General features: G+C 55.8%; 58 protein-coding genes (2 of these 58 cut by a window edge). 13 read left to right on the top strand and 45 right to left on the bottom strand.

Annotated elements, in window-relative coordinates:
* From nuoF to lrhA, 6 genes are all read right to left on the bottom strand, one after another.
* A protein-coding gene (gene nuoF, locus BM007_RS16855) for an NADH-quinone oxidoreductase subunit NuoF (protein WP_008500209.1) crosses the window boundary here: on the bottom strand, positions 1-280 show its beginning. Its footprint begins 1,058 nt before the window's first position; only the first 280 of its 1,338 coding nucleotides appear in the window; it begins with the start codon at positions 278-280; its stop codon lies off the left edge, out of view.
* Entirely contained in the window at positions 277-777 is a 501-nt protein-coding gene (gene nuoE, locus BM007_RS16860) for an NADH-quinone oxidoreductase subunit NuoE (RefSeq protein ID WP_006176513.1), read from the bottom strand. Before nuoE ends, nuoF begins: the two co-directional genes overlap by 4 nt.
* 2 nt (positions 778-779) lie before the next feature.
* Complete coding sequence (gene nuoC, locus BM007_RS16865) at positions 780-2,582, bottom strand: NADH-quinone oxidoreductase subunit C/D (protein WP_023312537.1); 1,803 nt, start codon at positions 2,580-2,582, stop codon at positions 780-782.
* An 89-nt stretch (positions 2,583-2,671) separates the two neighbouring features.
* A complete protein-coding gene (gene nuoB, locus BM007_RS16870; RefSeq protein ID WP_003861482.1) occupies positions 2,672-3,346 on the bottom strand; it encodes an NADH-quinone oxidoreductase subunit NuoB in 675 nt (224 codons plus the stop codon).
* A 15-nt stretch (positions 3,347-3,361) separates the two neighbouring features.
* Positions 3,362-3,802, bottom strand: coding sequence for an NADH-quinone oxidoreductase subunit NuoA (nuoA, locus tag BM007_RS16875; protein WP_014171000.1), 441 nt, complete (start codon positions 3,800-3,802; stop codon positions 3,362-3,364).
* Positions 3,803-4,432: 630 nt separating this feature from the next.
* On the bottom strand, positions 4,433-5,371 hold the full coding sequence (gene lrhA / locus BM007_RS16880) for a transcriptional regulator LrhA (RefSeq protein ID WP_021241557.1): 939 nt from the start codon (positions 5,369-5,371) through the stop codon (positions 4,433-4,435).
* A 938-nt stretch (positions 5,372-6,309) separates the two neighbouring features.
* Between lrhA and alaA the strand changes: the two genes are divergently transcribed.
* Together alaA and yfbR are read left to right on the top strand one after the other, a co-directional pair.
* Entirely contained in the window at positions 6,310-7,524 is a 1,215-nt protein-coding gene (gene alaA / locus BM007_RS16885; protein ID WP_008500204.1) for an alanine transaminase AlaA, read from the top strand.
* Positions 7,525-7,618: 94 nt separating this feature from the next.
* On the top strand, positions 7,619-8,218 hold the full coding sequence (gene yfbR, locus BM007_RS16890; protein WP_090419955.1) for a 5'-deoxynucleotidase: 600 nt from the start codon (positions 7,619-7,621) through the stop codon (positions 8,216-8,218).
* Positions 8,219-8,298: 80 nt separating this feature from the next.
* Here the strand turns inward: yfbR and BM007_RS16895 are convergent, their stop codons facing one another.
* From BM007_RS16895 to yfbV, 4 genes are all read right to left on the bottom strand, one after another.
* Positions 8,299-10,131 carry an SLC13 family permease gene (locus BM007_RS16895; protein WP_090419959.1) on the bottom strand — a complete coding sequence of 611 codons (1,833 nt, stop codon included), beginning with the start codon at positions 10,129-10,131 and terminating at the stop codon, positions 8,299-8,301.
* Positions 10,132-10,206: 75 nt separating this feature from the next.
* The gene (locus BM007_RS16900) at positions 10,207-10,866 is read right to left on the bottom strand and encodes a sugar phosphatase (RefSeq protein WP_024908965.1); all 660 of its coding nucleotides are present in this window, start codon (positions 10,864-10,866) and stop codon (positions 10,207-10,209) included.
* A gap of 11 nt (positions 10,867-10,877) precedes the next feature.
* Positions 10,878-11,372, bottom strand: a complete 495-nt coding sequence (locus tag BM007_RS16905) for a YfbU family protein (protein WP_008502874.1) — start codon at positions 11,370-11,372, stop codon at positions 10,878-10,880.
* A 91-nt stretch (positions 11,373-11,463) separates the two neighbouring features.
* Positions 11,464-11,919 carry a terminus macrodomain insulation protein YfbV gene (gene yfbV / locus BM007_RS16910; RefSeq protein WP_008502875.1) on the bottom strand — a complete coding sequence of 152 codons (456 nt, stop codon included), beginning with the start codon at positions 11,917-11,919 and terminating at the stop codon, positions 11,464-11,466.
* A 337-nt stretch (positions 11,920-12,256) separates the two neighbouring features.
* Here yfbV and ackA point away from each other — a divergent pair, with 337 nt between their 5' ends.
* Entirely contained in the window at positions 12,257-13,459 is a 1,203-nt protein-coding gene (ackA, locus tag BM007_RS16915) for an acetate kinase (protein ID WP_024908964.1), read from the top strand.
* 76 nt (positions 13,460-13,535) lie between these two features.
* Positions 13,536-15,677: a phosphate acetyltransferase gene (gene pta, locus BM007_RS16920; RefSeq protein WP_090419962.1), complete on the top strand. Its 2,142-nt coding sequence runs from the start codon at positions 13,536-13,538 to the stop codon at positions 15,675-15,677.
* A 112-nt stretch (positions 15,678-15,789) separates the two neighbouring features.
* Here the strand turns inward: pta and BM007_RS16925 are convergent, their stop codons facing one another.
* The 5 genes from BM007_RS16925 to BM007_RS16945 form a co-directional block, all read right to left on the bottom strand.
* The gene (locus BM007_RS16925) at positions 15,790-16,743 is read right to left on the bottom strand and encodes a transketolase family protein (protein ID WP_090419965.1); all 954 of its coding nucleotides are present in this window, start codon (positions 16,741-16,743) and stop codon (positions 15,790-15,792) included.
* The gene (locus BM007_RS16930; RefSeq protein ID WP_024908961.1) at positions 16,736-17,566 is read right to left on the bottom strand and encodes a transketolase; all 831 of its coding nucleotides are present in this window, start codon (positions 17,564-17,566) and stop codon (positions 16,736-16,738) included. The genes BM007_RS16925 and BM007_RS16930 overlap by 8 nt, the downstream gene beginning before the upstream one ends.
* Positions 17,563-18,954, bottom strand: coding sequence for a PTS ascorbate transporter subunit IIC (locus BM007_RS16935; RefSeq protein WP_023312548.1), 1,392 nt, complete (start codon positions 18,952-18,954; stop codon positions 17,563-17,565). The genes BM007_RS16930 and BM007_RS16935 overlap by 4 nt, the downstream gene beginning before the upstream one ends.
* A gap of 21 nt (positions 18,955-18,975) precedes the next feature.
* Positions 18,976-19,248, bottom strand: a complete 273-nt coding sequence (locus tag BM007_RS16940; RefSeq protein WP_024908960.1) for a PTS sugar transporter subunit IIB — start codon at positions 19,246-19,248, stop codon at positions 18,976-18,978.
* Positions 19,249-19,328: 80 nt separating this feature from the next.
* Entirely contained in the window at positions 19,329-19,772 is a 444-nt protein-coding gene (locus tag BM007_RS16945; protein ID WP_090419968.1) for a PTS sugar transporter subunit IIA, read from the bottom strand.
* Positions 19,773-20,006: 234 nt separating this feature from the next.
* Between BM007_RS16945 and BM007_RS16950 the strand changes: the two genes are divergently transcribed.
* On the top strand, positions 20,007-21,026 hold the full coding sequence (locus BM007_RS16950; RefSeq protein ID WP_024908958.1) for a LacI family DNA-binding transcriptional regulator: 1,020 nt from the start codon (positions 20,007-20,009) through the stop codon (positions 21,024-21,026).
* Positions 21,027-21,029: 3 nt separating this feature from the next.
* Here the strand turns inward: BM007_RS16950 and yfcD are convergent, their stop codons facing one another.
* From yfcD to yfcF, 3 genes are read right to left on the bottom strand one after another with little or no spacing between them, the layout of a single operon-like run.
* Positions 21,030-21,584 carry an NUDIX hydrolase YfcD gene (gene yfcD / locus BM007_RS16955; RefSeq protein ID WP_090419971.1) on the bottom strand — a complete coding sequence of 185 codons (555 nt, stop codon included), beginning with the start codon at positions 21,582-21,584 and terminating at the stop codon, positions 21,030-21,032.
* A 55-nt stretch (positions 21,585-21,639) separates the two neighbouring features.
* Positions 21,640-22,191: a phosphodiesterase gene (gene yfcE, locus BM007_RS16960; RefSeq protein ID WP_048029677.1), complete on the bottom strand. Its 552-nt coding sequence runs from the start codon at positions 22,189-22,191 to the stop codon at positions 21,640-21,642.
* Positions 22,192-22,247: 56 nt separating this feature from the next.
* Complete coding sequence (gene yfcF / locus BM007_RS16965; protein WP_048029676.1) at positions 22,248-22,892, bottom strand: glutathione transferase; 645 nt, start codon at positions 22,890-22,892, stop codon at positions 22,248-22,250.
* Positions 22,893-23,032: 140 nt separating this feature from the next.
* Between yfcF and yfcG the strand changes: the two genes are divergently transcribed.
* From yfcG to BM007_RS16985, 4 genes are all read left to right on the top strand, one after another.
* A complete protein-coding gene (gene yfcG, locus BM007_RS16970) occupies positions 23,033-23,662 on the top strand; it encodes a GSH-dependent disulfide bond oxidoreductase (protein WP_024908954.1) in 630 nt (209 codons plus the stop codon).
* A 75-nt stretch (positions 23,663-23,737) separates the two neighbouring features.
* Entirely contained in the window at positions 23,738-24,106 is a 369-nt protein-coding gene (gene folX, locus BM007_RS16975; protein WP_023312555.1) for a dihydroneopterin triphosphate 2'-epimerase, read from the top strand.
* A gap of 13 nt (positions 24,107-24,119) precedes the next feature.
* Positions 24,120-25,013 carry a TIGR01777 family oxidoreductase gene (locus BM007_RS16980; RefSeq protein WP_032646624.1) on the top strand — a complete coding sequence of 298 codons (894 nt, stop codon included), beginning with the start codon at positions 24,120-24,122 and terminating at the stop codon, positions 25,011-25,013.
* A gap of 44 nt (positions 25,014-25,057) precedes the next feature.
* The gene (locus tag BM007_RS16985; RefSeq protein WP_048992660.1) at positions 25,058-25,576 is read left to right on the top strand and encodes a GNAT family N-acetyltransferase; all 519 of its coding nucleotides are present in this window, start codon (positions 25,058-25,060) and stop codon (positions 25,574-25,576) included.
* 97 nt (positions 25,577-25,673) lie between these two features.
* On the opposite strand, the gene hisP is transcribed toward BM007_RS16985, so the two are convergent.
* From hisP to pdxB, 15 genes are all read right to left on the bottom strand, one after another.
* Positions 25,674-26,447 (bottom strand): histidine ABC transporter ATP-binding protein HisP, encoded by a 774-nt coding sequence (gene hisP / locus BM007_RS16990; protein ID WP_010433274.1) that lies wholly within the window; start codon positions 26,445-26,447, stop codon positions 25,674-25,676.
* An 8-nt stretch (positions 26,448-26,455) separates the two neighbouring features.
* Complete coding sequence (locus tag BM007_RS16995; RefSeq protein ID WP_008502590.1) at positions 26,456-27,172, bottom strand: ABC transporter permease; 717 nt, start codon at positions 27,170-27,172, stop codon at positions 26,456-26,458.
* Positions 27,169-27,855, bottom strand: coding sequence for a histidine ABC transporter permease HisQ (locus BM007_RS17000; protein WP_024908951.1), 687 nt, complete (start codon positions 27,853-27,855; stop codon positions 27,169-27,171). Before BM007_RS17000 ends, BM007_RS16995 begins: the two co-directional genes overlap by 4 nt.
* 88 nt (positions 27,856-27,943) lie before the next feature.
* The gene (gene hisJ, locus BM007_RS17005) at positions 27,944-28,726 is read right to left on the bottom strand and encodes a histidine ABC transporter substrate-binding protein HisJ (protein WP_024908950.1); all 783 of its coding nucleotides are present in this window, start codon (positions 28,724-28,726) and stop codon (positions 27,944-27,946) included.
* 226 nt (positions 28,727-28,952) lie between these two features.
* Entirely contained in the window at positions 28,953-29,735 is a 783-nt protein-coding gene (gene argT / locus BM007_RS17010; RefSeq protein WP_023312560.1) for a lysine/arginine/ornithine ABC transporter substrate-binding protein ArgT, read from the bottom strand.
* A 291-nt stretch (positions 29,736-30,026) separates the two neighbouring features.
* Positions 30,027-30,596 (bottom strand): UbiX family flavin prenyltransferase, encoded by a 570-nt coding sequence (locus tag BM007_RS17015; RefSeq protein WP_024908948.1) that lies wholly within the window; start codon positions 30,594-30,596, stop codon positions 30,027-30,029.
* Between the two features lie 89 nt (positions 30,597-30,685).
* Positions 30,686-32,203 (bottom strand): amidophosphoribosyltransferase, encoded by a 1,518-nt coding sequence (gene purF, locus BM007_RS17020; RefSeq protein ID WP_024908947.1) that lies wholly within the window; start codon positions 32,201-32,203, stop codon positions 30,686-30,688.
* A 33-nt stretch (positions 32,204-32,236) separates the two neighbouring features.
* Complete coding sequence (gene cvpA, locus BM007_RS17025; RefSeq protein WP_000262116.1) at positions 32,237-32,725, bottom strand: colicin V production protein; 489 nt, start codon at positions 32,723-32,725, stop codon at positions 32,237-32,239.
* Between the two features lie 217 nt (positions 32,726-32,942).
* Entirely contained in the window at positions 32,943-33,647 is a 705-nt protein-coding gene (gene dedD, locus BM007_RS17030; RefSeq protein WP_024908946.1) for a cell division protein DedD, read from the bottom strand.
* Positions 33,637-34,905 carry a bifunctional tetrahydrofolate synthase/dihydrofolate synthase gene (folC, locus tag BM007_RS17035; RefSeq protein WP_032646627.1) on the bottom strand — a complete coding sequence of 423 codons (1,269 nt, stop codon included), beginning with the start codon at positions 34,903-34,905 and terminating at the stop codon, positions 33,637-33,639. Before folC ends, dedD begins: the two co-directional genes overlap by 11 nt.
* 70 nt (positions 34,906-34,975) lie before the next feature.
* Positions 34,976-35,881 carry an acetyl-CoA carboxylase, carboxyltransferase subunit beta gene (gene accD / locus BM007_RS17040; protein ID WP_003861408.1) on the bottom strand — a complete coding sequence of 302 codons (906 nt, stop codon included), beginning with the start codon at positions 35,879-35,881 and terminating at the stop codon, positions 34,976-34,978.
* 154 nt (positions 35,882-36,035) lie between these two features.
* Positions 36,036-36,695 carry a DedA family protein gene (locus BM007_RS17045; RefSeq protein WP_008502599.1) on the bottom strand — a complete coding sequence of 220 codons (660 nt, stop codon included), beginning with the start codon at positions 36,693-36,695 and terminating at the stop codon, positions 36,036-36,038.
* Between the two features lie 28 nt (positions 36,696-36,723).
* Positions 36,724-37,536 (bottom strand): tRNA pseudouridine(38-40) synthase TruA, encoded by an 813-nt coding sequence (truA, locus tag BM007_RS17050; protein WP_090419973.1) that lies wholly within the window; start codon positions 37,534-37,536, stop codon positions 36,724-36,726.
* Positions 37,536-38,549, bottom strand: coding sequence for an aspartate-semialdehyde dehydrogenase (locus BM007_RS17055; RefSeq protein ID WP_024908943.1), 1,014 nt, complete (start codon positions 38,547-38,549; stop codon positions 37,536-37,538). The genes truA and BM007_RS17055 overlap by 1 nt, the downstream gene beginning before the upstream one ends.
* Before the next feature lie 67 nt (positions 38,550-38,616).
* The gene (gene pdxB / locus BM007_RS17060) at positions 38,617-39,753 is read right to left on the bottom strand and encodes a 4-phosphoerythronate dehydrogenase PdxB (RefSeq protein WP_090419976.1); all 1,137 of its coding nucleotides are present in this window, start codon (positions 39,751-39,753) and stop codon (positions 38,617-38,619) included.
* A 113-nt stretch (positions 39,754-39,866) separates the two neighbouring features.
* On the opposite strand from pdxB, the gene flk reads away from it, so the two are divergent.
* On the top strand, positions 39,867-40,871 hold the full coding sequence (flk, locus tag BM007_RS17065) for a flagella biosynthesis regulator Flk (RefSeq protein WP_032646631.1): 1,005 nt from the start codon (positions 39,867-39,869) through the stop codon (positions 40,869-40,871).
* A 90-nt stretch (positions 40,872-40,961) separates the two neighbouring features.
* Here the strand turns inward: flk and BM007_RS17070 are convergent, their stop codons facing one another.
* Both BM007_RS17070 and fabB read right to left on the bottom strand, forming a co-directional pair.
* On the bottom strand, positions 40,962-42,140 hold the full coding sequence (locus tag BM007_RS17070; protein WP_032646632.1) for an MFS transporter: 1,179 nt from the start codon (positions 42,138-42,140) through the stop codon (positions 40,962-40,964).
* A gap of 208 nt (positions 42,141-42,348) precedes the next feature.
* Positions 42,349-43,566 (bottom strand): beta-ketoacyl-ACP synthase I, encoded by a 1,218-nt coding sequence (gene fabB / locus BM007_RS17075; RefSeq protein ID WP_014832795.1) that lies wholly within the window; start codon positions 43,564-43,566, stop codon positions 42,349-42,351.
* A gap of 158 nt (positions 43,567-43,724) precedes the next feature.
* On the opposite strand from fabB, the gene mnmC reads away from it, so the two are divergent.
* Positions 43,725-45,722 (top strand): bifunctional tRNA (5-methylaminomethyl-2-thiouridine)(34)-methyltransferase MnmC2/FAD-dependent 5-carboxymethylaminomethyl-2-thiouridine(34) oxidoreductase MnmC1, encoded by a 1,998-nt coding sequence (gene mnmC, locus BM007_RS17080; RefSeq protein ID WP_090419978.1) that lies wholly within the window; start codon positions 43,725-43,727, stop codon positions 45,720-45,722.
* A gap of 46 nt (positions 45,723-45,768) precedes the next feature.
* On the opposite strand, the gene BM007_RS17085 is transcribed toward mnmC, so the two are convergent.
* From BM007_RS17085 to prmB, 6 genes are read right to left on the bottom strand one after another with little or no spacing between them, the layout of a single operon-like run.
* Positions 45,769-46,047 carry a YfcL family protein gene (locus BM007_RS17085; protein WP_024908938.1) on the bottom strand — a complete coding sequence of 93 codons (279 nt, stop codon included), beginning with the start codon at positions 46,045-46,047 and terminating at the stop codon, positions 45,769-45,771.
* A gap of 13 nt (positions 46,048-46,060) precedes the next feature.
* Entirely contained in the window at positions 46,061-46,606 is a 546-nt protein-coding gene (locus BM007_RS17090; RefSeq protein WP_024908937.1) for an elongation factor P hydroxylase, read from the bottom strand.
* Positions 46,606-47,415, bottom strand: coding sequence for a sulfite exporter TauE/SafE family protein (locus tag BM007_RS17095; protein ID WP_024908936.1), 810 nt, complete (start codon positions 47,413-47,415; stop codon positions 46,606-46,608). The genes BM007_RS17090 and BM007_RS17095 overlap by 1 nt, the downstream gene beginning before the upstream one ends.
* The gene (gene mepA, locus BM007_RS17100) at positions 47,415-48,239 is read right to left on the bottom strand and encodes a penicillin-insensitive murein endopeptidase (RefSeq protein ID WP_090419981.1); all 825 of its coding nucleotides are present in this window, start codon (positions 48,237-48,239) and stop codon (positions 47,415-47,417) included. The genes BM007_RS17095 and mepA overlap by 1 nt, the downstream gene beginning before the upstream one ends.
* Positions 48,240-48,241: 2 nt before the next feature.
* The gene (aroC, locus tag BM007_RS17105; protein ID WP_090419984.1) at positions 48,242-49,327 is read right to left on the bottom strand and encodes a chorismate synthase; all 1,086 of its coding nucleotides are present in this window, start codon (positions 49,325-49,327) and stop codon (positions 48,242-48,244) included.
* A 60-nt stretch (positions 49,328-49,387) separates the two neighbouring features.
* Positions 49,388-50,320 carry a 50S ribosomal protein L3 N(5)-glutamine methyltransferase gene (gene prmB / locus BM007_RS17110; RefSeq protein WP_008502612.1) on the bottom strand — a complete coding sequence of 311 codons (933 nt, stop codon included), beginning with the start codon at positions 50,318-50,320 and terminating at the stop codon, positions 49,388-49,390.
* 145 nt (positions 50,321-50,465) lie between these two features.
* On the opposite strand from prmB, the gene smrB reads away from it, so the two are divergent.
* A complete protein-coding gene (smrB, locus tag BM007_RS17115) occupies positions 50,466-51,017 on the top strand; it encodes an endonuclease SmrB (RefSeq protein WP_090419987.1) in 552 nt (183 codons plus the stop codon).
* Between the two features lie 46 nt (positions 51,018-51,063).
* Here the strand turns inward: smrB and sixA are convergent, their stop codons facing one another.
* From sixA to BM007_RS17135, 4 genes are all read right to left on the bottom strand, one after another.
* Positions 51,064-51,549, bottom strand: coding sequence for a phosphohistidine phosphatase SixA (gene sixA / locus BM007_RS17120; protein WP_024907662.1), 486 nt, complete (start codon positions 51,547-51,549; stop codon positions 51,064-51,066).
* A gap of 209 nt (positions 51,550-51,758) precedes the next feature.
* Positions 51,759-53,906 (bottom strand): fatty acid oxidation complex subunit alpha FadJ, encoded by a 2,148-nt coding sequence (gene fadJ / locus BM007_RS17125; protein ID WP_090419990.1) that lies wholly within the window; start codon positions 53,904-53,906, stop codon positions 51,759-51,761.
* On the bottom strand, positions 53,906-55,216 hold the full coding sequence (fadI, locus tag BM007_RS17130) for an acetyl-CoA C-acyltransferase FadI (RefSeq protein ID WP_090419992.1): 1,311 nt from the start codon (positions 55,214-55,216) through the stop codon (positions 53,906-53,908). Before fadI ends, fadJ begins: the two co-directional genes overlap by 1 nt.
* Positions 55,217-55,493: 277 nt before the next feature.
* Positions 55,494-55,778 carry a YfcZ/YiiS family protein gene (locus BM007_RS17135; protein ID WP_024907659.1) on the bottom strand — a complete coding sequence of 95 codons (285 nt, stop codon included), beginning with the start codon at positions 55,776-55,778 and terminating at the stop codon, positions 55,494-55,496.
* A gap of 372 nt (positions 55,779-56,150) precedes the next feature.
* Here BM007_RS17135 and fadL point away from each other — a divergent pair, with 372 nt between their 5' ends.
* Positions 56,151-56,999, top strand: partial view of a long-chain fatty acid transporter FadL gene (gene fadL / locus BM007_RS17140; RefSeq protein ID WP_024907658.1) — the 5' portion only. It continues 435 nt past the right edge of the window; 849 of the gene's 1,284 nt are visible here — the first part of the coding sequence; it begins with the start codon at positions 56,151-56,153; the stop codon falls past the right edge of the window.

Raw genomic sequence — 56,999 nt, forward strand, 5'->3', positions numbered from 1 at the left:
TTTCATCGGCGTTACACAGCAGGTAACGGATATTCATGGATTCGTCTTTTGGCATCAGGCTCCACTTCAGACCGGTGGAGAAGCCCGCGCCGCCGCGGCCTTTCAGGCCAGACTCTTTTACCGCGTTAACGATGTCGTCCGGCGCCATGCCGCCAAGGGCTTTACGCGCGCCGGCATAGCCGTTTTTGCTCTGGTATTCGTCGAGCCATACCGGCTGTTTGTCATCGCGCAGACGCCAGGTCAGCGGATGCGTCTCAGCAGTACGAATTACAGTTTTCATTTGTACTGCTCCAGCAGGTCAGGAATCGCTTCCGGCGTCAGATGGCTGTGAGTGTCCTCATCAATCATCATGGTCGGCCCCTTGTCGCAGTTACCCAGGCAGCAGGTTGGCAGCAGAGTAAAGCGTCCATCGAACGTGGTCTGGCCCGGCTTGATATTGAGCTTCTTCTCAATCGCAGCCTGAATGCCCTGATAACCGGTGATGTGGCAGACTACACTGTCACAGTAGCGGATCACATGGCGGCCTACCGGCTGACGGAAGATCTGGCTGTAGAACGTGGCTACGCCTTCTACGTCACTTGCCGGAATACCCAGCACTTTCGCGATCTCATAGATCGCCCCATCCGGCACCCAACCACGCTGTTTCTGTACGATTTTCAGCGCTTCAATGGACGCCGCACGCGGGTCTTCGTAGTGGTGCATCTCGTGCTCAATGGCGGCACGTTCTGCTTCACTCAGCTCAAAAGCCTCGGTTTGTGGTTGTTGATTCTCGTGCATAATTAGCGGTCCACATCTGACATAACAAAATCGATACTACCCAGATACACAATCAGGTCGGAGACCAGACTGCCGCGGATGGCGGACGGGATCTGCTGCAGGTGCGCAAAGCTCGGCGTACGCACGCGGGTACGGTAGCTCATGGTGCTGCCGTCACTGGTCAGGTAGTAACTGTTAATACCCTTGGTCGCTTCAATCATCTGGAAGGATTCTTGCGCCGGCATGACCGGACCCCAGGAAACCTGCAGGAAGTGGGTGATCAGGGTTTCGATATGTTGCAGCGTGCGCTCTTTCGGTGGCGGCGTCGTCAGCGGGTGATCCGCCTTGAACGGGCCTTCCGGCATGTTGTTGAGGCACTGCTCAAGGATGCGCAGACTCTGGCGCAGCTCTTCTACTTTCAGCATCACGCGGGTGTAGCAGTCGGAAACACCGCCGCCCACCGGGACTTCAAAGTCGAAGTTCTCATAGCCAGAGTAAGGACGGGCTTTACGCACGTCGAAATCAATACCGGTCGCACGCAGACCTGCACCTGTCGTCCCCCACTCCAGCGCTTCTTTCGCGCCGTAGGCAGCAACGCCCTGGGAACGGCCTTTCAGGATGGTATTGCGCAGCGCGGCTTTCTCGTAAGAGGCCAGACGTTTTGGCATCCAGTCGAGGAATTCACGCAGCAGACGGTCCCAGCCGCGCGGCAGATCGTGTGCCACACCGCCGATACGGAACCAGGCCGGGTGCATACGGAAACCGGTAATCGCTTCCACCAGATCGTAGATTTTCTGACGGTCGGTGAAGGCGAAGAAGACCGGGGTCATCGCGCCGACGTCCTGAATGAAGGTGGAGATATACAGCAGGTGGCTGTTGATACGGAACAGCTCTGACAGCATGACGCGAATCACGTTAACGCGATCCGGCGTAACGATACCCGCCAGTTTCTCAACGGCCAGCACGTATGGCATCTCGTTGACGCAGCCGCCGAGGTACTCAATACGGTCGGTATACGGAATGTAGCTGTGCCAGGACTGACGCTCGCCCATCTTCTCAGCACCACGGTGGTGGTAACCGATGTCAGGTACGCAGTCGACAATCTCTTCGCCATCAAGCTGAAGAATAATACGGAATGCACCGTGCGCAGACGGGTGGTTCGGACCGAGGTTAAGGAACATGAAGTCCTCGTTGTCGGTACCGCGCTTCATGCCCCAGTCTTCCGGTTTGAAGGTCAGCGCTTCCATCTCCAGATCCTGCTTGGCTTTGGTCAGCTCAAACGGATCGAATTCGGTGGCACGTGCCGGGTAGTCTTTACGCAGCGGGTGGCCTGTCCAGGTCTGCGGCATCATGATGCGCGTCAGGTGCGGGTGGCCGTCAAAGGTCATGCCGAACATTTCCCAGGTTTCACGCTCGTACCAGTTGGCGTTCGGGAAAAGTTTGGTGATCGTCGGCAGATGCATGTCGTTTTCAGACAATGCCACCTTGAGCATGATATCCGTATTACGGTCTATTGAGATCAGGTGGTAGAAAACGGAAAAATCCGCAGCAGGGAGACCCTGGCGGTGGGTACGCAGACGTTCATCCATGCCGTGTAAGTCAAACAGCATGACGTACGGTTTTGGCAATTTCTTGAGGAAATCGACAACTTCCAGCAATTGCTCACGCTTCACCCAAACAACGGGTACCCCGGTGCGGGTAGCCTGAACAGTAAAGGCATCCGGCCCAAAACGGTTGCGCAGTTCGCCAATGACTGGGTCATCCAGATGATCCCGGGTCTGCCAGGCGGCTTCTTGCGCGGTTAAGTCGGTCATATTGTTCACCATTGCAAATGGTCCGTGGTGACTGTTGAGCCTGGCTTCGCGCTATTTGAGTAGTGATATGCGAAGGTGTTCTCCAGGCCTACAGGCGCAAATTAAATTTCGTCAGGCGTACGCAGATTGGTGACGGCAATACGTTCACCACGTTTACGCTCGCGCTCAGACTGCATGTTCGCGCGATACACACCCTGATCGCCAACAACCCACGACAGTGGGCGACGTTCTTTACCGATAGACTCCTGCAGCAGCATCAGCGCCTGCATGTAGGCTTCCGGACGAGGCGGACAACCCGGGATGTACACATCCACTGGGATAAACTTATCTACGCCCTGCACGACGGAATAGATGTCGTACATACCGCCAGAGTTTGCACATGCGCCCATGGAGATAACCCATTTAGGCTCCAGCATCTGGTCATAAAGACGCTGAATAACAGGTGCCATCTTGGTAAAGCAGGTACCGGCTACCACCATCAGGTCAGCCTGACGTGGTGAAGCACGCAGTACCTCGGCCCCAAAACGCGCAACGTCATGCACCGCAGTGAATGACGTCACCATTTCAACGTAGCAGCAAGAAAGGCCAAAGTTGTACGGCCAGATGGAGTTCTTACGACCCCAGTTGACCATATCGTGCATGGCATGTTCGAGTTTGCCCATGTACACGCTTTTATTGACTTCTTGCTCCAGGGGGTCGGTTACGATCTCCTGTTTTTGCAGGGGGTAACGGTCATTCTCACCGTTAGGATCTATGCGGGTGAGCGTATAATCCATCTTATTGCCTCGCTGTTACTGCTGACGATTAGAGATACTGTTTTCCGGGTTGATGTGTTCACGACGTGAACGCGCAGGCGTCCAGTCAAGCGCGCCAATACGCACCAGATAAACCAGACCGGCCAGTAGCACTAAAATGAAAATTGCGGCCTCGACAAAGCCCACCCAACCACTTTCGCGGATGGACGTTGACCATGCGAAAAGGTAAAGCGCTTCCACGTCGAAGATGACGAAGAACATGGCTACCAGATAGAACTTGGCAGACAGGCGTAAGCGAGCGGAACCTACTGAATCAATACCTGATTCGAAAGGTGTGTTTTTGTGCCTTGCGCGGGCGCGACCGCCCAGGAACCAGCCGCCGACTAACATCAGGCAGCACAGGCCAATGGCTACAATAAGAAAGATTGCGAATGCCCAGTGATGAGCGATGACTTCTGTGGATGTTGACATACTCATTGCTTACTCATCAAAAGTGATACCAACGACACTGCTCTTGCTGGCAGATGGGCATCACATCGATTCATGGGGAGGAACAAATAACCTTACACTAACTGTCAGAAATGAGACGTAGACAGCAAAATGATGGGGTTTTTTACTCCTTTCTATAACCTATTGTCAACTTTAACAAAGGTTTCTTCACATTAAATTACATCGAGCGATTCTCATTAACATTTGGTGCCCTTTAACCCTGGTGGGTCCATGACTTTCCGTCAAATGTATGTTGTTGAATCGTGTCCGTTTCGGAAGTAAAAAAAATAACCCTCCTATTTTGACAGGATTTGCCAACGATTCCTCCCCCCAAATAGGAGTATTTTCTTGATCTGTGACACGCTTTTGTTAATTCAACCAGGAAAACGGCAACATATTTCCTGTTTTTTTAACATGGGAGGTAGGTGGTTGAAGTTAGAACGGAAAACGGACAAGTTTTAAGCAAAAGCATTTAGCATGTTGATAAATATGAAGTATCCTGAAAACCCATACGCCATAAGCGGATATTTTTGCTAAAAAAAAGCCACTGCATGTGAAAATCACACGAGTGGCTTTTTTTTACACTTACATTTTGTTACCAGAATTTTGAGCTATCGATCACTCGAAATCCCCTTCAACGATCAGGGAATCATCCCCCCCTTCGGAGGTAACGCGTTCGAACTGCCACGGGTTATGGTAGTTTTCCATCGCCTCGAACACCACTTTGGCCAACTCGTTATGGCTGGACGAATTGTGGCAGAGCAGATACTCCGTATCCGGCAGCGCAGGAAGACCATCGGATTTTCCCAGGACGCGCAGATCGGGGCTCATCATCTCAACCGGACGGGCCGTCACACCCAGACCGGCCTTCACGGCAGCACGGACCGCTGGCAGCGTGGAAGCCACATACGCCAGACGCCACGGAATGTTGGCCTCATTCAGTGCCGTGAGCACCATATCGCGGAACGGGCTCGGGTCATCCAGTAAGACCAGTGGAACCGGCTCCCCTTTTTGCAGCACATATTCGGCCGCGCAATACCAGTGCGTAGGCGATGTACGCAGCGTCAGGCAGTCAAACTGCCCGGGACGATGCGTGGTGACCACCAGGTCAACTTTATTCTCATTTAACATCTCAACCATAAAGGCATTACGCTTTACGCTAACGTCCAGCGCAAGCTTCGGATAAACCGAACTAATACGATTGAGTAGAAACGGCAATATAGTATCCGCTGACTCATCAGATGCGCCTAACGTTAGCACCCCTTGAAGGTTGCTAAACATTAATGACATACATGCTTCATCATTAAAGCGAAGAATTTTCCTGGCATAACCCAGAAGCTGAATACCGTGTTCCGTTAAGAGCTTATTACGCCCATGACGCGCAAAAAGCTCTTTACCAACCAGTTGCTCCAGCCGCTGCATTTGCTGGCTGACGGCAGACTGAGTTCGGCAAACGGCGGCAGCAGCGGCTGCAAAAGTGTTGAGATCGGCGACCGCAACAAACGTTCTCAGCAGATCGAGGTCGAGATTCATTATCGGACGATTTGCATTTATCATATCTATTCACTTTCAGGTTGCTCGTGCGGAGCTGCCCGGGTTGAAGCTGTGTGTGTACAGTTAAGCAATTCCCTCTGAAGATTTTCCCTCGCATCCCGGCCCGGCAGACTGCCTGACAGATAGTTATTGTGCTGCTTTATATCAACAGTCAGAAAGCACGTTTCATGACGTTATTTTTATTCTCTTAAACGTTCAGGATATTTAGATGTTCGCAGGTTTATGTAAATTACATTAAAGGTATAACACCTTTTCTGCCATCTGTATCGCAGCGCTGTCAACGTAGCAGGAGATGTTCGACACATTCCAGCCAGAGATAACTCCAACAATAACAATCAATTAATGAGGAAAACCAGTCACAGATATACAAAAAACGTGTATCTGCACTCTGCTTTCCTGGAAGACATCTTAACCCAAATCCACTTTATTTATAAGTCTTATTGCAATATTGAGGATTAAAGAAGAATGTTAAGCTTCTAAACTAATTTTATTAGAATTAACTAAAGTTGCATTTTTTAGGTTAATAATAAATAAATTTTAATTTAGATTAAGACCATTCATTAATGGCACTTAACATTAATTTCACATGAGTAACTTTTAGCCACAGCATGCTATTACAGAAACAGGTATCAAGCATTCAGGTTTAACGAAATGTCACTCAAGGTGATTGCCACCTTTGTCCTGCTTTCCACCTATTTTTACCAGCACAATATACACAATTTTGACAAATGAATAGCACATTTAACCAAATATGGCACCGTGCGCACAACTTTAAGCCAGCATAAAAGCATACACCCAGAGAAAAAGATTTATCAAAATTTTGCTCCCGGCACAAAATCTTCTACTGCACACCCTTCAAAACGAAGCGAGGGGGGAGTACATTATTCCGTGCTGACTTCCACGGCAGGGAGTGGCAATCATAGCGAAAAGGTTAAAGGTTCATGTCCCCTATCGAAAAATCCAGCAAGCTAGATAACGTCTGTTATGACATCCGCGGCCCGGTTCTGAAAGAGGCAAAACGCCTTGAAGAAGAAGGCAACAAGGTTCTGAAACTCAACATTGGTAACCCAGCGCCATTTGGTTTTGAAGCGCCGGATGAAATTCTGGTTGATGTGATCCGCAACCTTCCTACTGCACAAGGCTATTGCGATTCAAAAGGACTTTACTCCGCACGTAAAGCCATCATGCAGCACTACCAGGCACGCGGTATGCGTGATGTTACCGTTGAAGATATCTATATCGGCAACGGCGTCTCCGAACTGATCGTGCAGGCGATGCAGGCACTGCTGAACAGCGGTGACGAAATGCTGGTACCCGCGCCGGACTATCCGCTGTGGACGGCAGCCGTGTCACTGTCCAGCGGTAAAGCGGTGCACTACCTGTGCGACGAGTCCTCTGACTGGTTCCCGGACCTCGATGATATTCGCGCGAAAATTACGCCCCGCACGCGCGGCATCGTGATCATTAACCCGAACAACCCAACGGGCGCGGTATACTCGAAAGAGCTGCTGATGGAGATCGTCGAACTGGCCCGTCAGCACAACCTGATCATTTTCGCCGACGAAATCTACGACAAGATCCTGTACGACGCGGCACAGCACCACTCAATCGCTGCGCTGGCCCCGGATCTGCTGACCGTCACCTTTAACGGCCTGTCTAAAACCTATCGCGTGGCCGGTTTCCGTCAGGGCTGGATGGTACTGAACGGTCCGAAAAAGCACGCCAAAGGCTATATTGAAGGGCTGGAGATGCTGGCCTCCATGCGTTTATGCGCCAACGTTCCGGCGCAGCACGCGATCCAGACGGCGCTGGGTGGCTATCAGAGCATTAGCGAGTTCATCGTTCCCGGTGGTCGCCTGTACGAACAGCGCAACCGTGCGTGGGAACTGATCAACGATATTCCGGGCGTCTCCTGCGTGAAGCCGAATGGCGCGCTCTACATGTTCCCGAAAATTGACGCGAAGCGCTTCAATATTCATGACGACCAGAAAATGGTGCTCGATTTCCTGCTGCAGGAAAAAGTGCTGCTGGTTCAGGGTACGGCGTTTAACTGGCCGTGGCCGGATCACGTGCGTATCGTGACGCTGCCGCGCGAAGATGATCTGGAAATGGCCATCAGCCGCTTCGGGCGCTTCCTCTCCGGATACCATCAGTAATCTTAAAATCAGGCTACTTCGGTAGCCTGATTTGCATCTTCCCTCCCCTCCCCGCACAATGAACGCCTGTCGCAGTGAAGACAAAAGGTACCCTATGAGTCAGAGTCATTTCTTTGCCCACCTCTCCCGCCTGAAACTCATCAACCGCTGGCCGCTGATGCGCAATGTCCGCACGGAAAATGTGTCAGAGCACAGTCTGCAGGTTGCGATGGTCGCTCACGCGCTGGCCGCCATTAAAAACCGCAAATTCAACGGTCAGGTCAATCCAGAGCGCATTGCCCTGCTGGCGATGTACCACGATGCGTCAGAAGTGCTGACCGGCGACCTGCCTACGCCGGTAAAGTATTTCAACTCGCAGATTGCGCAGGAATATAAGGCCATCGAGAAAATTGCCCAGCAGAAGCTGATTGAGATGGTGCCCGAAGAACTGCGCGACATCTTTGAGCCGCTCATCGATGAGCATCAATACACGGAAGATGAAAAGTCGCTGGTCAAACAGGCCGACGCGCTCTGCGCCTACCTCAAGTGTCTGGAAGAGCTGTCCGCGGGGAATAACGAATTTTTACTGGCAAAAACGCGTCTGGAAAAAACACTGGAATCCCGCCGCAGCGAAGAGATGGATTACTTTATGCAGGTGTTTGTGCCGAGCTTCCATCTATCGCTGGATGAGATTAGCCAGGATTCTCCCCTCTGACTGTCGCCCAGCGGCGCTGCGCTTGCAGGGCCTACGGGGTTGTAGGCCGGGTTAGGCGTAGCCGCCACCCGGCAAAATGCTCAGAACGGGAACAGAACCGGTATCAATATCACGCATACCACCATCACCAGCACGGTGAACGGCACGCCCAGCTTCACGAAATCACTGAATGTGTAGTTCCCCGGCCCCAGCACCAGCGTGTTCACAGGTGAAGAAACTGGCGTCATAAATGCCGCTGAGGCCGCCATTGCGACCATCATCGCAAAAGGATACGGCGACACGCCCATGGATTTGGCCATCGCCAGTGCAATCGGCGCCATCAGTACCGCCGTCGCGGTATTGGAGATAAACAGACCGATAGTGGCGCACATGATAAACAGGCAGACCATCATCATGTACGGCCCATACCCGCCGCCCACGTCCATTAAGCCTTTAACGATCAGATCCACCCCGCCGGTTTTTTGCAGCGCCAGGGCGAAGGGCATCATCCCGACAATGAGAATGATGCTCGGCCAGTGAATGGCTTTATAGGCGCTTTCGGCGTCAATACAGCGGAATTTACCCATCAACAGACAGGCAATGATTGCGGCGACCGGATTGGGGATCTCATCGGTCAGCATCAGCGCCACCATCAGCACCAGACAAAAAATCGCGTGGGGGGCCTGGCTGTGCGCCGGGGAGGCATCGCTCTCCTCAACAGGCATGTTGAGCACCACAAAGTCACGCCCTTTTTGTCCGAGCTGGCTAATGAGCTTCCAGTTACCGACGACGAGAAAAATATCGCCCAGCAGGATCGGTTCATCCACCACCGCCCCTTCCATCGCTACGCCATCGCGCTTCAGCCCCACGACATTCAGGCCATAGCGGGTTCGGAACCCCATTTCCCGCACGGTTTTGCCCAACAGTTCCGATTCAGGGATCAGCGACACCTCGGCCATGCCAACATCCAGCGCCTGATCGGAGAAATACTCCCCACGCAGCACCATTGGTTCCAGCAGCTGTTCGCTGCAAAACTCGCGCAGATCCACGTCCGCAGTGGACATATCAATCAGGAGGACGTCCCGTGCGCGGAATTCCGACACCCCGTTGACGTTGACAATCACCCGGCGAAAACGACGCCAGCGCTCTACGCCGATCACATTCGCGCCATAGCGCTCACGCAGCTTCAGGTCATCCAGCCGCTGCCCCACCATCGGCGAGCCAGGACGAATAGCCAGACGGCGCGCGCGCCCGGTAAGGCGGTACTCTTTAATCAAATCGCGGAAGGTGCGTCGCTTCCACCCTTCTTTGTTTTTGTCCTGTTTTTCACCTTTTAGGGCAAACCGGGTCAGCAGCATGTAGACCACGCCCAACACCAGAATGACCAGCCCCAGCGGGGTGACGCTGAAAAAGCTGAAGCCCTCAAATCCTTCGCGGATCAGTTCGCTGTTGACGACCAGGTTCGGCGGCGTTGCCACCAGCGTCATCATGCCGCTGATCAAACCGGCAAAACTCAGAGGCATCATCAGGCGTGACGGCGAGCTCTGCATCCGCATGGAGACGCTCAGCACCACCGGGATAAAGATGGCGACCACGCCCGTGGAGCTCATAAACGCCCCCAGCCCGGCGACGGTCACCATCAGGTAGATCAGCATTTTGGTTTCGCTGTTGCCCGCCACCTTCACCAGCCACGACCCCATGATGGTCGCCACACCGGTGCGCACCAGCCCATCCCCGATGATAAACAGGGCGGCAATGAGGATAACGTTGGGATCGCTAAATCCGGAGAAGGCTTCCGGTAGCGTGAGCGTACCGCTCAGCACAAACGCGACGATGACAAACAGGGCGACGGCGTCCATGCGTACCTTGCCCGTTGCAAAAAGAAGGATGGCGATTAAAAGCAGGCTCAGGACCCAAATCAGTTCACCGTTCACAACTTATCCTTGTCAGTGGAAGATGAGGAATTTTGCCATAAAAAAGCCCCAGCAATGTGGGGCCATATCATGGGATTACACTTTTAGCGAGACGGTTACAACTCCGTCAGAGGCTTTTGAAACAGACAGGGCCGTCAGTGAATCCAGCACCAAATCTGCCTCGTCCAGCCGGGGAGATCCGGCCGGAACGTTAACGGCGATGACGTGACTTCCTGCGTTCAGCCCGGCCAGTACGCCAGCGGCCGCGTCTTCCACCACCACACACTCTGCGGGGTCGAGGCCCAGCAGTTCAGCCCCCAGTAAAAATGCATCGGGTTCAGGTTTGCCGCGCTTAACGCGCTCCGCGGTGATAAACACTTCCGGTTTCGGTAAACCAGCTGCCTTATGACGGGCGTGGGCAACCGGAATGGAGCCTGAGGTGACGATAGCCCACGGGATCTGCGCCTCGTTCAGATGCTCAAGCAGCTCGCGCGCGCCCGGTAACGCAGTAATGCCGTCCGTATCCGTGGCTTCAATGTGTTCCAGGTATTTGAACTCCGCCTGAATTTCTTCCTCAGAACGTCCGGCCAGGAAGTGCCGTAACGAGGTAATGGCCTGTTTGCCATGGATAAAATTCAGCACGTCCTGATGGTCGATGCCATGTCTGTCAGCCCAATGGCACCAGGAACGCTCCACAACCGGCAGCGAATCCACCAGCGTACCGTCCAGATCAAACAGAAAACCTCTACACTGCACACGCACCTCCGTCAGGCATTAATGATTTGTTGAATTTCGTTGCTGCTTAAATGGTACTGACGCGGGCAGGCATGCCACGCGCTCAGCATACGCTGATATTTATCCCACATCGGAGTCTGCGCGTTGAAGCCGTGGGTGCCCGCGTCAAAGTGGGTATAGCGCCCTTCCGTATTCACCATAAAGCGAACATAGCTCAGATAACGCGCTTCCGTTGCCGCATCAAAGCCTAAGAAGGTCACGCGGCGCTCGTCAATGGACTGCTGATCTTTGAGATTCGTCCAGGAGACGTGCAGGGCGTGATACATCTCCATAATGTCGATCACGATGCGGCAGGTTTCTTCTTTCAGCTCGCCAAACTCGCGGTCCAGTTCGCGCATTTGCAAACCAAAACCGCGTTCGACGATGGTCTGCAGGCGGCTGTAGCGCGCAGCGTTATCGGGATCAAGCATAGTCATCATTTTGTACTGATTGGACAAAATCAGACGTTGAGCATGGGTCATTTCCATCTTTCGACTCCTGTAGCGCATTGCACTTAAAAAAAAGACACGGTAACTGATTGTTACTGTGCCTTCTTTTCGTCGTCGTTTCGATGATCAATCACAAGTCATCGAGGAATGTTTTATCGAGTTGCTTAAAAGCACGCTTTAACGTGTCCGCCAGCGCCTGGTAATCCGGCTTGCCTTCCACCGGGGCGAGCGCCTGCCCGGCCTCTTCCAGCTTACCGCGCACTTCATAAAACCAGTGTAAAATAGAAGGAGGAAGTGGGGTGATGGACCGTTTACCTAACCACCACAGTCCCTGCATCGGCAGGCTTAATGCGAAGAGCGCCGTGGCGACCGCAGGTCCAAGCTGCCCACCCAACGCAATCTGCCAGCACAGCGTAAAGATAGCGACAGGCGGCATAAAGCGAATCGCATAGCGCGTGGCGCGGATGGTGCGATTCTCAATAAACATAGGCGCAAGGCGCTTTTCCATCGGCCACGTCTTTGCGTAATGCTGTCCCCGACGAAACAGACTAAAGAAATTTACGGACGGGTTCTCTGGTGTCGACATGGCTGTACCTCAACTTCACATATAAAAATTAAAATTTTCGTGCAAAACCACAACAAGCTATGACAACGTTCAAAATATTTTGTCATCTCTACCCCGTATCGGGTATCCTGTGCCAGCCTGATAGGGCCATAGACGAGAATCATTAACTCGTCAAATTATTGCATATTATGCCATTGGCTGAAAATTGTGCAAAATGGCATAAAATCATAGTTATTTCTTCCATCATGCCACAATGTTCGTTTGGCATGATGTTAATCATAAATGTCTGAGTCATCATGCGTTACGCTGTTAGACTCACTGACGTTTTTTTAGCCACGTATCAATAATAGGTACTTCCATGTCGAGTAAGTTAGTACTGGTTCTGAACTGCGGTAGCTCCTCACTGAAATTCGCCATCATCGATGCGCTCAACGGTGACGAATACCTCTCTGGTTTGGCCGAATGTTTCCATCTGCCTGAAGCACGTATCAAGTGGAAGATGGACGGCAGCAAACAAGAAGCGGCTTTAGGTGCAGGCGCCGCTCACAGTGAAGCGCTGAACTTTATCGTTAACACTATTCTGGCACAAAAACCAGAACTGTCTGCTCAGCTGACTGCGATTGGTCACCGTATCGTCCACGGCGGCGAAAAATACACCAGCTCTGTCGTTATCGACGAGTCTGTGATTCAGGGTATCAAAGACTCTGCATCCTTCGCACCGCTGCACAACCCGGCTCACCTGATCGGTATCGCTGAAGCGCTGAAATCCTTCCCGAATCTGAAAGACAAAAACGTGGCCGTGTTCGACACCGCGTTCCATCAGACCATGCCGGAAGAATCTTACCTCTATGCCCTGCCGTACAGCCTGTACAAAGAACACGGCGTACGTCGTTATGGCGCACACGGCACCAGCCACTTCTATGTAACTCAGGAAGCGGCAAAAGTGCTGAACAAGCCGGTTGAAGAAGTGAACATCATCACTTGCCACCTGGGCAACGGTGGTTCTGTTTCTGCTATCCGTAACGGTAAATGTGTTGATACCTCCATGGGTCTGACCCCGCTGGAAGGTCTGGTGATGGGTACGCGTTCCGGTGACATCGACCCGGCGATCATCTTCCACCTGCACGACACCCTGGGCATGAGCATTGACCAGATCAACAAAATGCTGACCAAAGAGTCTGGCCTGCTGGGTCTGACCGAAGTCACCAGCGACTGCCGTTATGTTGAAGACAACTACGCAGACAAAGAAGACGCTAAACGTGCAATGGACGTTTACTGCCACCGTCTGGCGAAGTACATCGGTTCTTATACTGCGCTGATGGAAGGCCGTCTGGACGCGGTTATCTTCACCGGTGGTATCGGTGAGAACGCAGCGATGGTTCGTGAACTGTCCCTGGGTAAACTTGGCGTTCTGGGCTTCGAAGTTGATCACGAGCGTAACCTGGCTGCCCGCTTCGGCAAGTCTGGCTTCATCAACAAAGAAGGCACCCGCCCGGCTATCGTTATCCCAACTAACGAAGAGCTGGTCATTGCGCAAGACGCGCACCGCCTGACTGCCTGATTCCACACCGCCAGCAATGCTGGCGGTGCTGTTTTGTAACCCGCTACATTTGGGCGGTAACGAAAGAGGATAAACCGTGTCCCGTACTATTATGCTGATCCCTACCGGAACCAGCGTCGGCCTGACCAGCGTCAGCCTTGGCGTTATCCGTGCTATGGAACGCAAAGGCGTTCGTCTGAGCGTCTTTAAGCCAATCGCCCAGCCACGTGCCGGTGGCGATGCGCCAGACCAGACCACCACCATCGTTCGCAAGAATTCCAATCTGCCAGCGGCTGAACCGCTGAAGATGAGCCACGTTGAGTCTCTGCTGTCCAGCAACCAGAAAGATGTGCTGATGGAAGAGATCATCGCCAACTACCATGCTAACGCGCAAGACGCGGAAGTGGTGCTGGTTGAAGGCCTGGTCCCGACGCGCAAACACCAGTTCGCCCAGTCTCTGAACTTTGAAATCGCGAAAACCCTGAACGCAGAGATCGTTTTCGTGATGTCTCAGGGCACCGACACCCCAGAGCAGCTGAATGAGCGTATCGAACTGACGCGCAGCAGCTTCGGCGGCGCGAAAAACACCAACATCACCGGCGTGATCGTGAACAAACTGAACGCACCGGTGGATGAGCAGGGTCGTACTCGCCCTGACCTGTCCGAGATCTTCGACGACTCGTCAAAAGCGAAAGTCATCAAAGTTGACCCGGCTAAGCTGCAGGAATCCAGCCCGCTGCCAGTACTGGGCGCGGTGCCATGGAGCTTCGATCTGATTGCCACCCGTGCAATCGATATGGCACGTCACCTGAACGCCACCGTGGTTAACGAAGGCGACATCAACACCCGCCGCGTGAAGTCCGTGACCTTCTGTGCGCGCAGCATTCCGCACATGCTGGAACACTTCCGCGCAGGTTCCCTGCTGGTGACTTCCGCAGACCGCCCTGACGTGCTGGTTGCAGCCTGCCTGGCCGCGATGAACGGCGTGGAAATCGGTGCGATCCTGCTGACCGGTGCCTACGAGATGGACCCACGCGTCAGCAAGCTGTGCGAACGCGCGTTCGCCACCGGCCTGCCGGTCTTCATGGTGAACACCAACACCTGGCAGACCTCCCTGAGCCTGCAGAGCTTCAACCTGGAAGTGCCGGTTGATGACCACGAGCGTATTGAGAAAGTTCAGGAATACGTTGCAGGCTACATCAACGCAGATTGGGTCGAATCCCTGACGGCGACCTCCGAGCGCAGCCGTCGTCTGTCTCCTCCAGCATTCCGTTACCAGCTGACCGAGCTGGCGCGTAAAGCAGGCAAACGCGTTGTTCTGCCAGAAGGCGACGAACCACGTACCGTTAAAGCGGCTGCTATCTGTGCAGAGCGCGGCATCGCGACCTGTGTTCTGCTGGGTAACCCGGATGAGATCAACCGCGTAGCGGCCTCTCAGGGCGTTGAGCTGGGCGCAGGCATCGAAATCGTTGACCCTGAAGTGGTTCGCGAAAGCTACGTTGCCCGTCTGGTTGAGCTGCGTAAGAGCAAGGGCATGACCGAAGCCGTTGCGCGTGAGCAGCTGGAAGACAACGTGGTGCTGGGCACGCTGATGCTGGAGCAGGACGAAGTTGACGGTCTGGTTTCCGGTGCGGTTCACACCACGGCGAACACCATCCGTCCACCGCTGCAGCTGATCAAAACCGCGCCAGGCAGCTCTCTGGTGTCTTCCGTGTTCTTCATGCTGCTGCCTGAACAGGTTTACGTTTACGGCGACTGCGCGATCAACCCGGATCCAACTGCAGAACAGCTGGCTGAGATCGCTATCCAGTCCGCGGACTCTGCGATTGCCTTCGGTATCGAACCGCGCGTAGCGATGCTCTCCTACTCCACCGGTACTTCTGGTGCAGGTAGCGACGTAGAGAAAGTGCGTGAAGCGACCCGTATTGCTCAGGAAAAACGTCCTGATCTGATGATCGACGGCCCGCTGCAGTATGACGCCGCGGTTATGGCTGACGTTGCGAAATCCAAAGCGCCGAACTCGCCGGTTGCAGGTCGCGCTACCGTGTTCATCTTCCCGGATCTGAACACCGGTAACACCACCTACAAAGCGGTACAGCGTTCTGCAGACCTGATCTCCATCGGGCCGATGCTGCAAGGGATGCGCAAACCTGTGAACGACCTGTCCCGTGGCGCGCTGGTTGACGATATCGTCTATACCATCGCTCTGACCGCGATTCAGTCTTCGCAGCAGCAGTAATGTTAAAAAGCCCGGTGGCGCTAGCGCTTACCGGGCCTACGGTTTTGTAGGCCGGATAAGCGAAGCGCCATCCGGCAAGAAAGGCGACCACTTAACCGGTCGCCTTTTTTATTTACAGCAACTCGCGCGCCGCCGACACAATGTCATGTGCCGTCAGGCCATATTCCTTCTGCAGGAAATCCTGCGTCCCTACCTGACCGTAGCGCTCCTTGACGCCCACCCGCCGCATCGGCACCGGGCAGGTTTCCACCAGCACTTCCGCCACCGCCGACCCCAGGCCGTTGTGAATGCTGTGGTTTTCACAGGTGACGATGCGTCCGGTTTTCTCGGCGTAGTTTTTCACCAGCATCCGGTCGATGGGCTTCAGGGTAAACATGTCGATGACCGCCGCGCTGACGCCCTCCTGCTCAAGCTGGCGCGCCGCTTCCAGCGCTTCCGCCACCATGATGCCGTTGGCAATCAGCGTAATATCGGTTCCTTCACGCAGCACGTTGCCTTTGCCGATGGTGAAGGTGGAGCCCGGGGCATACACGCTCGGCGCCTGCTTACGAATGGTCCGCACCCAGTAGAAGCCTTCAAGGTCGATAAGCTGGCGCAGCACGTCCTCGAACATCACCGCGTCGGTCACCTCCAGCACCACCGAATGCGCCAGACCGCGTACGATGCCCATATCCTCAAACGACATATGCGTTCCGCCGTTGTGGCAGGCCGTCACGCCCGCGTCCGAGGCAATCACCTTCACATTGTTGCGCTGATAGTCCAGGGACATAAACAGCTGGTCAAAGCAGCGACGGCTGGCAAACGCGGTGAAGGTGTGCACGAACGGCTTGCGTCCGGTCAGCGACAGCCCCGCCGCGGTGCCAATGACGTTGGCCTCCATAATGCCGCAGTTAATCACGTGCTGCGGATAATCGCGCGCCACGCCGTCCATCGCCATTGAGCTCATCAGGTCTGCTTCGAGCGCAATGATGTCACTTCCGGCCTCAATCTGCTTTGCCACGAAGCCAGCGTAAACTTTACGCATCTCAACGGCGTCTTTCTGTCCTGCCGGTGCAACCTTAATCATGTGAAGCCTCCAGTTGGCGAATCGTCTCGTTGAGGGCCGCTTTGCTCTCCGCGGTCAATCGCAGGTGGTGCGAGTTGCTGAGCTGCTCCAGATACGGCACACCCTGCCCTTTGATACTGTCGAGTATGACGACTAACGGACGCGCATCAGCAGCCGGAACCCGCGACGTCACCTCCAGCAGCACAGGAATGTCGTCCCCCTTCACCGTCACCACATCAAAGCCAAAGGCGCGGAATTTGCCCTCCAGGTCAAACGCGCTGATGATCTCGTCCAGCTCGCCGTCGAGCTGCTGTTTGTTCCAGTCGACAAATACCGTCAGGTTGTTCAGGCGATGGTGGGCGATAAACTGGAACGCCTCCCAGCACTGCCCTTCGTTCAGCTCGCCGTCGCCGACGATGCAGAAGACCCGATTCGGTCGCCCGGCCAGCCTGTGCGACAGCGCCATGCCGCCCGCGATGGAAATCCCCTGCCCCAGCGAACCGGTGGTGGCGTCCACGCCGCGCGTTTTCAGGCGGTCCGGGTGGCTGGGCAGGCGCGTGCCGTTCTGGTTCAGCGTGCTCAGCTCTTCTGTCGGGAAGTAGCCCTTGATCGCCAGGGTACTGTAGAGCGCTGGGCCCGCATGGCCTTTCGACAGGACAAAGTAGTCTCGCTCCGGCCAGTCCGGATCCGCCGGGTCGATTTTCATCACCGCGCCGTACAGCACGGCCAGGGTTTCGACCACCGACATGCTGCCGCCATAGTGGCCAAAGCCGAGCTGCGTCAGGGATTTCAGCGTCTCAAGACGGATCTGACGCGCGAGTTCGGTTATCTCTTTCTCATTCATGATTTGGCTCCGGTGTTTTCCTGCGCGTTACCGCCCGCAGGTTTGTTTTTCGCGAAGACGTTGTACGCCACCAGCAGCGCGAACAGCGCCACGACCAGCCCGGTGATGGCAAGCGGCGAGAGGAAGCGCGCCAGGTTGCCGAGGACAATCCCGACCGCGCCGAAGTCGGCGTCAGAGAAGGTGGTGTTGGCAAAGCCAATGGCGCCCAGCACCGGCAGCAGCAGGACCGGCAGGAAGGTAATCAGCAGGCCGTTAGCAAAAGCGCCAATCATCGCCCCGCGACGTCCGCCGGTGGCGTTACCAAACACGCCCGCCGTTGCGCCGGTGAAGAAGTGCGGCACCACGCCCGGGAGGATTAGCACCCAGCTAAACTGACCGCAGATGAACAACCCCACAATCCCGCCAAGGAAGCTGAACAGGAAGCCAATCAGTACCGCGTTTGGCGCATAGGGATACACCACCGGGCAGTCCAGCGCAGGACGCGCATTGGGTACCAGTTTTTCCGAGAAGCCGGTAAAGGCCGGAACGATTTCCGCCAGAATCAGGCGTACGCCCTGCAGGATGATGAACACGCCCGCCGCAAAGGTAATCGCCATGATGATGGCGTAGACCAGGTAGTTCTGACCGCCGCTGAAGGTGGCCTCCACGTACTCGCGCCCGGCGCTCACCGCCATGATCAGGTAGATAATCATCATGGTCAGGGAGATGGAGATCGAGCTGTCGCGCAGGAAGCTAAGGTTCTTCGGCAGGTTCATCTCTTCCGTTGAGCGGGAGCCTTTGCCGACCTTGCTGCCAATCCAGCCGGACAGCACGTAGCCCAGCGTGCCGAAGTGGCCGAAGGCAATCTCATCGTTGCCGGTAATGCGCTTCATGTAGCGCTGGGCAATCGCCGGGAAGAAGGCCATGATCAGGCCGAGGATCAACGAGCCGGTAAAGACCAGCCCCACGCCCTCAAAGCCCGCCACCGTCAGGATCACGCCAATCATGCACGCCATATAAAACGTGTGGTGTCCGGTCAGGAAGATATACTTCAGGCGGGTAAAGCGGGCGACGATAATATTCGCCACCATGCCGAAGGCCATAATCAGCGCGGTCGCTGCACCGTATTTTTCCAGCGCAATGGACACTATCGCTTCATTGTTTGGAATAATGCCCTGGATCGTAAATGCATGTTCAAACATCCCGCCTAAGGGATTTAATGACCCGACCAGCACCGTAGCGCCGCCGCCCAGCACAATAAAGCCCAGGATGGTTTTAATGGTCCCTTTCACCACGTCGGAAAACGCTTTTTTCTGCGCAACCAGACCGATTAACGCGATTAAACCGACCAGCACCGAAGGGACTTTTAAAATATCAACAACGAAATTCAGCGTTTCAAGGATAAACATATCCACCTCGCCTTATCAGGGTTATTGTCTTTCGAACCAGCCGCGCAGCTGCGCTTCAAGTTCGTTAATGTCGATGATGTTGTTGATCACCACCAGCTGGCTTTCCGGCACGCTGGCGCTGGCGGCAATGTCTTTTGCCATCACGAACAGATCGGCCGCGCCCGGCGTGGCTGAGGAGAGATCGGAGTGTTCAACCTCAGCTTCAATCTCCAGCTTTTTGAGCACCTTTTTAATATTCATTTCGACCATAAAACTACTGCCCAGGCCAGAACCGCAAATAGCCATGATTTTCATTGTTGTCCCCTTATTTTGAGTAGAGTACGCCCCATCACGCTGACGCGTAATGTTGTGAAAAACCGGATTAAAGAATTAAATCAGAAGCGGTTAATAATCGTTTTAATTTCCTCCAGGGTATTCACCTGATGCAGTTCGTCCATATCGGTATCGCTGGAAAATAACTCTGCCAGCGACGAGATCATCTCGATATGGCTATTTTTGTCGGGTGCCGCGAGCATAATAATGACGTTGACAGGGTCAAACTCACCGGCACCAAACGAGACGCCCTGTTTTAGTTTTAATAACGACAACCCCAGTCCTTTGGCGCCTTCCTCCGGCCGCGCATGCGGCATCGCCAGCCCTGGTGCCAGCACATAATAAGGTCCTAACGTGTGGTGCTGCTGGATGATGGCCGTGACGTATTCAGGCTCAATCACCTGCAAATCCAGCAGCGGCTTCGCGCACAGCTCCAGCGCCTGCGGCCAGTTTTCCACGCTCTCCTGCAGCGTGATGGTTGTATCATATATCCATTTTTTGAGCACTTTTCACTCCCGCTACACGCTTAAGATGAGCAAACTTTATTCAACGCATCAGTGATTGACTGCGATCGCGATCACAAAGATAGCGCTACCAATGGTTAACATGCAGAAATGTGATAGCGCTATCAAATTGCAATCACGTTGCTAAATCACAGCAAAAAAAGGGATTTAAGGCGTATACTGCCTGTCACGTGAAACGAAGGAAAAGAAGAACGCGTCTGGTCAGCAGGAAGGTGTATGTCTCTAACCCGAAAACGGCGCAGTACTGGTAAAGTGACACTCGCCGATGTCGCACAGCTTGCCGGTGTGGGCACGATGACCGTGTCCCGTGCACTCCGCACGCCCGAACAGGTTTCCGATAAGCTACGTGAAAAAATTGAAGCTGCCGTGCAGGAGCTGGGTTATATGCCTAATCTTGCCGCCAGCGCGCTGGCCTCGGCGTCGTCATGGACGATAGCCATGGTAGTGCCCAACCTCTCCGAAGCCGGCTGCTCGGAGATGTTCGCCGGGCTACAGCAGGTGCTACAGCCTGCCGGATATCAGATCATGCTGGCAGAATCCCAGCATCGTCTTGAGCAGGAGGAGAAGTTGCTGGAGACGCTTCTGGCGTCGAATATTGCCGCCGCTATCCTGCTCAGCGTTGAACATACCGACACCGTTCGCCACTGGCTGAAAAATGCCTCTATCCCGGTGATGGAGATGGGTGCCATGCGCGCCGATCCGATTGATATGAATATCGGGATTGATAACGTGGCGGCCATGTATGAACTCACGGAAATGGTGATTAAGCGCGGCTACCAAAACATAGGCCTGCTGTGCGCCAACCAGGAACAGTGGATTTTCCAGCAGCATCTGCAGGGCTGGTACAAAGCCATGCTTCGCCACCATATGTCGCCGAACCGGGTCATTAACGCTGCGATGCCGCCGAGCTTCTCGACCGGTGCAGCACAGCTGCCCGAGTTCCTGCTGGCCTGGCCGGAGCTGGATGCGCTGGTGTGCGTCTCTGACGAGCTGGCGTGCGGCGCGCTGTACGAGTGCCAGCGCAGGCGAATCAAAGTTCCGGACGATCTGGCGGTAGTAGGCTTTGGCGATAGCGACGTGAGCCGCGTCTGTCAGCCGCCGCTGACGACCATGGCGGTGCCGCATCGTAAGATTGGAATTGAAGCCGGGAAAGCGTTACTGGAGCGCCTGAATGGCGGAGACTGGCGCGATCAAAAGCCCATCGCGTCCAGTCTGTGTCTGAGAGAGAGTTGCTGAAGCTTACTCAGCCTCTTCCTCTTTCTCTGATTTTGTCGATTCGTTATTGGCGTTGCGGCTCATCCAGAGCGCCAGCGCTTTTAACGAATCCGGCGTGAACTCGTCGCAGCGCGCGGTGATCTCTTCCGGCGTCATCCAGCTGACCTCACTCACCTCTTCTTCCTGCAGGGCAAACGGGCCGTGAGAAACGCAGCTAAACAGCCCGCCCCAGACGCGGCAGTTTTCGTCTTCAAAATAGAACTGACCGTGCTCGGCAAACGGCACACCGGCAATGCCTAACTCTTCTTCTGCTTCACGACGTGCGGAATCCAGCAGCACTTCATCTGCCTGGACAACACCGCCTGCAGTGGCATCCAGCATACCCGGGAAAAAATCTTTGGTATCCGTACGGCGCTGGACCAGAATTTTGCCCATCCCGTCATGCACAACGATGTACGTTGCGCGGTGGCGCAGACGCTCCGCACGCATTTGTTCGCGGCTGGCCTGCGCGATCACTTCATTCTCTTCGCTGACAATGTCAACCCACTCTGTACTTGCCAAATGACTCTGCTCCACCATCGGGAAACCTTCTCTTCTAAGCGCTCTTTCGGCGCGTTTGCAGTTGAGGTGTAACTTACGGATTAATCGCTACTTGCGCAATAACTTGCTGATCATTAAGTGCGATAACGCTCAGGGTATTTCCTTCCAGCATGCCGTAGCTCGCAGGATATCCGCCTTTTGGGATGCTGACCGAGCCCGGATTAAAGTGATAAATCTCACCGCGTTTTTCCGCAACCGGAATATGAGTATGACCGTAAACCAGGACATCGCCAGCCGCGAGAGCCGGAAGATTATCCGGGCTGAAAAGATGCCCGTGAGTCAGGAACAGGCGGTGTTGTTCAAGCAGCACCTGTTGCCACGGTGCGGTAAGAGGGAAATGCAGCAGCATCTGGTCCACTTCGCTGTCGCAGTTGCCGCGAACGGCAATGATGCGCGAGGCGGACTGGTTGAGTTTTTCCGCGACCTGCGCAGGGGCATAGCCCTCCGGCAGCGCGTTGCGCGGGCCGTGATTGAGCACGTCGCCCAAAATAATCAGCCACTGCGCACCGCTTTGTGCAAACAGGGAAAGGACACGCTCGGTAGCAGGCAGCGATCCATGGATATCCGACGCAAACATCAGTTTCATCAGTCACTCCTCGGGAAAACAGACTGCCCCCATGATACCTGAAGCGGCAGGGCTTATCAGCCCACGCGCTTAGCCGAGAGTGCCACATAGCGCTGCACGGAGGCACGCTGCCACTGAAACGCGGCATAATCCACCAGCAGTTGCGGCACCTCATCGCCGTTGAGGATCAGGCGGTTTAGCATCAACGCCAGATCGGCATCAGCAATGCACCACTCGCCGAACAGGTTCGGGTTGCCGTGTGCGAGGAGCGAGGTGGCGGTTTCAATGAGTTTTTGCGCGCTTTCTGCACCTTCTGCGCTGAGAGCTGGTTTTTTCACCCCGGCAAACACGACGTCCGTCGAGCGTTCGACGCGAATCGGTACCAGATCGCTTCGCAACCACGCCTGGATCTGCCGCGCCCGGGCGCGTTTTTGCAGGTCGTGAGGATAGATGCGCTCCCACTCCGGCGGCGCGAACCGATCTTCCAGATATTCATCAATCGCCGAGGATTCGCTCAGGGCAAAACCGTCAATCTCCAGCACCGGCACGCGTCGGGTCAGGTCGTAACCCTGCCACTGCGGTTTAAGATGTTCACCGCCGTCGAGATCAACGGTCTTCAGCGTAAACGTGAGCCCTTTTTCGGCCAGCGCAACGTATACGCTCATAACATAGGGAGAAAAGAAATTCGCATCGGACCACAACGTGATGACGGGCTGGTTCATAACATCCTCATAGGCTGATCGGTTTTTACTCAACATATAATCTCTTTGCCTCGCTGTCACTTGATGAAAACTCACGATTTACAACAACCACCTATACTCATTTGTCATGGCACCACTCTTCGCATGGACAGGAGTTGAGAATGATCGACCTTTATTACGCCCCTACCCCAAACGGCCATAAGATCACCCTCTTTCTTGAAGAAGCCGAGCTGGATTACAGGATCATTCGCGTGGATATCAGCAAGGGCGAACAGTTCAGCCCCCTCTTTCTGGCTATCTCGCCGAATAATAAAATCCCGGCCATTATTGATAACCATCCGGCGGACGGGGGCAGACCGTTGAGCCTGTTTGAATCCGGTGAAATTTTGCTCTATCTGGCAGAGAAAACCGGCAAGTTGCTGAGCGGCGAGCTGCGTGAGCGTCACCATACCCTGCAGTGGCTCTTCTGGCAGGCGAGCGGACTGGGGCCCATGCTGGGTCAAAACCATCACTTTACCGCTTACGCCCCGCAACCCATTCCCTATGCGATAGAACGCTATCAGGTCGAGACGCAGCGGCTCTATGACGTTCTGAACCGTCGGCTGAAGAAAACGCCGTGGCTCGGGGGGGATCATTACAGCATTGCCGATATCGCCTGCTGGCCATGGGTGAATACGCATGAAAAACACCGAATTGACCTGGCCTCTTACCCGGCGGTAAACAACTGGTTCGAGCGCATCCGGACCCGCCCGGCGACCGAGCGGGCGATGCAAAAAATCCAGCAAATTTAACCCGGTATGAGGCTGGGTGCCTGTGAGGCACTCATGTATTATGGGCAGGAAATACTGACACGGAGAAGACCTGCAATGTCACAGCCAGACGCCATTATTCGTATAAAAAATTTACGCCTGCGTACCTTTATCGGTATCAAAGAGGAAGAGATCGCCAACCGTCAGGATATTGTCATTAACGTGGTGATTCACTACCCCGCAGATAAAGCGCGGGCCAGCGAAGACATCAACGACGCGCTCAACTACCGCACAATAACCAAAAACATCATTCAGTACGTGGAGAATAACCGCTTCTCTCTGCTGGAAAAATTAACTCAGGATGTGCTCGATATCGCACGCGAACATCACTGGGTCACTTATGCTGAAGTTGAGATCGATAAACTTCACGCCCTGCGCTACGCCGATTCCGTCTCCATGACGTTAAGCTGGCGGCGCCAGGCGTAAACCTGGAGGTTGTATGAAGATTTTGCTGACCGGCGGGACAGGCCTGATTGGTCGTCACCTCATTGCGCGTCTGCAGGCCTTGCATCACGACATCACCGTGGTCACGCGCAGCCCGGAGAAAGCGCGTCAGGTGCTGGGGGCGGGTGTCGATATCTGGAAAAATCTGGCCGAGCAGCAAAATCTGGACGGTTTCGACGCCGTCATTAACCTCGCGGGTGAACCCATCGCCGATAAGCGCTGGACGGAAGAGCAAAAACAGCTGTTATGCAGCAGCCGGTGGAACATTACCGAAAAGCTCGTCGAGCTGATCCGTAATAGCCACACCCCACCTTCAGTGCTTATTTCGGGTTCAGCGGTGGGCTATTACGGCGATCTCGGCGAGGTGGTGGTGACCGAGGAAGAGCCGCCCCATAACGAGTTTACCCATAAACTTTGCGCCCAGTGGGAGCGTATCGCCTGTGCGGCGCAAAGCGATCGTACCCGCGTCTGCCTGCTGCGGACCGGGGTCGTCCTCGCGCCGAAAGGCGGCATCCTGGCGAAGATGCTTCCCCCTTTCAGGCTCGGACTCGGCGGTCCCATCGGTAATGGCCGTCAATATATGGCGTGGATCCATATCGACGATATGGTCAACGGTATTCTCTGGCTGCTGGATAACGATCTGCGCGGACCGTTTAACATGGTTGCGCCGTATCCAGTGCGTAATGAACAGTTTGCCCACGCGCTGGGGCATGCCCTGCACCGTCCGGCGATACTGCGCGTGCCTGCCACGGTCATTCGTCTGCTGATGGGAGAAGCGTCTGTACTGGTATTAGGCGGGCAGCGGGCGCTGCCAAAACGGCTGGAAGCGGCCGGCTTTGCGTTCCGCTGGTATGAATTAGAAGAGGCGCTGGGGGATGTGGTGCGGTGAATATGTTACAGTGACAGGCCATGTTCCGAAAATATGGCGTCACAATGGCAACGATCACCACTCCCCGGCTTTACCTCACCCCTTTCGAACCCACTGACTGGGCCTTCTTCCGCTCGCTGCGTGAAGATCGCCGCATCATGCGCTACATGGCCGCCATCGCGCCAGAAAAAGAGACCCGACGCGTGTTTGCCGCGCGACTCGCTGCTGCTCATGTGTTTGTCATTCGCGCCCGGGATGATGATACGCCGCTTGGCGATATCGGCCTGCAAATCAGCCCTGAGAATCGTGAGGAGGCCGATATCGGCTATACGGTTGTACCTGCCGCGCAAGGGAAAGGTATCGCCAGCGAGGCGCTGCGCGCGGTGTGTGATTATGCGTTCAACCAGACCGGCGTGAAGGCGATTAACGCGTACGTGCTGGCGGACAACGGCGGATCGGTGCGCGTGCTGGAGAAAGCCGGGTTTGTGCGTACGCAGGTGCTGGAAAAGGCGTATGAAATTGACGGCGTGCGCTATGACGATTGGGTCTATCGGCTGGAGTATGCCGGCCAGCAACAGAATTAGTAGGCCCGGTAAGCGAAGCGCCACCGGGCGATTGGGCTGTACTGCGGCCTGATGCCCTCACCTCGCCCCTCTCCCACAGGGAGAGGGAGAAGCAAACCTACTTCAACGACCCCTTCAGGAACTGCTGCAAACGCGGGCTTTGCGGGTTCGCCAGCACCTCGTCCGGATGCCCCTGCTCTTCAATTTTCCCCTGGTGCAGGAAAATCACGTGGTTCGAGACGTTACGGGCGAAGCCCATCTCGTGCGTCACCACCACCATCGTTTTGCCCTCTTCGGCCAGCTTCTGCATGATGCGCAGCACTTCGCCAACGAGTTCCGGGTCGAGCGCGGAGGTTGGTTCGTCGAACAGCAGCACCTCCGGCTCCATCGCCAGCGCGCGCGCGATGGAGACACGCTGCTGCTGTCCGCCGGAAAGATGCACCGGATATTTCATCTGCTGGCGCTCGTCGATGCCCACTTTCGCCAGGTATTTCACCGCACGCTCGCGGGCTTCCTGCTTGCTCAGCCCCAGTACCTGAACCGGCGCTTCCATCACGTTCTCCAGCACCGTCATGTGGCTCCAGAGGTTAAAATGCTGGAACACCATCGTCAGGCGCGTACGCAGCAGGCGCAGCTGGTGTTTATCCGCCACCTTCAGCTGGCCGTCTTTGTCACGCACCAGGTTGATGTTCTGCCCGCTCACCACGATCGAGCCTTCGCTTGGCTTTTCGAGGAAGTTAATGCAGCGCAGGAAAGTACTTTTACCCGAGCCGGATGAACCGATGATACTGATTACATCGCCTGCGTTAGCCTGCAGCGACACCCCTTTCAGCACTTCATGTTCGCCGTAGCGTTTGTGCAAATCAATAACGTTTAATTTGTTCTCAGCCATCATCTTTCTCAGTGCGTCGAAGAAGGTTTTATATGCTGCAACCAGCGTTTTTCAGCCTTACGGAACAGGCTAATCAAAACATAAGAGATAATTAAATAGAGCACCGCCGCAATGCCAAACGCGGTAAACGGCTGATAGGTCGCGGAGTTAATATCGCGCGCGATTTTGAGCAGATCCGGCACCGTCGCGGTAAAGGCAAGCGCGGTGGAGTGCAGCATCAAAATCACTTCGTTACTGTACGCCGGTAACGCGATACGCAGTGCCGACGGCAGAATAATGCAGCGATAAAGTTTCACTGAGGAAAAGCCGTACGCGCGCGCCGCCTCAATTTCACCGTACGGAACCGAACGAATGGCTCCCGCGAAAATCTCGGTGGTATAGGCGCAGGTGTTGAGCGTCAACGCCAGCACCGTACAGTTCAGACCGCTGCGGAAGAACGCATTCAGCATCTCAGTGCCTTTTACGATCTCAAGCGTATACATCCCCGAATAGAACACCAGCAGCTGTACGTAAAGCGGCGTACCGCGAAACACGTAGGTAAACAGCCAGATCGGGAACTGGATAAATTTATTGTTCGACACGCGGCCAATGGCAAGAAACACCGCCAGAATGCCACCCATCACCACGGAGGAGATCAGCAGCCAGAGCGTAATCGCCACGCCGGTAAAGCGGTAGCCATCTGTCCACAGCAGCGATTTCCAGTATTCCTGAATGATCTCAATCACAGGTCAGCCCTCTTGACACCCACGGAGTAGCGACGCTCGAGCAGAAGCAGCACACCATTGGAGACGGTCGTAAAGACCAGATAAATCACGCCGCAGACCACCGCAAAGTAGAACGGCTCCCAGGTGCTCTTGCCCGCCAGCTGAGTCGCTTTCACGACGTCTTCCAGACCGAGCAGCGAGACCAGCGCTGTCGCTTTGAGGATAACCTGCCAGTTGTTGCCGATGCCCGGAAGCGCATAACGCATCATGGCCGGGAACATAATCCGACGAAACGTTTGTGAAGAGGTAAAACCAAATGCGGTTGCCGCCTCAATGTGGCCCTTCGGCACGGCCATGTAAGCACCGCGGAAGGTTTCGGTGAAGTAGGCACCGTAGATAAAACCGAGGGTAATAATACCGGCCACCATCGGGTCGATATCAATTTGTCCCATGCCCATCGCGTCCGTCACGCTGTTCAGCGCAATCTGCAGACCGTAAAAGATAAGCAGCATCAGCACCAGATCGGGAACGCCGCGAATAAGCGTGGTGTAGCCTTCAAAAATTAGCGCCAGCGGTTTGTTAGCCGAAAGCTTCGCCCCTGCGCCTGCCAGACCTATCAGCACCGCCAGCACCACGGAGCTGATAGCCAGCTCAAGGGTGACAAGCGCGCCATGTAAAATAACGCCAGAAAATCCGTACAGCATACCGCGAGCCCTGTCGTATCGTGAGTGGTGGAACCGTGTCTTTCCCCCTCCCACGGAGGGAGGGGCCGCACGTTATTTGACGGGGCGATTAGCCGCCGTAAACATTAAAATCAAAGTACTTTTTCGCCAGCTTGTCGTAGGTGCCGTCAGCGCGCATTTCAGCAAACGCTTTGTTCAGCGCCTCACGCAGCTCATTGTCTTCTTTGCGCAGGCCCATACCGGTGCCCACACCAAACAGCTTCACGTCCTTAATGGACGGGCCGCCAAACTTGTAATCTTTACCGACCGGCGTTTTCAGGAAGCCTTCGCTTGCCGCGACTTCATCCTGGAATGCCGCATCAATTCGGCCTGCCGTCAGGTCAGCGTAGATATTTTCCTGGCCCTGATAGGAGACGATTTCAATCCCCTTCGGCGCCCAGTGTTCGTTACCGTAGGTTTCCTGGGTAGTGCCCTGCAGCACGCCGACACGTTTACCTTTCAGGGACTCCAGCGTTGGCTGAACGTCAGACGATTTAGCCACCACCAGACGAGAATCGGCCGCGTAGAGTTTGTCTGTGAAGGCAATCTCCTGCTGGCGTTTTTCGGTGATGGAGAGGGAGGACATGATCACGTCGATTTTTTTCGCTTTCAGGGACGGGATCAGCGCATCCAGCGGGTTCTCAACGTAGGTACACTGTGCTTTGATGCGTTTGCACAGCTCATTGGCCAGATCGATGTCAAAACCAACCAGTTCACCCTTTGAATTCTTCGATTCGAACGGCGCATAGGTGGGATCGGTACCGATCCGAATTTTCTGCGGAATGGCTGCGAATGCCGCGGTAGCGCTGGAAAAGGCCAGCACCAGAGATAGTGACAACACGAGTTTTTTCATATTTGTCCTCAACAAACTGTCTTCATACGGGTTTTTTACGACGACGGGGTGGTGCTAATGTGCCATTAATTCCCTCTGACAGGCAAAGACTAATGCCCTTCAGGCGGGAATTTTTGCATTATAAATGCGTAAGTATGCACAAAGCGATCCAATACGGTGCAACGAACGCACCGTATTGGGTCAACCGTTCCCGTAACGCACCTTTCCGGTGCGTTAGCGTCAGGTATTATTCACCGTATACGTTGAAGTCGAAGTATTTCTTCGCCAGTTTGTCGTAAGTACCGTCTTTACGCAGCTCTGCAAAGGCTTTGTCGAAGGCGGCTTTCAGCTCGGTATCATCCTTACGCAGGCCAATACCGGTGCCGTCACCAAAGTATTTTTTGTCTTTCACCGACGGGCCCGCAAACGCGTAGTCTTTCCCCGCAGGCTGTTTCAGGAAGCCTTCACTCGCGGCGACTTCATCCTGGAATGCCGCATCCAGACGGCCTGCCGCCAGGTCAGAGTAGATCAGATCCTGGTTCTGGTAAGCCACCACGTCGACACCCTTCTCACGCCAGGTGGCATTGGCATAACCTTCCTGGGTCGATCCCTGAAGCACGCCAACATGCTTGCCTTTCAGCGAGTCGATGGTTGGCTTAATCGGGGAGCCTTTCGGCGCAATCAGGCGAGAATCCGCGGCGTAGAGCTTGTCAGAGAAGGCAATCTCCTGCTGGCGTTTTTCGGTGATGGAGAGAGAAGAGATAATGGCGTCGATTTTCTTGGCTTTCAGCGACGGGATTAACGCGTCAAAGTCGCTGCCCACCCATGTGCATTTCACCGCAATGCGCTTGCACATTTCATTTCCCAGATCGATATCAAACCCCACGAAATCGCCTTTCGCATCCTTGGATGAGAATGGCGCGTAGGTTGCGTCTGTACCGATACGAACCGTCTGTGGAAGCGCTGCGTAGCTACCTGCTGCCGCACTTAACCCCACGAGCAAAGACAGAGCCAGAACCGTCTTCTTCATACATTTACCCTCAAGTACCGTGATTTTATTATGTATTGTGTTGTGTGTTGTGTTGCAGGCTTCATCTTGCAGGTCTTATGCCACATTGCCGTCTGGTCAAAACTTCGACGTTAAATATGTTAATAAAACGTTGCGATACTGCCTTAATGGTGAAAGATAGCAGGTCTGCCGAACGAACCGGAGAGAGAAAAAGGGAAAAAACGAATTAAATGTCGAGGATATGATCGCCGTTGCATAATTGCCCTGAAACAGGGCAACTTGTCTTTTCATGCACTCTGTTTGTGCACAGAATCAGGCCCCCTGCCAGCGGGTGAAGAGATCGTCAGGCAGGTCGATGTCGAACTGATCCAGCACGCGGTTAACGGTCTGATTAATCACGTCATCCAGCGAGGTCGGGCGATGATAAAATGCCGGTACCGGCGGCATGATGATGGCTCCCAGCTCCGCAGCCTGCGTCATTAAGCGCAGATGGCCGAGGTGCAGCGGCGTTTCCCGCACGCAGAGCACCAGAGGACGACGCTCCTTCAGCACCACATCCGCCGCGCGCGTTACCAGGGTGTCAGTATAGCTGTTCACAATGCCGGAGAGCGTTTTAATGGAACAGGGTAGGATAACCATGCCGGCCGTTTTAAACGAGCCTGAGGAGATGCTGGCGGCGATATCACGGGCATCGTGAACCACGTCCGCCAGTGCCTGAACATCGCGCAGGGAGAGATCGGTTTCCAGAGAGAGGGTCTGACGCGCCGCCTGGCTCATCACCAGATGGGTCTCGACTTCCGCCACGTTACGCAGAACCTGTAACAGACGTACGCCGTAAATCGCGCCGCTGGCACCGCTGAGCCCAACAATGAGTCGTTTCATGATTTTCGCCCTTACTGATTTCAGGGCAGACTGTGCAGGATTTTGCGGGGAGTTGCAAGTGAGGGCATTCGCCCTCACCTGCCGGAGCATCAACCTTCGTTGTGCATCTCTAAACTTTCGAGATCGTTCTGCATCTGGACGGCTTTCGCATCGTCGTTGCGCAGCGAATCAAGATAGTCGAGGTACTGCTGGTCAACGTCTTTGGTCACGTAAATACCGTTGAACACGGAGCATTCAAACTGCTGAATTTCCGGGTTCTCGGCACGCACCGCGTCGATGAGATCGTTCAGATCCTGGAAAATCAGGCCGTCGGCACCGATAATCTGACGAATTTCATCCACTTCACGGCCGTGAGCGATCAACTCGTTGGCGGTTGGCATATCGATGCCGTACACGTTCGGGAAGCGAATCTCCGGCGCAGCAGAGGCCAGATAGACTTTCTTCGCACCCGCTTCGCGCGCCATCTCGATAATCTGCTCAGAGGTGGTGCCGCGAACGATGGAGTCATCCACCAGCAGAACGTTCTTGTCGCGGAATTCCGCGCGGTTGGCGTTCAGCTTGCGGCGCACGGACTTACGACGCAGGTGCTGCCCCGGCATGATAAAGGTGCGGCCAACGTAGCGGTTCTTCACGAAGCCCTGACGGTATGGCTTGTCCAGAATGCGGGCGATCTCCAGCGCGATATCGCAGGAGGTCTCCGGGATAGGAATCACCACGTCGATGTCGAGATCGTCCCACTCGCGGGCAATCTTCTCGCCCAGCTTGGTGCCCATGTTGACGCGCGCGCTGTAGACGGAAATCTTGTCGATGAAGGAATCCGGACGGGCAAAGTAAACATATTCAAACAGGCACGGGTTGCTGACCGGGTTGTCGGCACACTGGCGGGTAAACAGCTGGCCCTTCTCGGTGATGTAGACCGCTTCGCCCGGCGCAACGTCACGCAGGAATTCGAAGCCCAGGGTATCCAGCGCCACGCTCTCAGAGGCAACCATATATTCAGTACGGCCATCGCCGAGGTCGCGCTTACCGAGCACCAGCGGACGAATGCCGTTAGGATCGCGGAAGGCGACCATACCGTGACCGATGATCATCGCAACGCAGGCGTACGCGCCGCGGATCTGACGGTTTGTCGCGGCAATCGCGGCAAAAATGTTGTCTGCTTCCAGCGGATAGTGACGGAAGTTATCCAGCTCGCTGGCGAACACATTGAGCAGGATTTCAGAATCAGAGGTGGTGTTAATGTGGCGACGTTTCTCTTCGAACAGCTTTTTACGCAGCTCATGCGCGTTGGTCAGGTTGCCGTTATGAGCAAGGGTAATGCCATACGGTGAGTTGACGTAGAAAGGCTGTGCCTCAGAGGCGCTGGAACTGCCAGCAGTAGGATAACGAACGTGACCGATCCCCATATTACCTTGCAGACGCTGCATATGGCGGGCTTCAAACACATCGTTTACCAGGCCATTCGCCTTGCGTAAACGGAAGCAGTTGTTTGCATCAATGGTAATGATACCCGCAGCATCCTGCCCACGGTGCTGAAGCACCGTTAACGCGTCATAAATCGACTGGTTTACCGGCATGAAACCGGCGATACCGACAATACCGCACATTCGTCTTTTCCTCGTTAAGCCACATCTCAGGGTTTATGCCCTGGGCAAAAAACTTGACGAGCTTTGCAGATAGTCAAAGAACCATCTGATGATGAAGCTGAACTCTGGAATGAGCTGCGATTTTTGCCAGTCTTCGCTTTTGGAGAACCCGGTGAAGGTATCCAGGAAGAACAGGATCGCGGCCACAATCAGCACGCCTCGTAATGCCCCGAAACAGATCCCGAGCACCCTGTCCGTTCCTGACAGACCGGTTTTCTCGACCAGCTGACCTATCACGTAATTCACGATAGCGCCGACAATCAGCGTTGCGATAAACAACACCGCGATAGCGATTCCATTTCGGACCAGTTCATCTTCAAAGCCCGTGAACCAGACAGACAGGTAAGTGTAGTAATGACTGGCAACAAAGAAAGCACAACCCCATGTCACCAGCGATAACGCTTCACGAACAAAGCCACGGATCAGGCTAACCAGACAGGAAAAACCAATCACCGCAATGATGGCGTAATCAATCCAGACCATATGTGTCCCACGATTTAACGCCCTGTCATCCAGTTCGGGGCGAATTCTAACAGAAAAAGAAAACGTTTGCGTAGGGATTTCCTTCCCGCGCGTAAATAAAAAAGGCGCTGAAAAAATGTTCAACGCCACGGTCCATTTGACGTCTCTGTGGACGTCTGCTCCCCCCTCACCCTCAAGGGAGAGGGAGCAAACCATTCCGGGGATGGGTAAGATCTTATCAGTTCGCGCTGTAGCCCATCACCACACCGCTCAGGCCGGAGATCTGCTTCAGCTCACCGAGCGAACCTTTAAGCTTATCTTTAGACGCTTCTGGCCCCACGAGGATACGGGTAATTTTACCCTGCACCGGCGTGGAAGGTGAAGTGTAAACACGATATCCCGCACTGCGCAGTTTGCTCACGACCTCGTTGACCTTATCGGCGTTTTTCAGCGCACCAAGCTGCACCACGTAGGCCTTACCCGTTGGGGCGGCGGCATCCTGCTGCGCCGGTTTTGCTGGCGGAGGTGTCTCTGACGCCGCGGCTAGCTGTTCTGCGGCTTTATCCCGCTGCGGTTTCGGCTGCGGCTGCGGCTTCTCAACCGGCTTCGGTTTTTCAACCGGTTTAGGCTGCTCGACCGGCACCGGATCGATATCGCTGTTGCTCGCTGCCGCCAGGCGAGACGGATCGAGCGATGGTGCGGCGGCATCGCCTGCACGCACCTCTTCCGCCGCCCCTTCCGGCGGCTGAGCAGGCAGCGCCTGCGTCGCCGCGGGCAGCATATCCGGCTCATCGCGGTCACCCGGTTTCGGCACCAGCGGAATAGCGGCAAACTCATCCTGATAATGCTTTTTCTGCCCGTCGAGCAGACCCGGGAGAATAATCACCCCGAGCGCGACCAGCACAATGGTTCCTGTTAAACGGTTCTGAAACTTACTCGCCACCGGTTCTCCCCGCGTCCATCACTTCCATGACATGTGCCACCGTGTGGAATGACCCACACACCAGCACGGTATCTTCTGGTTTAGCATCCGCCATCGCGGCATGCCAGGCCTGAGCCACGCTACTGTAGATTGCGCCTTTGCCGAGATGTTCCATCAGTTGCTCAGCCGTCGCGCCGCGCGGTCCCTCCAGAGGAGCACAATACCAGCTATCGACCACACTCTCCATGCAGGCCAGCGTCCCGCCGATATCTTTATCATGAAGCATACCGATAACCGCCAGCACGCGCCCGGTTTTTGGTAACGAATTGAGACGTCCCGCGAGATACGCCGCCGCATGGGGGTTATGCGCCACGTCCAGAATCAGGCGCGGTGACTCGCTAACTATCTGGAAACGCCCGGGCAACAGCGCATTCTTAATGCCGTCGCGGATCGCCTGCTCGCTGACCGTGAGGCCACTGGCGCGCAGTGCCGCCAGCGCGGTTGCTGCGTTCGGCTGCGGTACCTGCGGCAGCGGCAGGTTGTCGAGCGCGCCCTGCGCGTCGCTAAAGCGCCAGCCGTTATCCTGGACCTCGTACTGCCAGTCAACGTCGCGGCGCAGCAGACGCGCGCCCTTCTCGTTCGCCACGTCAGCAATGGTATGCGGCATATCCGGCTCGCCGACCACGGCGGGTTTGTTTGCGCGGAAAATACCGGCCTTCTCGCGGCCAATGCTTTCACGATCCGGTCCCAGCCAGTCGATATGGTCCAGCGCGATGCTGGTGACCACCGCCACGTCCGCATCCACCATATTGGTCGCATCAAGACGTCCGCCGAGGCCAACCTCAAGAATCACCACATCCAGCTGCGCCTGTTTGAATAGCCACAGCGCCGACAGTGTGCCGTATTCAAAATAGGTTAATGAGATCTCACCGCGTGCGGCTTCAATTTCCGCGAACGACGCCGTATGCGCCGATTCCGGCAGTTCGCGGTTCTGCACACGAACGCGCTCGGTGTAGCGGACCAGGTGTGGCGAGCTGTACACGCCAACTTTGTAACCTGCGGCCATCAGGACAGATTCCAGCGTGCGGCAGGTCGTGCCTTTACCGTTGGTCCCCGCGACGGTGAACACGAAAGGTGCCGGTTTGAGCACATCAAGACGCGCGGCGACCTGGCTTACGCGCTCAAGCCCCATATCGATGGTTTTACTGTGCAGGTTTTCCAGATAAGAAAGCCACGCGGCCAGGGGCGACGTGGCTTGGGGAATGCTTTTATTTTCCATAATGCCCGGTTGTCATTAACAGATTAGAAAGCAAAAGGGCAGCGCCAACCGGCCCTGCCCTTTTCAGTTATCAGGCCTCGGGTTCCTGATCCGGTACCACCACGCCTTCGCGCGGCTCATCCGGGTTCGGCGCTGGCAGATTCATCAGCTTCGCCAGGATGCTCGCCAGCTTCAGGCGCATTTCCGGACGGCGGACGATCATGTCGATGGCGCCTTTCTCGATGAGGAACTCACTGCGCTGGAAGCCCGGCGGCAGTTTTTCACGAACGGTCTGCTCAATAACGCGAGGACCCGCAAAGCCGATCAGCGCTTTTGGCTCAGCGATGTTCAGATCGCCCAGCATTGCGAAGCTCGCGGAGACGCCGCCCATGGTTGGGTCGGTCAGCACGGAGATATACGGCAGACCGCGCTCCTGCATCTTCGCCAGCGCAGCAGAGGTTTTCGCCATCTGCATCAGTGACATCAACGCTTCCTGCATACGCGCACCGCCGGAGGCAGAGAAGCAGATCAGCGGACAGTTGTCTTCCAGCGCCTGCTCAACGGCACGCACGAAGCGCGCACCGACCACAGAGCCCATTGAGCCGCCCATAAAGGAGAACTCAAACGCAGCGGCAACAACCGGCATCTCATGCAGGGTGCCTTTCATGACGATCAGCGCGTCTTTCTCGCCAGTCTCTTTCTGTGCAGAGGCCAGACGATCTTTGTATTTTTTGGAATCGCGGAACTTCAGCACGTCTTTTGGCTCGAGTTCGCTACCCAGCTCTACCAGAGAGCCTTCGTCCAGCAGGCTATGCAGGCGGTTGCGCGCCGACATACGCATATGGTGGTCACACTTCGGACACACCTCAAGGTTGCGTTCCAGCTCTGCGCGATACAGAACCTGACCGCAGCTATCACACTTCGTCCATACCCCTTCAGGAATGCTCGCTTTACGCGTTGGGGTAATGTTGCTTTTAATTCGTTCAATCCAGCTCATTGATAACCTTTCTGCCTGAACCTGGTCGTTTGCCAGTTTTGCTATAAGAGGCGAATAATGCCATTTTTGCCTCCAACAGACCATGAATGTTGCACATTAAAACATAACAGCCCGAAACTTTGGATAAAAAAGTGGTCGAACCGCCAGCGTGCATTTACTTCGCTTGTTTTGCCGCCGCACGTTTATGACGAATAATTTCGATAACTCCCGGCAGTACGGAAAGCACAATAATCGCTACAATCAGTAACTTAAGATTTTCCTGAACCACCGGGAGATCGCCAAACAGGTAGCCTGCATAGGTAAACAGCAGTACCCACAGCAGCGCCCCCACGACGTTATACATGGCAAAATGACGATAGGACATATGTCCCATTCCCGCCACAAACGGTGCAAATGTGCGCACAATAGGCACAAAACGCGCAAGGATAATGGTTTTTCCGCCATGGCGTTCATAAAACGCATGGGTTTTGTCTAAATAGCTGCGACGGAAAATTTTTGAATCCGGATTACTGAACAGCCGCTCACCGAATACGCGTCCAATCGTGTAGTTGACCGCATCACCGACGATGGCGGCAATCACCATCAGCACCACCATAAGATGCACGTTCAGATCGTTAGTGGGTAACGCCGATAGCGCGCCGGCAACGAACAGCAGGGAATCCCCTGGCAGGAATGGGGTAACGACCAGACCGGTTTCACAAAACAGAATGAGGAACAGAATAGCGTAAACCCAGACGCCATACTGCGCGACCAGCTCCGCCAGGTGAACATCAATATGCAGGATGAAATCAATCAAAAAACGAATTACGTCCATATTGTCTAAGCCCTAATTGCACCTTTGTTTAGTCCGCTAAAAAAAGCGGGCCCATTGGCGGTTTCGGCAGGTCAAACCGATCCGGATAGTCTACCGAGACCAGATACAACCCTTCCGCTTTCGCCGTAGCTGCCGCAAGCGTTCTGTCCTTCGCTGCCAGCAGGTCTGCAATCCAGCTCTCCGGCTGGTGTCCGGCGCCCACTTCCATCAGGCTGCCCACAATATTCCGAACCATATGATGTACAAAGGCATTGGCTTTGATATCCACCACCACATACGCGCCAAAACGGCTGACGTTTATGTGCATGACGTTTCGCCACGGCGTGCGGGACTGACACTGCACCGCACGAAACGACGTAAAGTCATTTTCACCAATCAGACACTGCGCCGCGCGATGCATACGTTCAGCATCAAGCGGTTCATAAAAATGCGTCACGCCCTGGCTTAACACCGCCGGACGCAGGCGCTGGTTGTAGATGACATAACGGTAGCGACGCGCCGTGGCGCTGAAACGCGCGTGAAAATCATCCGGCACAGCTTTTACCCAACGCACCGCAATGTCACCAGGCAAATTCGCATTTATACCCAGGGTCCAGGCGGCATCCTTACGCACGGCGGTGGTTTCAAAGTGCACGACCTGCCCCGTACCGTGAACACCCGCGTCCGTACGTCCTGCACACAGGACGTTAATCGGCTCGTTTGCCACCTGAGAGAGCGCTTTTTCCAGCTTCTCCTGGACGCTGCGCACCTCGTTCTGACGCTGCCAGCCATAATACTTACTGCCGTCGTACTCAATGCCGAGGGCAATTCTATGGACCGGCTTTTGTTCCACGTCTGACATCAGTACAGGTACTCCTGCACCAGTTTTTCAGCGATTTTGACCGCCATCAGCGCGCCGCCAAAGCGAACGTTGTCGGCAACGGACCAGAACTGCACCTGTTCCGGCATGCCGTAATCGTTACGCACACAGCCAACGGAAAGATGCGCGCTGCCGGTAGCATCACCGACCTGGGTCGGGAACTCGCTCTCTTCAGAGAGCACGATGTCTTCACCGCGGCCAAACGCATCGCGCGCCTCCTCAGCCGCCAGGGGACGCAGCGCTTCAAAGCCGACCATCTGCGCGTGGCCGTAAAAGACCGGGGACTGCACGACGTTCGCTGAGATCATCAGGCCATCGTCCTGCAGAATTTTACGCACCTCATCGACGATACGACGCTCTTCGCGCACGGAACCCTCGCGGTCCGGCAGCAGCGGCAGCATGTTGAACGCCAGCTGGCGGCCAAAGAAATCATCTTCATCAATCGGGATACCGTTCAGCAGCTTCGCGCTCTGCCCGGCCAGCGCGTCAACGGCCTTTTTACCGTTCGCGGACGCGGAGAGCAGGCTGGTGACGGTAATGCGCGACAGGCCACCGTCGTCGATCAGCGGTTTCAGGGCAGTCAGCAGCTGACTGGTCAGGCTGTTCGGCACCGCAATGACGTTACGGTTGCGGTAGTCAGCCAGCACAAACGGGTTCACGTCCGGCACCACCAGCGGCACATCCGGCTCCATTGAGAACAGGCCGCTCAGGTCGATCACCAGGCAGCCTGCGTTGGTCGCCTCTTCAACATACGCAGCAGTCGCTTCAGCGCCCGCAGCGAAAAACGCCAGCTGCGCCTGGGTCCAGTCGAATGCTGCCGCGTCCTGGACCATCACGGATTTACTGTTAAAACGCAGATGCTCACCTGCACTGTCGGTACGCGCCAGCGCATAGATATCGCCCACCGGGAACTGACGCTCAGCAAGGGTTTCGAGCAGGGCTTCGCCCACGGCACCCGTGGCACCTAAAATGGCAATGTTCCAGCCTTCAGACATGGTGGTTTACTCCAGAAATAAAAAAGCGTCCCTGTCGGAGTATCCGACAGGGAGCATTAAGAAGACATTAACGTGCCGGATGATGAACGGCGTTAAACCCCAGCTTATGCAGCAGCGTCGCCGCCGAGGCGTCGTCGCACATTACATACAGGGAAGACCACTCGCGGCGCTCAACATAGTTCTTGCGCAGCTTATCAAACTCACCCGGGATCCCCGCCACTTTACGCAGCAGCGCATCATCGCGGCGCACATCATACACCAAATGCACCAGCCTTTTCAGCGTTGCCTGATCGAGCGGACCATGCAGGGTAATGCGGCCAAATTCAGGCGCGGGGAGTAAGGTATCCAACGCCACCAGCTGCGGATGGCCGATAAAAGCGCTGTAGGCCTCGAAGACCTGCGTCGTGCCGCGCGCTTTCCCCTCGAGGGTATAACCGGCGATATGCGCTGTGCCCACGTCCACCTTGTTAAGCAACTCAACGTTGAGATCCGGCTCCGGCTCCCAGACGTCCAGCACCACGCTGAGGTTTTGTCCTTCATTCAGACATGTCAGCAGCGCAGCGTTATCTACAACCGGACCACGGCAGGCATTTATCAGAATAGTGCCAGACTTCAGACGACGGATCAGCGCCTCGTCAGCAAGATGCAGCGACTTATACGGCCCCTCTTTAAACAGCGGCGTGTGGAAAGTCAGCACGTCGCACTGTTCGACCAGCTCGTCCAGCGAGCGGAAGTCCCCGTCATCACCGTTGTCTTTGCGCGGCGGATCGCACAGCAGCGTGCGGATCCCTAACGCTTCAAGACGCTTTTGCAGGCGTCCGCCGACGTTACCCACGCCAACAATCCCCACGGTGCGGTCCTTCAGCGCAAACCCGTCGCGCTCGGCCAGCATCAGCAGCGAGGAGAAAACGTATTCCACAACGGCAATGGCGTTACAGCCCGGCGCGGCGGAAAAACCGATTCCAGCCTGCTTCAGCCACTTATCATCCACATGATCGGTCCCTGCCGTTGCGGTTCCGACAAACTTAATCGCTTTACCGGCGAGCAACGCCTCATTTACTTTGGTCACCGAGCGCACCATCAGCGCGTCTGCGTCATCCAGTTCGTTGACCGGGATCGGGCGACCAGGGACAGCCTTAACGTTACCCAGGCGGCTAAACAGCTCACGGGCATAAGGCATATTTTCATCAACGAGGATTTTCACGTCTGAGTACCTGTTTGAGAGGAAGAAAACCTGCCAAGTGTGCCATAATCTGGCCGCCAGGCATATACGTATACCTGGTTTACGCTGAGTTTTGACTTTAAGGATTTTTGACGATGCAGCCCATTTCAGGTACGCCGCCACGCCCTCCGGGTGAAGGCCCCGTCACGCCAAACGTTGCCGGTGAACAACCGCTATCCACGCAACAGCGCACCGTGCTGGAGCGACTGATCACGCGCCTGATTGCGCTGACTTCTCAGCAAAATGCGGAAGTCTGGGCCGGGGTAAAGCATGATTTAGGCGTGAGGAACGACGCACCGCTGCAGTCGCGCCATTTCCCTGCTGCCGAGCAAAATCTGAACCAGCGTATTACGACCGCGCAGCAGAACCACACCACGCGCCAGATTGTTGCTCAGTTGACGGAGCTGCTGGGCCAGGGTAATAACCGCCAGGCGGTGAGTGATTTTATTCGCCAGCAGTATGGTCAGACCGCGCTAGGGCAGCTGACGCCGGACCAGCTCAAAACCGTGCTGACCCTGCTGCAGAACAACGAGCTGTCTATTCCGCAGCCTCAGGTGCGCCCGTCGACCGAGCGTCCGCTGCTGCCCGCCGAGCACAACACGCTCAAGCAGATGGTGACAAAGCTGGCTGCGGCCACCGGCGAACCGACGAAGCTTATCTGGCAATCCATGCTGGAGTTGTCCGGCGTGAAGGCGGGTGAACTGATCCCGGCCAAACAGTTTACTCATCTGGTGACCTGGCTCCAGGCGCGCCAGACGCTCAGCACCCAGAATGCCCCTACCCTGCATACTGTCCAGGCCGCGCTGAAACAGCCGCTTGAGCCGCACGAGTTCGACGTGATTCGGGATTACGCCCAGCAAAACTGGCAGGCCACGCCGCAGACGGTGCTGACCACCGCGCAGGTGCAGGATCTGCTCAATCAAATCTTCGTTCGTCGCGCCGAACGTGAAGGCGGCGTGCCGGAGGTGAGAAACGTTCAGCCGATCTACAGCCCGCTGTTTGCGCCGGTCGTCGAGACATTCAGAACGCTCTCTGCACGTCCGGGATTGATGTTTATTGCACTGCTGATTGCCCTGGCGATTTTCTGGCTGGTTGCCTGAGGTTTTGCCCGGTGGCGCTGCGCTTACCGGGCCTACAACGGCTCGAATCGTAGGCCGGGTAAGGCACAGCCGTCACCCGGCAACAACGGCTCAACGCCTGCGAAACGCCACCAGCGTCACCACGATCCCCACCACCGCAGAAACCGCACCGGCCAGAAAGACGGACGGATAGCCAAACGAGGTGGCTAACACCCCGGCCAGCGGCCCGGTTACCCCGTATGAGATATCCTGAAACGCCGCATAGCCGCCGAGCGCCGTCCCGCGCACCTGCGGGGCCACGCGCTTCACCACTTCAACGCCCAGCGCCGGGAAGATCAGAGAACAGCCGCAGCCGGTCAGCGCAGCACCCAGCAGGGCCACGGATGCCACGGGAGCATTCCACAACAGCAGAAGACCGATAGCTTCAATGACCAGCGATGCCACCGCCACCTTCACGCCGCCAAAGCGATCCGGCATCCAACCAAAAAGCACGCGCATCAGCACAAACGCGCCGCCAAAGGCAGTAAGCGTAAAACCGGCCATCGCCCAGCCGCGGCTCATAAAATAGAGCGATACAAACGTCCCTATTACCGCAAAACCCACGCCCTGCAGCGCCAGGCCCAGGCCCGGCTGCCAGATTTGGCCGACCACGCTCCACAGGGAAGGACGCTCGCCTTTGTGCGCAGGTACCTTACGCACCGAGCCGTTAAACGCCCATGCCACCAGCGGCAGCGCCATGGTCGTTGCAGCCAGCGCCGCAAACCCGAACTGGCTGTTGATCAGCAGGCCAAGCGGTGCACCGGCGGCCAGCGCGCCGTAGATGGCCATGCCGTTCCAGGACATCACCTTGCCGGAACGTGCTGGCCCCACCAGCCCCATTCCCCAGGTCAGGGTGCCGGTCAGCAGCTGGCTTTCACCGAAGCCAAGAATTAAACGGCCCAGCACCAGCAGCGCAAATTTATACGCAGCGTCTACCGGCAGGAGAGCCGCCAGCAGCCAGGCGCCGCCAGCCAGCCCGCAGGCAAACATCCCCTGCAGCGCCGAGCGTTTAGCACCGTGCTGATCCGCCAGCCGTCCGGCGTAACCGCGGGTTAAGACCGTGGCTAAAAACTGAATGCCCACGGCAATACCGACCATGGTGTTGCCATAGCCCAGCTCCTGATGAACGAACAGCGGGATCACCGGCAGCGGCAGGCCAACGGTCATATAGGTCAGGAATACCGCAAAGGCGATACGGAACAGCGAGACGTTCGCTGAAGGGGTTGTTTCTGTTTGAGTTACTGCAGTCATGCTTTACTCCGAAATGAAGAGTAAGGCGGGGAAATGCCACGCCCCCTCTACCTGATAATCAGGATTAAGGTGCGTTGGTTGACGTTAAACGCTTACGCATTATCGTGAGGATAATGTTGAGGGGTGAAGTTTGCCTGTGAGATCAGCTGCTTGTCAATGCATAAAAAAAGGGAGCCTTATGGCTCCCCTTCTGAATCAAACATAAAACTTATGCTTTCAGCTTACGCATGACCAGCGTGGCGTTGGTGCCGCCGAAACCGAAGCTGTTGGACATGACGGTAGTCAGCGTCGCTTCCGTTGGTTTGGTCACGATGTTCAGGCCAGCAGCCTGCTCGTCCATCTCTTCGATATTGATACTTGGGGCGATAAAGCCGTTTTCCAGCATCAGCAGCGAGTAGATCGCTTCCTGAACGCCAGCCGCCCCCAGAGAGTGACCAGTCATGGCTTTGGTCGCGGAGATCGCCGGGCTGTTGTCGCCGAAGACTTCACGGATCGCACCCAGCTCTTTTACGTCACCTACCGGCGTAGAGGTACCGTGAGAGTTCAGGTAGTCGATTGGGGTGTCAACGCCGTGCATCGCCATCTTCATGCAACGCACCGCGCCTTCGCCGGATGGCGCAACCATATCGGCGCCGTCAGACGTTGCACCGTAGCCCACGATTTCAGCGTAGATGTGCGCGCCACGCGCCAGTGCGTGCTCCAGCTCTTCAACCACAACCATACCGCCGCCGCCCGCGATAACGAAACCGTCACGGTGTGCATCGTAGGTACGAGATGCTTTGTCCGGGGTCTCATTGTACTTGGTGGACAGTGCGCCCATCGCGTCGAATTCACAGGCCATTTCCCAGCCCAGCTCTTCGCCGCCGCCAGCAAATACGATGTCCTGTTTACCCAGCTGGATCTGCTCAACAGCGTTACCGATGCAGTGCGCGGAAGTCGCACACGCGGAGCTGATGGAGTAGTTCACACCGTGGATTTTGAATGGGGTCGCCAGGCACGCGGAAACCGCAGAACCCATGGCTTTGGTGACCACGTACGGACCTACCGCTTTCAGACCACGCGGGCTACGCATTGCGTCAGCACCGAATACCTGCGCTTTAGATGAACCGCCGGAACCGGCGATCAGGCCCACGCGCGGGTTGTTCTGATAAACCTCTTCGCTCAGGCCAGAATCTTTGATCGCTTCCTGCATGGAGAGATAAGCATAAATAGAGGCATCGTTCATGAAACGAACCACTTTGCGGTCAATCAAACCGGTGGTGTCCAGTTTGACGTTACCCCATACGTGGCTACGCATACCTGAATCTTTAAACTCTTCAGAGAAAGTGATCCCGGAGCGTCCTTCACGCAGAGATGCCAGGACTTCCTGCTGGTTATTACCGATGCTGGAAACAATGCCCAGGCCAGTAATCACTGCACGTTTCATTCAATACCTCTGTAAGTCGCACTATAGTAAGTTTCGAGTCGCACAATAGCGTACACTTGTACGCCGAACAAGTCCGATCAGACATTTTCTGCGGAAATTTGCACCGATGGACTCACATCGTTAAGATCGTGCCACTGCCTGTCAGACGAGTAACTTACGTGAAACAAAACGCTATACAACCCGCCAACCTCGAATTCAACGCTGAGGGTACACCTGTTTCCCGAGATTTTGATGACGTCTATTTTTCTAATGATAACGGGCTCGAAGAAACTCGCTATGTTTTCCTCGATGGAAACCAGCTCAGCACCCGCTTCCCGGTGCATCCGCGGAGCCTGTTTGTGGTCGCGGAAAGTGGGTTCGGCACCGGGCTGAATTTTTTAACCCTCTGGCAGGCGTTTGACCAGTTTCACGCTGCACACCCCGAGGCTACGCTACAAAGATTACATTTCATCAGTTTCGAAAAATTCCCGCTCACCGCGCACGATCTGCGGCTCGCTCATCAGCGCTGGCCAGAGCTTGCCACCTGGGCGGAACAGCTTCAGGCACAGTGGCCGCCTCACATCGGCGGCTGTCACCGTCTGATTCTGAACGGCGGACGCGTGACGCTGGATTTATGGCTTGGCGACATCAATGACCTGACCGATACGCTCGATGATTCGATGAATCAGAAGGTCGACGCGTGGTTCCTGGACGGCTTTGCCCCCGCCAAAAACCCGGACATGTGGAGCCAGCATCTGTTTAGCGCGATGGCGCGGCTGGCGCGCCCTGGCGCAACGCTTGCCACCTTCACCTCGGCAGGCTTTGTCCGCCGCGGGCTGCAGGAGGCGGGCTTTACCATGCAGAAGACCAAAGGCTTTGGCCGCAAGCGCGACATGCTGGTCGGCAGGATGGATCAGACGCTGGACGTTCCCGCTCAGGCGCCCTGGTTTGCACGCCGCGCCAGTGCATCACGTGAGGTGGCGATAGTCGGCGGAGGGATCGCCAGCGCCCTGCTGTCTCTCGCGCTTCTCCACCGTGGCTGGCAGGTCACGCTCTACTGTGCTGACGATGTGCCAGCCAGCGGCGCGTCCGGCAACCGCCAGGGGGCGCTCTATCCGCTTTTAAGCGCGCACGACCCGGCCCTGTTCCGGTTTTTCCCGGCGGCGTTTACCTTTGCTCGTCGCCTCTACGACGCCCTGCCTGTGGCGTTCGATCATGACTGGTGCGGCGTGACGCAGCTCGGCTGGGATGAAAAGAGCCAGCAAAAAATCACGCAGATGCTGTCGCTGGGCCTGCCTGACGAGATTGCTCGCGCGGTAAGCGCGCAGGAGGTGGCAGCCACCGCTGGCGTGGAAACCGGCTGTGGGGGCATTCAGTATCCGCTCGGCGGCTGGCTGTGCCCGGCTGAACTGACCGCGGCGGTCATTTCCCTGGCGCAGTCGCGCGGGCTGACGGCGTATTATGCTCACACCGTTGAATCGCTGAGCCGAAGCGAGCGCTGGAATCTGCGTTTTGCGGATGGCAAAGCGGTAAGCCATGCCAGCGTTGTGCTGGCAAACGGGCATAACATCAACCAGTTTATCCAGACAGAAACGTTGCCGGTTTATCCGGTCGGCGGCCAGGTAAGCCATATTCCTTCCGCGCCTGAGCTCGGCAAACTGCGACAGGTGCTTTGCTATGACGGCTATCTGACGCCGCAAAATCCGTCTAACGGCCATCACTGCATCGGGGCCAGCTATCATCGTGGCGAAACGGATATGCGCTACAGCGACGCGGATCAGGCGCAGAACCGACAGCGCCTGATTGACTGTTTCCCGGATGCGGCATGGGCGCAAGAGGTTGACGTCAGCGAGGGGGAAGCGCGCTGCGGCGTTCGCTGTGCCACCCGCGATCATCTGCCGATGGCGGGAAATGTGCCGGACTATGAGGCAACGCTTGAGGCCTATCAGGACCTTGCTGATAACCGGGATAACGCGGTAAGCGCGCCGGTTTATCCGGAGCTGTATATGCTGGGTGGATTAGGGTCTCGCGGGTTGTGCTCTGCCCCGCTGCTGGCAGAAGTGTTGGCCGCGCAAATGAGCGACGAGCCGGTTCCGCTGGACAGTGTTACGCTTGCGGGGCTGAATCCGAATCGCTTGTGGGTACGGAAACTGCTGAAGGGGAAGAAGGTTAAGTAGGGGGCGGCCTGGTGCCCTCTCCCACAGGGAGAGGGTGGTGAAACACTTACTTCGCTTTCGCCTGCTGGAACAAATTGTCCCACATACCCAGCACCAGTGACTGGTCGCGCGGAGAGAGCTCCCCGGCCAGAATGGCTTTTTCCAGGCTGCGGGTGACTTCAGCGTGAACAGCGTCGGCAGAGTGATCGTCACCCGCTTCCAGCTCGGCTACCGCGAGCGTCAGGTGACCACGCAGATAACCGCTGGCGAACAGCTCATCATCACTGGCGTGTTCCACCATGTCATCAATTAACGCCAGAATGCGTGATTCAAATTCTGCGATCATCTTCTTTCCTCTGTTAAAGATCTTCCGGCCAAGGGAAGCATTCCGCCGCTATCGCCGGCGTGTGGTAATAATTCTGTAAGGCCTCGATCAGGCGCGCCGGACGTTCCGGGATGCCTTTCTCAAGATATTCCATCACCTGCGCATGAACGCGGCGCTGGAAGACGATACGGTCTGGCTCGAAGTCGCCTTCAAGGTTGTCACAGCTCACGTTGAACGGGAAACCCGCCGCGACGCAGAATAGCCATTCCAGCGCCTGCGGCTTCACTTCCACATCCTCAAACTGCCCCTGGGTGGCGGCATCACGTCCGTCCGGGCAGTACCAGTAACCGAAATCCACCAGCTCGCGCCGCGCTTTCCCCGCAATGCACCAGTGCGAAATCTCGTGAAGACCGCTGGCGTAAAAGCCGTGCGCAAACACGATACGGTTATACGGAACCTCTGCATCAGCAGGAAGATAGATCGGTTCGTCGTCGCCTTTAATCAGACGGGTATTAAAATCGTCAGCAAAACAGCCGTCGAAAATCTCAATCAGCTGTTCGTAGTGATGCGTACTGTTCATTAATTCATCCCCAACCAGGTGAGGATCTCCTGTCCATGGCTGTCATAAAGAAGTTTGGCGCTCATTACGGCCGAGACGATGACAATCATCGGGCGAATAAGTTTTTGTCCTTTGCTTAACACCAGACGCGAACCCGCGCGTGCGCCCAGGAACTGCCCTGCCATCATGACGAATCCGGTTGCCCAGATGACCTTGCCGCCAATGATAAACAGCAGCAGACCGCCGAGGTTCGAGGTCGCGTTGAGCACTTTGGCATGAGCGGTCGATTTGGCGAGGTTAAACCCGGCCAGCGTCACGAACGCCAGCGCGTAAAACGAGCCTGCCCCCGGGCCGAAGAATCCGTCGTAAAAGCCGACGCAGCCCCCGGCAATCAGGGCAAACGGCAGGCCGTGCAGACGACGCTGGCGGTCTTCCTCGCCGAGCTTTGGCATCAGCAGGAAGTAGAGACCGATGCAGATGACCAGAACCGGCAGGATCTGGCGCAAAATATCCGACTGCACGTGCTGAACCAGCAGCGCGCCCGACGTGGAGCCGATAAAGGTCATCAGGATATTGAGCTTCTGGTCGGCCAGGCTCACCACCTTGCGGCGGATAAAATAGAGCGACGCCGAGAGCGAGCCACCGCAGGCCTGCAGCTTGTTCGTGGCAAGCGCCTGCGCCGGGCTCATGCCCGCCGCCAGCAGCGCGGGTACGGTTAATAACCCGCCACCGCCCGCAAGGGCATCAATAAAACCGGCCAGCATGGCCACGAAGAACAGCACCACCAGCAGCAGCGGTGACACCATAAACAGATCGACGAAATTATCCATTAAAGTACATGCTCATCCAGTAGCGCCTGGCAGGAAGGCGGCAACGGAGGCGGTGTCTTCTTCTCAGGCTTAGAGGTTCCAGGTTTTGCCGGTTCAAACCAGCTTTGCAGTTCCGCACCGCAGCCATCACCTGGCGGCGGTAGCGGCTGATCTTCACATTCCAGGCTATTCGCCGGGCAGCGCAGACGAACGTGCATGTGCGCACGATGCTGGAACCACGGGCGCACTTTGCGCAGCCAGTCGCGATCGGTTCCGGCATCCAGGCAGAGCTGCTGCTTGATGGCCGGGTTGACGAAAATCCGCGTGACGTCGTTATCTTCCGCGGCCAGCTTGATCATGCTGGATACGTCCCGCGTCCACAGGGATGGCACAACGCGCTTGCCATCGCTCGCCACCAGATCCAGCGCCTGCGGTTTCAGCAGTTGGGCGGAGGTCCAGCGGGTTTTCGGCAGCTGCAGGAAGATATCGACATCCAGTCCGCTCTGGTGACTGGCGTGTCCACCGTTAAAGCGACCGCCGGCAGGCATCCCCATATCGCCAATCAGCATCGTGCCCAGCCCCAGGTTATGCACCTGGTTCCCCAGACGCTGGATGAACAGCACCAGATCCGGGTGGCCGAAATAACGCCGCTGATCGGTGCGCATCACCTGATAGGTATCTGACTGGAGAGGAAGCTCCTGGGCACCGACGATACAGCCGTTGGAAAAGGCGCCAATGGACTGCGCGCTCCCCGCCACCGGGTGGGTGATTTTTTGCCATGGCGTTGCGGCCAGACTGGCTCCACTGGCCAGCAGCGCCAGCAGAGCAATTGCGGTTTTTTTCATGTTTACCAGCGTGGAATGGTGGTCGTCACGTCCGCATTCTGCGCTCGCTGGCGCAGGAAGTGATCCATCAGCACGATCGCCAGCATCGCTTCTGCGATCGGCACCGCTCGGATCCCCACGCACGGATCGTGACGTCCTTTGGTGATCATCTCAACTTCTTCGCCATCGCGGTTAATCGTGTGGCCCGGCACGGTAATGCTGGAGGTTGGCTTCAGCGCGATGTTGGCAATAATCTGCTGCCCGCTGCTGATACCGCCCAGAATGCCGCCCGCGTGGTTGCTCTGGAAGCCCGCCTTCGTGATCTCGTCACGGTTCTGGCTGCCGCGCAGGGATACCACGTCAAAACCGTCGCCAATCTCAACGCCCTTCACCGCGTTGATGCTCATCAGCGCGTGCGCAATGTCTGCATCGAGACGGTCAAATACCGGCTCGCCCCAGCCAGCCGGGACGCCGTCGGCCACGACGGTCACTTTCGCCCCAATGGAGTCGCCCTCTTTTTTCAGGCCGCGCATCAGTTCGTCCAGCGCCTCCAGCTTGTCGGCATCGGCACAGAAGAACGGGTTTTGCTCGACCAGATCCCAGTCTTTGATCGCCAGCGGAATGTCGCCCATCTGGGTCAGACAGCCGCGGATAACGATGCCAAATTTCTGCTGCAGGTATTTTTTGGCAATGGCGCCAGCCGCCACGCGCATCGCGGTTTCACGCGCGGAAGAGCGCCCGCCGCCGCGATAGTCGCGGAAGCCGTACTTTTGTTCGTAGGTATAGTCGGCATGGCCCGGACGGAACACGTCTTTGATGGCGCCGTAGTCCTGGGAGCGCTGATCGGTGTTTTCAATCAGCAGACCAATGCTGGTGCCTGTAGTGCGGCCTTCAAAGACGCCGGAGAGAATTTTGACCTGGTCCGGCTCGCGACGCTGCGTGGTGTAGCGAGAGGTGCCCGGACGACGACGGTCGAGGTCGTGCTGCAAATCGGCTTCGGTCAGTTCGATGCCTGGCGGTACGCCATCAACGATACAGCCCAGCGCCAGCCCGTGCGACTCGCCAAAGGTGGTCACGCGGAATAACTGTCCAATACTGTTTCCTGCCATCACGGCTCCGATGTTGTTGTTTGTGTTTGAGCGTTGTGAAACGGGCCGAAGCCCGCTGGATTAATCTTTATAGATGCTGAAGTGTTCACGCGCGTCGAGCAGCTGCGCTTTCGTCAGCATAAAGACGCCGTCACCGCCGTTGTCGAACTCAAGCCAGGTGAACGGCACATCCGGGTACTGCTCTATCAGATGTACCATGCTGTTGCCCACTTCACAAATCAGAACGCCGTCGTCGGTCAGATAATCCGGCGCGCAGGCCAGAATGCGGCGGGTCAGCTTCAGGCCGTCAGATCCTGACGCCAGACCCAGCTCCGGCTCGTGACGGTATTCGTTCGGCAGATCGGACATGTCTTCCGCATCAACGTACGGCGGGTTGGTAACGATCAGATCGTACTGCAGCGTTGGGAGATCGCGGAACAGGTCAGAGCGAATTGGCGTAACGTGATGGATCAGCCCATGCTCTTCGATGTTGTGCTCGGTCACGGCCAGCGCGTCGGTGGAGATATCAACGGCGTCTACTTCCGCTTCCGGGAAGGCGTAAGCGCAGGCGATGGCGATGCAGCCGCTGCCGGTACACATGTCCAGAATGTGCTGCGGCTGATGGCCAATCAGGCCTTCAAAGTGGTTGTTAATCAACTCACCAATCGGCGAGCGCGGCACCAGCACGCGTTCATCGACATAGAACTCGTGGCCGCAGAACCAGGCTTTGTTGGTCAGATAGGCGACCGGAATTCGCTCGTTCACGCGGCGGATCACGCGCTCAACGATGCGGTGTTTTTCGCTGGAGGTCAGGCGCGCGGTGCGCATGTCTTCCGGAATATCCAGCGGCAGGTAGAGGGACGGCAGCACAAGCTGCACGGCTTCATCCCACGGGTTGTCGGTACCGTGACCGTACCAGATATTGGCGGCGCTGAAGCGGCTAACCGACCAGCGCAACATGTCCTGTATGGTATGCAGCTCGTTTACTGCTTCATCGACAAATATTTTATCCACTCTTTCCTCCAGGGCATGCTCGCATAATTTTCGGCGGCTAGTTTGCCATGAAGACGGCGATAAATCAGCAATGACGCGTCTCGCTTGAGGTTAAAAAATGCGTTTAGTCGGGTACACTGTCGGAAATACGAGATGAGAATGACGAATGAAAAAGAAAACATCGCTCAGCGAGGAGGATCAGGCGCTCTTCCGCCAGCTAATGACCGGGACGCGGAAAATCACGCAGGACACGATTGTCCATCGCCCGCAGCGTAAAAAAATCAGCGAAGTACCGGTCAAACGTCTGCTGCAGGAGCAGGCGGATAACAGCCACTATTTTTCAGATGAATTTCAGCCACTGCTCAATACTCAGGGTGCGGTGAAATACGTACGCGAAGACGTCAGCCATTTTGAGCTGAAAAAGTTACGTCGCGGAGATTATTCGCCGGAGCTGTTTCTCGATCTGCACGGTTTAACGCAGATGCAGGCGAAAAAGGAGTTGGGGGCATTGATCGCCGCCTGTCGACGCGAACATGTTTTTTGCGCCTGCGTGATGCATGGCCACGGTAAACATATCCTCAAGCAGCAGACGCCGCTGTGGCTTGCTCAGCATCCACACGTGATGGCGTTTCATCAGGCACCAAAAGAGTACGGCGGAGATGCCGCATTGCTGGTGTTGATTGAAGTGGAAGAGTGGCAGCCGCCAGAGTTGCCCTGACAGAATGGCGGGAAGCACATTGCACCCCGCCATATCGCACGTCACGTCAGATGGCTTTTGCCATCTTCAGGTTGCACGGACTCATTTGCCAGTTGAAGACACCTTTGCCCGTTTCGTCGAGAGAAACATTGGCAATGGCAGATGTCGTGAACATCGGCGGGGTCTCGCCAGGGCACAGCTCAGATACCAGATAGCCAACCAGTGGCAGGTGGGAAATGACCAGCGCGGAAGCGACACCTTCATTGCACAGCGCCTGAAGATAAGCGCTGACAAGGCCGACATCGCCACACGGGGTGAGTTCAGGGAGAACATCCACACTGGATGGCAGGTTCATACACTCCCCTACCACGTCCAGCGTCTGTTCTGCACGCAGGAACGGACTCACCAGAACGCGTTCGATGTCCACTTTTTGACCGTTAAGCCAGTTTGCCATCAGACGAGATTCGTCGCAGCCACAGACGGTCAAAGGACGTACTGAGTCACTGGCGGCATCGAGTGCCGCGTCGCCGTGACGCATGATAAAAACTTGCATATTGCACCGCTTTTGTTAACCAGAATCACCGGCGTTAACTACCCGCGATAAATGCTGCGAGGTAGAAAACCCGATGGTCGGGCATTGTGCCTGATCCATTCGGTGAATGAAACGCTGTTTTTTACCTCAATGGCGTAAGTATAGTCAATCTCTGTTTACAAAATCGCCAGAACAGGTTCATTCACTTCAGGATTTACCCTTCTTTGACCTCAGCTTACGAGGACAGTTTCCCTTGCAGGCCAAAATGTCTGGCCCCGTTCTGCCATCTGCAATAATTCGTCACACGGTGTAAACCGTGGACCATATTGCGAAGCCAGACGTTGCAGGATAGCAACCACTTCACCCGCGCCGAGCGTATCCATGTAACGGAACGGGCCGCCAAGGAACGGCGGGAAACCAATGCCAAATACCGCCCCGATGTCGCCATCGCGCGCGCTCTTGATCACCTGTTCACCAAAGCAGCGCGCCGCTTCATTGAGCATCATCATCACGCAGCGTTCAGCGCACTGAACGGCGGACAGTTTTCCCTTACCGGTGGTCGAAATAAGCCCATAAACCGAAGGGTCGACCTGTTTCTTGCTTTTACGCCCTTTCGCGCCGTAAAGATAGAAACCGCGTTCATTTTTTCTGCCTTTGCGATCGTCCTTCAAAATTGCAGAAACAATGTTTGCAGGCGGGCTAAAACGATCGCCATAAGCCGCCTCCAGTACAGGTATAATTTTAGTGCCGGTGTCTATTCCCACCTCATCCAAAAGTTGGATTGGGCCAACGGGGAAACCAAACTTTACCAGCGCCTCGTCAACGTGCTCGATCTTCTCACCTTCCGTCAGCAGTCGCATGGCTTCATTAATGTAGGGCGCCAGAATGCGGTTGACGTAGAAGCCGGCTTTGTCTGCGACCACGATCGGCGTTTTACCCTGCTTCTTCGCCAGCTTGACTACCGTGGCGATGGTTTGCGGACTGGTGGTTGCGTGTGGAATAACTTCCACCAGCGGCATTTTTTCCACCGGACTAAAGAAGTGCAGCCCAATAACCTGCTCCGGACGCGTGGCTTTCGCCGCGATATCGCCAATCGGTAATGACGACGTATTGGAGGCAAAAATGGTATGCGCGGCGCAATGCTGTTCAACGTCTGCCACCATCTGCTGCTTAAGCGCAAGATCCTCAAACACGGCTTCAATCACCAGATCGCGGTGCGCAAAACCGCTGTAATCCGTTGTGCCGGAGATCATCGCCAGGGTTTTATCGCGCTCGCTTGCCTTGATATGGCGGCGTTTGACCTTTTGATCAAGGTTCTGCCAGCTGTACTGCAGCGCGTGGTTGATCCCCTTAGGATTAATGTCTTTGATGCGTACAGGCAATTTGCCTTTGCTGGTGGTAACAAAAGCGATACCGCCGCCCATGAGTCCTCCACCCAGTACGCCAATGGCACGCAGCGGCGCAGGCGATGCCTCGCTGCCCGGGTCTTTTTTCACGTCCGTGCTGGCGAAGAAGATGCTGCGCAGCGCCTGTGACTGCGGCGTCATCGCCAGTTCGCCAAAGGCTTTGGCCTCCGCGGCATAGCCGCTACTGCTGCCCTGCGACAGCCCGGTTTCGATCACGTCCAGGATCCGCTTTGCCGCCGGATAATTGCCTTTGGTCTTTTGTTCGGTCTTTTTGCCCACCATGTTGAACAGGAGCGTTCTGCCCAGTGGCCCTGCCAGCACGCGCTCGCGAACCGGCAGAGGACGTCTTACCTGACGCCCTTTCAGCGCAAGCTCAACGGCGGCCTCCAGCAAAATGGACTGCGGCACGACGTCATCGACCAGACCGGCCTTCAGCGCCTGACGGGCGCGCAGCTGTTTACCGGTTAAGATCATCTCCAGCGCCGTGCTGACGCCCACCAGGCGCGGCAGTCGTTGCGTTCCGCCGGAGCCTGGCAGCAAGCCCAGCTGCACTTCCGGCAGACCCAGAATGGTTTTCGGATCGTCGGTACATATACGGCAGTGGCACGCCAGCGCAAGCTCCAGCCCACCGCCCAGACACGCCCCGTGGATCGCGGCGATAACCGGGATCGGCAGGCTGTTGATCTCCGCCATCACCTGCTGGCCCTGACGCGCCAGCTCTTCGGCTTCCAGCGCGCTTTGCGCCCGGGCGATCATGTTGATATCGGCCCCGGCGATAAAGTTATCCGGCTTGGCAGAGATAAACACCAGGCCGCGAATGGCTTTGTTCTCGCGGATCTGCTTTAGCATCGCGCGCACCTGAACACCAAATTCGGCCTTCAGGGTATTCATCTTTTCATCCGGCACATCAATAGTGATAACGGCCACGTTATCGAGGCGAACCGTCAGATTAAATGCAAATGGCATATCCATTATTCAGCCTCCAGAACCATTGCTGCGCCAAGGCCGCCCGCCGCACAGGCGGTAACAAGGCCAAACCCGCCGCCACGGCGACGGAGTTCATGTAATGTTTGCGTGATCATTCGCGCGCCGGTGGCGGCAAACGGATGACCATAGGCGATAGAGCCGCCCAGCACGTTGAATTTACTCTGATCCACTTCGCCCGTAGCATGGGCACGGCCCAGCACATCGCGTGCGAAACGCTCGCTTGCCAGCAGCTGGACGTTGGCCAGGGTTTGCGCGGCAAACGCTTCGTGCATATCAATCAGGGTTAAATCCGCCAGCGTCAGCCCCGCGCGATCCAGCGCCAGCGGCGTGGACCATGCCGGACCTAACAGCATGTCCTGCCAGACATCAATGGCGGTGAAGGCATAGCTGCGTAAATAGCCGAGGGGAGTAATGCCCAGCTCCTTCGCACGGGATTCGGTCATCAGGATCACGGCGGCCGCCCCGTCCGTCAGCGGCGTACTGTTCGCCGCCGTCACCGTGCCGTGCTTGCGGTCAAACGCCGGGCGCAGTTTGGCGTAATCTGCCAGCGTCGAGGTGCCGCGAATATTGTTATCTTCCGCGAGCGGTTCCCGGTAGGGGGGAATATAGGCGGTCATGACCTCGTCGGTCAGCTTGCCTTCCGACCAGGCTTTTGCCGCAAGCTGATGTGAACGATGCGCCAGCGCATCCTGCTGTTCACGGGTAATGCCGTAGGTTTTCGCCATCTGCTCGGCGGTATCGCCCATGCGCAGGCCAGTGGAGTATTCCGCTACGGCAGGTGGCACGGGCATCAGATCGCGCAGACGTAAACGCGAGAAGAGTTTGAGTTTCTGACCCGTCGTACGGGCTTTGTTAGCATCGACCAGGATACGCGCCAGCCTTTTACTGACCCCAATCGGCAGTACCGAAGAGGAGTCCGCCCCGCCCGCAATCCCGGCGCGGATAGTCCCCGCCATCAGGCTTTCGGCGACGTTAGCCACGGCCTGGAAACTGGTTGCGCAGGCGCGGCTGACGCTATAGGCATCGGTATGCACGTTCATCCCGGTACCGAGGACGATTTCCCGCGCAATGTTGGGGGCTTCAGGCATCTGCACAACCTGGCCGAAAACCAGCTGTTCGATGACCTCAGGCGGAATTTCGCTGCGAGCCAGCATCTCCCCCACTACCATTTTCCCCAGGTCGACGGCCGGTATGCCATGAAACGCCGTTGCCTGACGCGCAAATGGCGTGCGCAATCCACTGACGATGGCAATGCGATCGCCCTGACGGGTAATAAGCGGTAATGCCTGACTCATAACACTCCCCTGTAAAAAATTTTTGCAAACTCAAAGTGGTCTGACCTGATAATAGTCTTAACCATTTTTTTACATTCAGCCAATCGGGGAAACGAAAAAGTGCGAGCTAAAACACAGAGAAGAAAAAGAAAATGCCCCTGCATGGCAGGGGCATTTGTGCGGTATGTTGCCGGGTGCGCAAGGTAAAAGCAAAACGGTAACCCGTAGGTTACCGTTTTTAATGTTTGCGCCCTCTCCCGTGGGAGAGGGTCGGGGTGAGGGCATCAGGCCGCAGAAATTAACGCAGACCCAGCTGGAAAATCAGCGTTTCTGCTTCGCAGGCGAAGACAAAGTCGATGTCCAGCTTCACGCCACCTTCCACTTCGGTAAAGGTAGACTTGATTTCACAAGGATCGGATTCAACGTCACGCGCACGCTTGCTCAGCGCAGTAAGGGTCTCTTCCGCTTCGGCACGGTTGGTGAATACGCGGCTGTAAGAGGCGGTGCAATCGGTGTTGTCCATGATGGTTCCAACATCCATACAGCAGCAAACCGGGGTTTCATCAGCACTGCATTTACTCATAGCTCAATTTCCTCTGTATTCGCGCAGCGCGCGAGATAAACACGATGCTGCTATTTTACGCCCCGGCGCGGGCTCTCTCCAGCCGTTAATGGCGCAAAATCGGATAAGTGACCAATATCACACTAAAAAATGATCTAAAACAAAAACCACCCTTTTGGGTGAGTCTCGATGGTCACAATTTTGCCAACCAGATCTCGTTTCACGAAACATGTTTGAAAATATTAATAAACAAACTTGCAACATTCCGGCTGGTCAGACCTATACTCTGGCCACTGGTCTGATTTGTCTGTCATACCTCAGACCCTACACTTCGCGCTCCTGTTACGGTATGTAACAATTATTGAATAAAAATAACTCAATGAGGTTATGGTCATGAGCCAGAAAACCCTGTTCAACAAGACTGCGCTGGCAGTCGCAGTGGCACTCGTCTCCACTTCCGCATGGTCAGCGGGCTTTCAGTTAAACGAATTTTCTTCCTCTGGCCTTGGCCGCGCATATTCCGGGGAAGGCGCTATTGCTGATGATGCAGGTAACGCGAGTCGTAACCCTGCATTGATCATGATGTTTGATCGTCCGACCTTCTCTGCTGGTGCGGTTTATATCGATCCTGATGTAAACATTTCCGGTAAGTCGCCTTATACGGGGGCGAGTCTTAAAGCGGACAATATTGCCCCAACAGCATGGATCCCTAACCTGCACTTCGTTGCGCCTATCAATGAACAGTTTGGCTGGGGTGCATCCGTAACGTCTAACTACGGCCTTGCTACCGAGTTCAATAACAACTACCCGGCAGGTGAATACGGCGGTAAAACAGACCTTACCACGCTGAACCTCAACCTGAGCGGTGCGTATCGCCTGAACGATAACTGGAGTTTTGGCCTGGGCTTTGATGCCGTCTACGCCGATGCCAAAATCGAACGTTATTCCGGGGAACAGACTGCTCGCCTGCCAAAAAACAGCAATAAAATTGCCAGCCTTGAAGGTGATGAGTGGGGCTATGGCTGGAACGCCGGTATCCTGTACGAACTGGATAAAAACAACCGCTGGGGTCTGACCTATCGTTCCGAAGTGAAAATTGACTTCGACGGCGATTACAAGAGCGGCATCCTGAAGCCTGTGAACAACCTGGTTCCCGGTGCAGGTACCACCATTCCTTGGGGAACGTCAAACCAGACCGTTCCAGGTTCACTGTCGCTGCATTTGCCAGAAATGTGGGAAGTG

This window comes from Enterobacter sp. NFIX59 (genome assembly GCF_900113755.1).
Taxonomy (GTDB): domain Bacteria; phylum Pseudomonadota; class Gammaproteobacteria; order Enterobacterales; family Enterobacteriaceae; genus Enterobacter; species Enterobacter pseudoroggenkampii.

Excerpts from the sequence above, each read along its gene's own strand:
- nuoE (WP_006176513.1), bottom strand. The coding sequence starts at position 777 with ATGCACGAGAATCAACAACCACAAACCGAGGCTTTTGAGCTGAGTGAA.
- nuoC (WP_023312537.1), bottom strand. The coding sequence starts at position 2,582 with ATGGTGAACAATATGACCGACTTAACCGCGCAAGAAGCCGCCTGGCAG.
- nuoB (WP_003861482.1), bottom strand. The coding sequence starts at position 3,346 with ATGGATTATACGCTCACCCGCATAGATCCTAACGGTGAGAATGACCGT.
- nuoA (WP_014171000.1), bottom strand. The coding sequence starts at position 3,802 with ATGAGTATGTCAACATCCACAGAAGTCATCGCTCATCACTGGGCATTC.
- lrhA (WP_021241557.1), bottom strand. The coding sequence starts at position 5,371 with ATGATAAATGCAAATCGTCCGATAATGAATCTCGACCTCGATCTGCTG.
- alaA (WP_008500204.1), top strand. The coding sequence starts at position 6,310 with ATGTCCCCTATCGAAAAATCCAGCAAGCTAGATAACGTCTGTTATGAC.
- yfbR (WP_090419955.1), top strand. The coding sequence starts at position 7,619 with ATGAGTCAGAGTCATTTCTTTGCCCACCTCTCCCGCCTGAAACTCATC.
- BM007_RS16905 (WP_008502874.1), bottom strand. The coding sequence starts at position 11,372 with ATGGAAATGACCCATGCTCAACGTCTGATTTTGTCCAATCAGTACAAA.
- yfbV (WP_008502875.1), bottom strand. The coding sequence starts at position 11,919 with ATGTCGACACCAGAGAACCCGTCCGTAAATTTCTTTAGTCTGTTTCGT.
- ackA (WP_024908964.1), top strand. The coding sequence starts at position 12,257 with ATGTCGAGTAAGTTAGTACTGGTTCTGAACTGCGGTAGCTCCTCACTG.
- BM007_RS16925 (WP_090419965.1), bottom strand. The coding sequence starts at position 16,743 with ATGATTAAGGTTGCACCGGCAGGACAGAAAGACGCCGTTGAGATGCGT.
- BM007_RS16930 (WP_024908961.1), bottom strand. The coding sequence starts at position 17,566 with ATGAATGAGAAAGAGATAACCGAACTCGCGCGTCAGATCCGTCTTGAG.
- BM007_RS16935 (WP_023312548.1), bottom strand. The coding sequence starts at position 18,954 with ATGTTTATCCTTGAAACGCTGAATTTCGTTGTTGATATTTTAAAAGTC.
- BM007_RS16940 (WP_024908960.1), bottom strand. The coding sequence starts at position 19,248 with ATGAAAATCATGGCTATTTGCGGTTCTGGCCTGGGCAGTAGTTTTATG.
- BM007_RS16950 (WP_024908958.1), top strand. The coding sequence starts at position 20,007 with ATGTCTCTAACCCGAAAACGGCGCAGTACTGGTAAAGTGACACTCGCC.
- yfcD (WP_090419971.1), bottom strand. The coding sequence starts at position 21,584 with ATGGTGGAGCAGAGTCATTTGGCAAGTACAGAGTGGGTTGACATTGTC.
- yfcE (WP_048029677.1), bottom strand. The coding sequence starts at position 22,191 with ATGAAACTGATGTTTGCGTCGGATATCCATGGATCGCTGCCTGCTACC.
- yfcF (WP_048029676.1), bottom strand. The coding sequence starts at position 22,892 with ATGAACCAGCCCGTCATCACGTTGTGGTCCGATGCGAATTTCTTTTCT.
- yfcG (WP_024908954.1), top strand. The coding sequence starts at position 23,033 with ATGATCGACCTTTATTACGCCCCTACCCCAAACGGCCATAAGATCACC.
- folX (WP_023312555.1), top strand. The coding sequence starts at position 23,738 with ATGTCACAGCCAGACGCCATTATTCGTATAAAAAATTTACGCCTGCGT.
- BM007_RS16980 (WP_032646624.1), top strand. The coding sequence starts at position 24,120 with ATGAAGATTTTGCTGACCGGCGGGACAGGCCTGATTGGTCGTCACCTC.
- BM007_RS16985 (WP_048992660.1), top strand. The coding sequence starts at position 25,058 with ATGGCAACGATCACCACTCCCCGGCTTTACCTCACCCCTTTCGAACCC.
- hisP (WP_010433274.1), bottom strand. The coding sequence starts at position 26,447 with ATGGCTGAGAACAAATTAAACGTTATTGATTTGCACAAACGCTACGGC.
- BM007_RS17000 (WP_024908951.1), bottom strand. The coding sequence starts at position 27,855 with ATGCTGTACGGATTTTCTGGCGTTATTTTACATGGCGCGCTTGTCACC.
- hisJ (WP_024908950.1), bottom strand. The coding sequence starts at position 28,726 with ATGAAAAAACTCGTGTTGTCACTATCTCTGGTGCTGGCCTTTTCCAGC.
- argT (WP_023312560.1), bottom strand. The coding sequence starts at position 29,735 with ATGAAGAAGACGGTTCTGGCTCTGTCTTTGCTCGTGGGGTTAAGTGCG.
- BM007_RS17015 (WP_024908948.1), bottom strand. The coding sequence starts at position 30,596 with ATGAAACGACTCATTGTTGGGCTCAGCGGTGCCAGCGGCGCGATTTAC.
- purF (WP_024908947.1), bottom strand. The coding sequence starts at position 32,203 with ATGTGCGGTATTGTCGGTATCGCCGGTTTCATGCCGGTAAACCAGTCG.
- cvpA (WP_000262116.1), bottom strand. The coding sequence starts at position 32,725 with ATGGTCTGGATTGATTACGCCATCATTGCGGTGATTGGTTTTTCCTGT.
- folC (WP_032646627.1), bottom strand. The coding sequence starts at position 34,905 with ATGGAAAATAAAAGCATTCCCCAAGCCACGTCGCCCCTGGCCGCGTGG.
- accD (WP_003861408.1), bottom strand. The coding sequence starts at position 35,881 with ATGAGCTGGATTGAACGAATTAAAAGCAACATTACCCCAACGCGTAAA.
- BM007_RS17045 (WP_008502599.1), bottom strand. The coding sequence starts at position 36,695 with ATGGACGTAATTCGTTTTTTGATTGATTTCATCCTGCATATTGATGTT.
- truA (WP_090419973.1), bottom strand. The coding sequence starts at position 37,536 with ATGTCAGACGTGGAACAAAAGCCGGTCCATAGAATTGCCCTCGGCATT.
- BM007_RS17055 (WP_024908943.1), bottom strand. The coding sequence starts at position 38,549 with ATGTCTGAAGGCTGGAACATTGCCATTTTAGGTGCCACGGGTGCCGTG.
- flk (WP_032646631.1), top strand. The coding sequence starts at position 39,867 with ATGCAGCCCATTTCAGGTACGCCGCCACGCCCTCCGGGTGAAGGCCCC.
- BM007_RS17070 (WP_032646632.1), bottom strand. The coding sequence starts at position 42,140 with ATGACTGCAGTAACTCAAACAGAAACAACCCCTTCAGCGAACGTCTCG.
- fabB (WP_014832795.1), bottom strand. The coding sequence starts at position 43,566 with ATGAAACGTGCAGTGATTACTGGCCTGGGCATTGTTTCCAGCATCGGT.
- BM007_RS17085 (WP_024908938.1), bottom strand. The coding sequence starts at position 46,047 with ATGATCGCAGAATTTGAATCACGCATTCTGGCGTTAATTGATGACATG.
- BM007_RS17090 (WP_024908937.1), bottom strand. The coding sequence starts at position 46,606 with ATGAACAGTACGCATCACTACGAACAGCTGATTGAGATTTTCGACGGC.
- BM007_RS17095 (WP_024908936.1), bottom strand. The coding sequence starts at position 47,415 with ATGGATAATTTCGTCGATCTGTTTATGGTGTCACCGCTGCTGCTGGTG.
- mepA (WP_090419981.1), bottom strand. The coding sequence starts at position 48,239 with ATGAAAAAAACCGCAATTGCTCTGCTGGCGCTGCTGGCCAGTGGAGCC.
- aroC (WP_090419984.1), bottom strand. The coding sequence starts at position 49,327 with ATGGCAGGAAACAGTATTGGACAGTTATTCCGCGTGACCACCTTTGGC.
- smrB (WP_090419987.1), top strand. The coding sequence starts at position 50,466 with ATGAAAAAGAAAACATCGCTCAGCGAGGAGGATCAGGCGCTCTTCCGC.
- sixA (WP_024907662.1), bottom strand. The coding sequence starts at position 51,549 with ATGCAAGTTTTTATCATGCGTCACGGCGACGCGGCACTCGATGCCGCC.
- fadJ (WP_090419990.1), bottom strand. The coding sequence starts at position 53,906 with ATGGATATGCCATTTGCATTTAATCTGACGGTTCGCCTCGATAACGTG.
- fadI (WP_090419992.1), bottom strand. The coding sequence starts at position 55,216 with ATGAGTCAGGCATTACCGCTTATTACCCGTCAGGGCGATCGCATTGCC.
- BM007_RS17135 (WP_024907659.1), bottom strand. The coding sequence starts at position 55,778 with ATGAGTAAATGCAGTGCTGATGAAACCCCGGTTTGCTGCTGTATGGAT.